Origin of the sequence: Achromobacter sp. Root170, assembly GCF_001428165.1 — a bacterium.
Taxonomy (GTDB): domain Bacteria; phylum Pseudomonadota; class Gammaproteobacteria; order Burkholderiales; family Burkholderiaceae_B; genus Achromobacter; species Achromobacter mucicolens.
In genome coordinates this window covers 361,800-417,963 of sequence record NZ_LMHN01000016.1, presented here as the reverse complement: position 1 = coordinate 417,963, position 56,164 = coordinate 361,800, and the positions used below count along the sequence as shown (strand labels likewise).

Sequence of the window (56,164 nt, the reverse complement as noted above, 5' to 3'; positions counted from 1 at the left end):
GCGCCATCGTCAGTGCGCCGGTAGACGCGATTGAGTTCGGCGCCGGACAGCGCCACGATCACTGCCCAGGTGGTGTGGTTGTGCGGCACCGTGGTTTTGCCAGGGTTGATCGCGTTGAGATAGAGCGCGAGATCGTCATCGCCATCGTCGGGATTGAGACGGTAGCGCGTCGACGACTCCCGGGCGCCTGGCGCCGGCGCGGGAAACGCCTCGGGCGGAAAGAGATGGCGTTCGGCCGCCAGCGCCTCCAGTCGCCGGGAGACCTGCGCCAGCGTGGCGCGGTCTAGCGCCTCACCGCCGACGGCGCGCGCGGCAAGGATCAGGCGGATGTCCGCCAGCGCGGCATCGACGCTGGCGCGGCGGGCCGTGGGGGCCTGCGCGGGGGATCGGGCTAGGGTCATCATGGACTCCTCGTGGTGTTCGAATGGGACGTCGTGAGAGAACGTCTGGGTGCGCGGCGCCGGGCCGTCATACCGCCAGACGCAGCGGGTCGAAGGAAAACAGGGAATCGAAAGGGTCGCCGCGGCGGCGTGCCGGCACGCCACCCGCCGCCCGTTGCAGGAATGCGCCGGTGCGCTCGTTGCGCGGGGCGCCGAAGAGTTGCGCGGGCGGGCCGGACTCGACGATGCGGCCCGCCTCGGTGAAATACACGGTGTCGCTCACTTCCTCGGCAAAGCGCATCTCGTGGGTCACCAGCACGCAGGTCAGTCCATCGCTCACCAGGTCGCGGATGACGGTCAGCACCTCCCCCACCATCTCGGGATCCAGCGCCGAGGTCACCTCGTCGAACAGCATCAGCTCCGGCTCAAGCGCGAGCGCGCGGGCAATCGCCACGCGCTGCTGCTGGCCGCCCGAGAGCTCCCCGGGGTAGGCGCCCGCCTTGTGTTCCATGTGCACGCGGGCGAGCAGCGCGCGCGCGCGCTCCAGCGCCCGCGCACGGGACACCCCGCCCACCTTGATCGGCGCGGCCACCAGGTTCTCCAGCACGCTCATGTGAGGAAACAGGTTGTACTGCTGAAACACGAATCCCACGCGCTTGCGCAGCGCGATCAGGTCGCGTTCGCGCCGCAGAGCCTGTACGTCGACATCCCCTACGCGGATCCCGCCTTGTTGCGGTCGCAGCAATCCGGTAATGCAGCGCAGGATCGTGGACTTTCCCGACCCGGACGGGCCGATGATCGACACCGCCTCGCCACGCCGCACCGAGATGTCGATGCCGTTCAGAACGGGCGTGTCGCCGAACGCCAAGTGCACGTTGGACAGGCGGACGAGGGAATCAGTGTCGGGCATGGCGCCGCTCCAGGTAGCGCGTCAGGCGCGAAATGGGATAGCAGTAGGCGAAAAACAGCGCCAACAGCGTGAAATAGATGAGAATCGTGAAGTCGGTACGCGCGACGGTATTGCTGGCCACGGTCGCGGTGTCGACGAGGTCATGCACGCCCACGAGCGATGCGAGCGCCGTGCTCATGGTGATGCTTGCGTACAGGTTCATCCACGGCGCCAGCATGCGGCGCAGGCACTGCGGCAGGATCACCATGCGGAATATCTGCGTGCGCGCGAAGCCCAGCGAGTGCGCCGCCTCCCATTGCGCGGCCGGGATGGACTGCACCGCGCCGCGGAATATCTCCGCCACGTTCGCCGACGCGGGCAGCGCGAGGCCGATAACCACCTTGATCCAGTCCGGAAACGGCAGCACCCAGCCCGCCACCGGCACTTCGAACGGAAAGACATAGGTGGTGAAGTAAACGAGCACGAGAATCGGCGCGTTGCGGAACGCCAGAACATAGGCGCGCGTCAGCGCACGCAGCGGCGCGAGCGGCGAGAGCGAGATGGCGCCAACCACCAGCCCGAGCATCGTGCCCAGCGTCATCGCGAGCAGGCTGATCTGCACATTCATCCCCAGTCCGCGCATCAGCGCGGGCCACCAATACCAGAGCCGCTCCACGGCCACCGGCGTGGTGCCAGTGGCCGTCCAGTACACGGCTGGCACAGCGAGGATCAGCACCGTGATGAACCAGGGGTCCCGCGCCACGTTGCGCAGCAGGGCCGCGGCCCCTGCCGTCCACCCGGAGCGCCCCGGCGGCGCCAACGTCAGGTCATTGTCCATAGCCGGGCATCCTCAGCAGGTTCTCGAGCCAGCGGCCCGCCACGCTCACGCCCCAGGTCAGGAGACCGAAATACAGCAGGATCAGAAGCAGGAGTTCCAGCACGTTGTCGCGTTGCGACCAGATCATGATCGACTCGTACGTCACATCGCCCACGGCGATCGCCGACGCGATGGCGGTCATCTTGACCAGGTCCACCAGATTGTTCACCAGGGCAGGCAAGGCAAAACGCAAGGCGAGCGGCAGTTGCACGCGCCACAGGATCTCCCCGCGCGAGAAAGCCAGCGACCGCGCGGCTTCCAGCGTGACGCCTGGAACCGCTTCGATGCCCGCGCGCAGCGCCTCGGCATGAAAAACGGCCTTATGCAGCGCCACCACCAGAACCACCCACATAAAGGGGGTGACCGGATTGCCGCCCTCGAGCTTCTGCGAGATCAGCATGTTGAGCACGAGAAACGCGCAGTAGAGCTGAACCAGCGTTGGCGTGTTTCGCGTGAGTTCGACGAAGGCAGTGAGGGGCCGGGTGAGCCACGCCCGTCCGCTCGTGAGACCGGCGGCGATCAACACGCCGAACACGAGGCTCACGGGTATCGACGCGGCGCATAGCTGCAGGGTGACCCACAGGCCGCGCACGAACGCCACGCGTTCACCCGCATCCAGCACGAATGCGTAGTTCAATCCGAATGGGCGGGCGAACGCCACCCATCCTTCGAGCAGTGACTCGGTCATGCGGCCTCCGGCGCAACCTGGCGTAGGACCGTCGCTGGCCGCAGCGCCTTCACGGCCCGCGTGATCCGCTCCACCGCCAGCTCGAGTTGCGCGTCCGACGTGGCGAAGGACAGGCGGATATAGGGCGATAGCCCATACGCTGCGCCGCGCACCACGGCCACGCCCTCGGACTCCAGCAGCCAGCCGGTGAAATCGCCGTCGTCGGCGATAACCTTGCCGTCGGGACGGGTCGCGCCGATCACGCCCTGCACGCCGATCCAGGCAAAGAAGGCGCCGGCCGGCGCGTGCACGTCCAAGCCGGGGACCGCCGACAGGCCCTGCGCCACCAGCCGCGCCCGGCGTCCATAGGCCGCGCGCGCCTCGGCCACGAACGCATCGGCCGCACCTTCGAGCGCGGCAAGCGCAGCGGCCTGCCCTACCGAACTCGGTCCGGACGACACTTGAGACTGCACCGCCTCCAGCGCGGCGATAAGGCCGGCCGGGCCCGTTCCCCAACCGATCCGCCAGCCGGTCATGGCGTACGCCTTCGACACCCCATTGACCAGCAGCGTGCGCCCCTGGAAGTCGGGCGCCACGGTTAGCCAGTGCGCGGGGGGCTCGCCGAACCAGACTTCTTCGTAAAGCTCGTCCCACAGCACCAGCACGTCCGGATGCTGGCGCAACACCGCCGCCAGCGCTGCGAGCTCGGCCGCGCTGTAGACCGCGCCCGTCGGATTGGCGGGCGAGTTCAGCACCAGCCAGCGCGTGCGGGGCGACAGGGCCTGGCGCAGCCCGGCTGGCGTGAGCTTGAAGCCCTCTTGCGCGCGGGTCGGCACGATCACGGGCGTGCCGCCATTGATGCGCACGCTGTCCGGAAAAGTGGGCCAGTAAGGCGCGGGCACGATGACTTCGTCGCCCGGGTCCAGCGTGGCGTTGAACGCAAGATAGATCACCTGCTTGCCGCCGTTGGAGACCAGCACGTCGCGGGCCTCGTAGCGCAGATCGTGACGCGCGCCGTAGCCCCGCGCGACCGCCTCGCGCAGCGCCCACGTACCGGCGGTGGGCGTGTACTTGGTCTGGCCGGCCTGCAGTGCGGCCACCGCGGCCTGCTTGAGCTCGGGCGGCGTGTCGAAATCAGGCTCGCCCGACGTGAGCGTGACGATGGAGCGCCCCTCGGCGCGCAGGCGCGCGGCCTGGGCGCTGGCCGCCGCGATGGGCGACACGTCGGCAGCGCGAGCGCGTTGCGACAACAAGGCAGGAAACGGGCTGGCAGTCATGGAATGGCTCCGGGACAGGGTGCGGGGATCGAGGCGGGCTTACTGCTTGGCAGACTCGGGCGGGGCCGCCTCGAATTCGCCGCGCTGCGCTTTCTCGTGCGACTGGCGCAAATAATCGGACGGGACATTCCACTTCTCGGCTTGCGTGACGAGCAGGCCGCTGCGGTGCCAGTCGCGGATCACGCCATCGACGAAGGCGCGCGTGTCGGCCTCGCCGCGGCGCGTCCAGATGACGGTGGGCGACGGAATGAGCTGGTCCGGCGTGGCAAGCTCGAACGCCGTCCACTCCGAGGCGCTCTTGCCGTGAAGCGTTTCATAGAGCGCCGGCTGTATATGCACGGAGGCGTCGCAGGTGCCGCCCTTCAGCGCCAGCAGCGATTCGGGAATGTTGCGCAGTCCCTTCACCACCGCGCCGTACGTCTCCTGCAAGGGTTTGGCAAAGTTGCTGCCTTGAGACACGCAGGCCACCTTGCCGCGCAGGTCTTCCCAGCGCTTGATTCCGCTCTTCTTCGAGACCATGGCCGCGCCGCCCACGAGGTTGTAGGGTGTGGGCGCATAGCTCAGGATCTCGCTGCGCTCCTGCGTCCACTGAATGTTGGCGATCAGGAGGTCGACCTTGCCCGCCTGCAGGAACTGCACGCGGGTCGAGGCGGTGACGGGCACGGTCTCCAGCGTCACGCCGAGCCGCCGCGCGATGTCCGCGCCGAGTTCGGCCTGGAATCCGCCCACCTTGCCGGTGGCCGGATCCAGCACGCCGAAAGGGGGGCTCGCCCCATCCACGCCCACGACGAGCTTGCCGCGCTGGCGCACTTTGTCGAGGGTGGCGTCGGCGTGCGCAGGGGCCGCCATGCAGAGTGCGGCTGCCGCGGCGGCCACCACGGCCACCATCCGGTTCGAGGGGATAGAACGCAGGCCCATGCTCAGCTCCCCTTGACGGCCTTGTCGTGCAGCTCTTGCAGCAAGGGCTGCGGCGGCGTGATGCCCAGGCGCTGCTCGGTCTGGATGAGCCAGCCGCTGCGATGCCAGCCCTGGATCACCTTGTCGACGGCGGCGATGGTGTCCGTCTCTCCCTTGCGGGTCCAGACCACCGAGTTCGCCGGCAAAACGTCCGTCGTGATGGGCGCATGGAAGTCGGTCCACTCGGGGTTGTTTTTCAGCAGCGGGTGGATGAGCGTGGAATCGTGCACCGCCGCCACGCACAGGCCGCCTTTGAGCGCCAGCAGCGAATCCGAGGAAGTCTTGTAGCCCTTCACGTCGGCGCCGTATTCGGCGGCCAGCGGCTTGGCGTAGCTCGATCCCTGCGACACGCAGACGGGCTTGCCGCGCAGGTCTTCCCACCGCGCAACGCCGCTGTTCTTGCGCGTTGCAGCCGCGCCGCCCACGCGATAGAACGGCGTAGGCGCGTACCCGAGGATATCCGCGCGCTCGGGATTGAGCTCCATCGATGCGATCAGGAGATCGACCTTGCCCGAGATCAGGAACTGCACGCGGGTCGGCGTCTGCACCTGCACCAGTTCCACCGGCACGCCAAGATCTTCGCCCAGCTTGCGTGCCAGTTCGGGATTCCATCCCACCAGTTGCTGCGTCGCGGGATCGAGCGAGCCGAACACGCCGCCGTTGGCCAGGACGCCGATCGTCACCTTGCCGCGTTCGCGGATCTTGTCCTGCGTGGCGTCGGCGTGGGCAAGACCCATGCAGACGAGCAGGCCGAGCGCGGCGCCCGCACGCAGGGCATGGCGGCGCGCCGGGCGCGAGACGCGGCGTTGGAGTTGTTGTCGTGCCATAGGACCATCACCTTGATGAGTAGAGAAAGGCGGCGTTTCGCCAGCCGGAAAGTGCTGTCATCGTGCGTGTCGCCATGCCTGCTGGCAAAGAAGCCTTTCAACTATGGATATGAGACTGGGCCACCCAACCCCACCGCTCGGCCCCTGTTGCGATTCCGACTTTGCATATGCGCTTTGCTTCGTAGCCGGTGAGCGCGGGCCGCCGCTACGATCGGCTCATCCTCGATTCACGACCGCCATGTCATCGACCGCTTCCCCTTCCCGCTTCTCGCGCCTGCCCGCCCTGGGGCGAACCGCCGCGCGAGCCGTGCTGCACGCGCTTCCCACGGTGGCCGGCGTGATCCTCCTGAGCTTCTTCCTGATGCAGGCCGTGCCTGGCGACGCTGCGGACGTCATCGCGGCGGAGTCCGGCTCGGCCACGGCCGACAGCATGGCCGCCACACGCCGGCATTTCGGGTTGGACCTGCCGGTGCTGCAACAACTCGGCAATTATCTGCAGCACCTCGCGCGGCTCGATCTCGGCCTCTCGCCTCGCTACAACACCCCCGTCGTGGACCTGATCGCGAGCCGCATCGGCAACACGGCGTTGCTCATGAGCACGGCGCTGGCCGCCGCGCTGATCGCCGGCGTCATGCTCGGCACGGTGATGGCCGCGTTCGTGGGCCGTTGGCCCGATCGGGTGCTGTCGCTCGCCGCGCTACTGCTGTACTCGACGCCCGGGTTCTGGCTCGGCCTCATGGCCATCATCCTGCTGTCGGTGCATCTGGGCTGGCTGCCGCCCGGCGGCGTCAGCACCCTGGGCACCGATGAGACCGGACTCGCGCACGTGCTGGACGTGGCGCGCCACCTGGTCCTGCCGACGCTGGCGCTTGCCGGCTTCTACGTCGCCATCTTTTCGCGGCTCACCCGCGCCGCCATGCTCGAAGTGAGCCGCCAGGACTTCGTGCGCACCGCCCGCGCGAAAGGCGCCGCGCCGCTGCGAGTCACGCTGCGCCATGTGTTGCGCAATGCGCTCATGCCCGTACTCACCGTCGCGGGCCTGAACTTCGGCACCCTGCTCGGCGGCGCGGTCGTGGTGGAGACCGTGTTCAGCTGGCCCGGCCTCGGCCGGCTCGCCTACGAGTCCGTGATGGCGCGCGATTACGTGGTGCTGATGGGCATCCTGATCCTGTCGTCGCTGCTGGTGATCGTGGCGAACATCGTCGTCGACCTGGCCCAGGCCGCGCTCGACCCCCGCGTGCGGGCGCGTTGAGCTGGGCTCTTTGACCTTCTCCGATTCTCCGATCTTTGCCCCACCCCGCCCCCGCATGACGACGTCCTCCCTGCCCCATCCCGCCGCCTGGCGTGCCAGCACGCTCGGCCGATTTCTTGCCAACCCCGCCGCGCTGGCCGGCCTCGTGCTTCTCGCGGTGATCGCAGCGGCGGCGCTAAGTGCGCCCTGGCTCTTTCCCCACGACCCGCTGGACATGGTGGGCACGCCGCTGTCGTGGCCCGGTCAGGACCCCGCGTTCCCGCTCGGCACGGACACGATGGGCCGCGACGTGGCGGCGGGCCTGGCCCATGGGGCGCGCGTCTCGCTGCTTGTGGGCCTGGCCGCGGCCGCCCTGTCGCTGACGATCGGCGTCAGCGTCGGCGCCGCGGCGGGCTATTTCGGCGGCTGGGCCGATCGCGTGCTGGTGCGGCTCACGGAACTGTTCCAGACCATTCCGTCCTTCCTGCTGGTGATCGTGATCGTGGCCATTGCCCAGCCCTCCGTGGGCGTGATCGCGCTGGCGATCGGCGTCTCGTCATGGCCCGTCGTCGCGCGCCTCGTGCGCGCGGAGTTCCGTTCCCTGGTCCATGCCGAGTTCGTGCAGGCGGCGCGGGCCCAGGGCTACGGGCATCTGCGCATCGTCCTGGCAGAAATCCTGCCCAACGCGCTGCCCCCCATCATCGTGACCACCTCCGTGCTGGTGGCCAACGCCATCCTTATGGAGTCGGCGCTGTCGTTCATGAGCCTGGGCGATCCCAACGTGGTCTCGTGGGGCAGCATGATCGGCGATGCGCGCGAGATGCTGCGCACCGCCTGGTACCTCGCAGCGCTGCCGGGGCTGTCCATCGTCGCAACCGTGCTCGCGCTCAATCTGCTGGGCGACGCGGCGAACGACGCCTTCAATCCCCGGCTGGCGCGCTGATCGGAGTCTGCCCGCATGTCCACGCTTTCCTCCCCCCTGGCGTCGTCCACGCCCCTGCTTGCCGTGCGCGAGCTGAACGTGCGTTTTTCCGTACCAGGCGGCGTGCACCACGCTGTGCGCGGCCTGAGTTTCGATCTCGCCGCCGGACAGACCCTGGCGCTGGTCGGCGAGTCCGGCTGCGGCAAATCCACCACGGCGCTCGCGCTGATGCGACTGCTCGCGCCGGGCGCCGCAGTAGCGGGATCGGTGCGCCTCGACGGCGAGGAACTCACGGCCCTGCCGGAGCCCGCGTTCCGGCGATTGCGCGGACGCGACATCGCCATGATCTTCCAGGAGCCCATGACCTCGCTGAACCCCGTACACACCATCGGGCAGCAGATTGCCGAGGCCATCCGGTGCCACGAGGACGTGCCCAAGGCGCAACTCGACGCGCGGGTCATCGCGCTGCTGGAACGCGTGCGCATCCCGCACGCGGCCCAGCGCGTGCACGACTATCCGCACCAGTTGTCGGGCGGACAGCGCCAGCGCGTCATGATCGCGATGGCGATCGCGTGCGGGCCCCGGCTGCTCGTGGCCGACGAGCCCACGACTGCGCTAGATGTAACGGTGCAGGCGCAGGTCCTATCCCTGCTCGACAGCCTGCGACAGGAACTCGGCATGGCGCTGCTTCTGATCACGCACGACCTGGGCGTGGTGCGCGAGCGTGCCGATCAGGTCATCGTGATGCACGACGGCATCGCCGTGGAACGCGCGCCTGTCGAACGCCTCTACGCGGCGTCGGCGCACCCCTACACCCGCGGCCTGCTGGCCGCCTCCCTGCATGCGGGCGCGTCTGCGCGCGCCGAGCTCGCGCGCGGCGGCGACCGCCTGCCTGAGATCCGCGTGCAGCGGGATGCGCAAGGCATCGCACGTCATTTCGAGGTCGTGCGGCCCGAGCCCGTGCGCATCTCGCGAACCATCCCGGCCGATGCCGTGCCCCTGCTCGCGGTGCGAGACCTGCAGACCCGCTATCCCGGTCCGCGGGGCGCGGTCAACGCCGTCGACGGCGTGGATTTCGACATCCTGCCTGGCGAAACGCTGGGGCTCGTGGGCGAATCTGGCTGCGGCAAATCCACGCTGTCGCGCACGCTGCTGCGCCTGACGCCGGCGCATGCCGGCACGGTCCGATTCGATGGCACCGATCTGTTGGCCCTGAGCGACCGCGCGCTCAAACCGTGGCGGCGCCACGTGCAGATGGTGTTCCAGGATCCGTATGCATCGCTCAATCCCCGGCACACCGTCGGCAGTATCCTCGGCGCGGTGCAGCAAGCGCATGGCGTGCGCGACCGACACGAGCGTGCCGCGCGCACCGAAGCGATACTGCGCCAGGTCGGGCTGCCCGCCGACGCGGCGCGGCGCTACCCCAATCAGTTCTCTGGCGGACAGCGCCAGCGCATCGGCATCGCGCGAGCGCTGATCGCCCGCCCACGCCTGCTCGTACTGGACGAGCCCGTCTCCGCGCTGGACGTCTCGGTCCAGGCACAGATCCTCAACCTGCTGTCCGACCTCAAGGCCGAGTTGGGGTTGAGCTATCTCTTCATCTCGCACGATCTGTCGGTGATCAGGTACTTCTGCGACCGCGTGCTGGTGATGCAGGCCGGCCGCATCGTCGACCGCGGCACGCCCGACGCGCTGTGGCAAACGCCAAGCCACCCATACACGCGCGAGCTGCTTGCATCGGTACCCGGCGGCCCCGACATCCTGTCCGACGCCACGCCTCAGCGTCTACGCGCCTGAACCGGCGCGAGGGCGATGACCGCGCGGCCCACGGCCTCGCGCCGTCAGTGACGGGCCTGCGAGGGCCGTGTGAGCCGCGTGGCCCCTATTTCAGCGCCACGCCCGTGCCGGAGAGCACACGCCGATAGGTCGCGATATCCTCCGACACCGTCCGGTCGACGTCCTGCGGCGGCGTCGCGGCCAGCGTGAAGCCCAGGTTCTCGAGCAAGGCGGCGGTCTCCGGCTCGCGCAGCACCGCCACGACGTCGCGGTTGATGCGGTCGATCACGGTCTTGGGCGTGCCGGCCGGCGCGGACAGGCCCTGCCAGCTCTCCACCTCGTAATCCTTCAACCCGGCCTCCTGCAAGGTCGGCACGTCGGGTAGCGCCTTGGACCGGTAGGTGGTCGTGACCGCCAGGGCCACGAGCTTTCCGCTTCGCACGTTCTCGGTCGCGGCTGCCAAAGTGATCAGCATCGCGTCCACGTGTCCGCCCAGCACATCGAGCGACGCCGGCCCCCCGCCCGGATACGGAATCTGGTTGGTCTTGGCGCCGATCCGCTCGTTGAGCAGTTCGACGGCCAGGTGCTGCAGGCTGCCCGTGCCGCCCGGCAACGCCAGCGTGATCTCGCCGGGGCGCTTGCGCACGAGCTCCGCGAACTCCTGGAACGTCTTCACGCCCAGCCCGGGCCGCACCACCAGCAACTGGGGATTGGTCACGGCCTTGGTGACCCCCACGAGATCGCGCTCGGGATCGTATGCCCGCGTGCCTTGCAGCGCATTGAGCGACAGGGCATCGCCGCTGAGCAGCAAGGTATAGCCGTCGGGCTTGGCATGCGCGACCGCTGCGTTGCCGATCGCGCTGCTGGCGCCTGGCTGGTTCTCGACCACGACGCTCTGCTGCCATCTTTCGCCCAGGCGCTGCGCCACCGTGCGCGCCAGCTTGTCCGCGCTGCCGCCCGCCGCCACCGGCACGATGATCTTGACGGGGCGGTTCGGATAGCGCGCGGTTTCCTCGGTGGCCACGGGCGCGGCGCCCGATCCGGACCAAATCGCGAGCCCGGCGGCAACGGCGATCGCGGCGCCCAGGCCGCTCTTCAAAAAGGTCTTGCGGTTCATGGAGCTTCTCCTGCTTCAAACCAATTCGGGTTGGATCGCGTCCTGGCTGGCGCCCTGACTCAAGCCATGCCTGGCAAGGCCGTCTTGCGCGGGCACTCCGTTGTCGTCGTGGGCCGCAAAGCGTCCGCCCGCCACGGCGACCGACTCGCGGCCGTCCACGCCGACCGGCGCCTCGCCTGCCAGCGTGATGCGGTAGAGCACCCGTTCGCGATCGAGATAGGCGAAATCGCCGGGGCCCTGGTGCGCGGTAGCGCGGTTATCCCAGAAGGCGATGCTGCCCGGCGCCCAACGAAAGCGGGCAACGTACTCGGGCTGCGTGATCGCCTCAAAGAACAGATTCAGCACGTGCCGCGACTCGACTTCGCTCAGGCCCAGGATGCGGCGCGTAAAGCCGGGGTTCACGAACAGCGCGCGCTCGCCGGTCTCGGGCAGCACCCGTACCACCGGATGATCCGCGACGCGCGGCTCGGCACGAACGCGTTGCGCGTACACCGTCTCGTTGTCGAAGTCGCCGTTGTAGCCCCCGAACTGATGGCGTGCCCACAGGCCGTCGGCCAGCGCCTGGAGGGCGGGCGACAGATGGCGGTAGGCCGCGACGAGGTTCGTGAACAGCGTGTCACCGCCATAAGGGGGCACCTGGTCGCCCGCGCGCAGGATTGAGGCCGACGGCGGATTGACCACGCCGGTCACATCGGTGTGCCAGCGCTCGCCTCGACGGCCACTGGTCGATGCCGATGAAATCGTGCGGATCTGGGGATAGCCTTCCGGCGGATTGGCGTCGTACGGATGGGCGCTCGTCGGCTGGCCGAAATGACGCGCGAAGACGAGGTGCTGCGCGTGATCGATGTGCTGGTCGCGAAAAAACACGACCTTCCAGCGGTCGAGCGCGGCGCGTATGGCCGCCACCAGCGCCGGCGTTAGCGGCTCGCGCAGATCCACGCCATGTATCTCCGCGCCGGTGAAGACCGAAAGCGGCCGGATGTCCAGAAGCGCGGGGCTAACCGCTGCTTCCTGTGTGCGACTGTTGTGACTGCCCATGCTGCACCTCAATGGTGGGTTGTGATGCAGGCAGGTTAGGATCGGGCCGCGCACCGGACAAAATACCGATGCGCAATGTCGTCATGACTTCACGCGCTCACCAAGCGCAAAGCCAGCATTCACGCAGCAAAACGCCGCATTCTCGGAAACCGGATATCGATATGCAGCCCATGTCTCTGTCGTCCGCCGCGCGCGCTTAGCCACGGGTGCCGTAAGCCTCCCTTCAGTTAGGCACCGGCAGGATTTCGGAGCATTCAAGAGTCGGAGACCCCCTTGAAGAAAAGCAGATTTAGATAGAGCCAGATCGTTTCCGCGTTGAACGACCGCGAAGCCGGCATGTCGGTCGCCGAACCGTGCCGCAAGCACGGCATCGGCAACGCCACGCAGTCACTCAGCATGCCTCGTTAACCCTTGTTCCGATCGTCTATCAACCAGTGTCTACTTGACAGGGGTGCTTACGCCACCGGACCGGAAAATATCCAGCGTACAGGCGTCGCCAGCAGTTTCTCCAATTCCGCAGGGGGCAATCGAGTGAGGACGTGGCGGACGCGCTCGCGGATGTCGATATCGAGAGGCGTGGAAGTACATCCTTCAAAATGTTCGCCGAATGCTTTGGTGGCAACATATGAGGTGGTCGCAACCCGATAGGCCTCGGCAGGGTTGATCCGATGGGCCATTCCCTGCCGATCGACGATCTCGACCTCCGTGATTGCGGAGGCGGCCCGCGCTCTCAGTCCCGCGATCTGAACGAAGTTGCCGTCGCCTTCATTGGCATCGCGATTGCGCAATACGAGGGCGTTATGCAATACGGCCAGCAAGGCTGCACCGGAGACGGTGTAAGAGCGAACCTCGTTGCTGTGATAGAAGATGTCGCACAAGGTCCGATCGGAGATAACCTCGCCCGTTTGCAGGTTTCGGTCGATCCTGAAGCTGCCGCTGTTAATGATCGCGACGTCGACATCCAAACGATCGGGCCGGTCGATCGTTGGGATGCCGAGCAGCACGTCGGCGACGAAATTGCCGAAATTAGTTGATTTGCGGCGTATCTCGCGATCGAGCAGAACCACTTCACACGGTGCCAGGGCCAACTGATCGGGGAGGTGGCTAGATCGCAGGTTCCAGGTTTCGATGCAGGTCTGTACCGGCTCATCGGGCGGCAGCAGCCGTGTGAATGACCGCGTGCCGGTCGCCAGGCTCAGGCTGAAGATGAATACGTAGTCTTCTCCTACAGAGCGCCCCAGCACTTCGTAGCCGTGCAGTCCTTTAGGGCCGAACACGTTGGCCAGATCTCTCAATTGCTCATCGGTCGGCGTGCGCGTGCCCAGCAGGGCATCCCGCAGCGGCTTCAGTCCGGTTTCGAAGAACAGGCCTTTCGCGAACTTTTCAAATCTTGTGGCATCGGTTTTGCGGTCCGGTATCGGCTCACCGCTAGATGTCCGACGAGGAATCGTCACGATCCAGTTGAAGCGAGTCGTCCTGGCATTGGACGCAGTCTTGACCACCAAGCAGTGATCCACCAGCTCTCGGACAACGACGTTGTGATCATGACCGCCCATAACGAGCCTAAGTTCTGGGAAGGACTTGGCTAGCTTGCAATCTTCTTCGACCGTCTGGTGCGTCATGGCCACCAGGCTGAAGTCGAGTTCGGTCTTGACGGTCGAGGCCTTCAATTCGTTTCGCACTTCGGCAACGACGCTGGAGAGATCCTTGATCATCTCGTACTGATCGATAACGCGGCCCACGTGCTCCGGCGTTTCCGCCCCGAGAACTCCCAAGATGGCAACGGCATGAGTTGCCGACGGCCGAATGACATGGATCGACGACATTTTCCCGGCGTCGACCATTCTGCGTTCAAACTTCGTGTCGTGAAAGGCGAAGTTCAAATTGAGCCACTCGAATCTCGATTCGTTCATCCGGGCTTCGAGATCTGCTTGTGAGATGTCGGCTTCGAACTCGTGGTTGCCCAAACTTACCAGGTCGACGCCCATCAGGTTCATCACCTCAACCATCTGCTTACCCTTGAATTCCTTGCTGAGGCACGAAGGGGCCAAGAAATCGCCCGGCACGCAGAACCGGGTCGAGTCGCTTCCATAGAAATCCCGTAAACGCTTGGTAAGCGTGGCGATGCGCGGCAGCACCAGGGTGTTTTGATCTGTGTAGTCTGCCCGCGTGTCGATGTGATAGAGATCGTTCAGCTGTACCAACAGGATCGGCTTCGCAGTGACGGTCGCATCGGGCATGGACACCTCTTCGTAGGTGCGTCGGTTGCGGTCTCAGTTTAGATAGCCCAGGAGTCGAAAGTACACAAGACTTACAAACAGCCGCGTCGGCTCTTGAAGCACAAAAAGCTCCAAACTCAATGACAAAAATCCGAACCGAATGAAATTCGACGGGTACGCCGTCGAAAATGTAACAGCGCACCTCCCCCCCTTGAACCTCCAAACATCATCCCTATAATTAGCACTCGACACCGGTGAGTGCTAACACCTCCCGGGGCAAACCGACCATTCACTTACTTTTAGTTAACAGGAGTTCCTCATGGCCTTGCGTCCCCTGGGCGATCGCGTGATCGTCAAACGCCTCGAAAACGAGCGCAAGACTGCCTCGGGCATCGTCATCCCGGACAGCGCCGCTGAAAAGCCCGACCAGGGTGAAGTCGTGGCCGTCGGCCCCGGCAAGAAGACCGAAGACGGCAAGATCCTGCCGGTTGACCTGAAGGCTGGTGACAAGGTTCTGTTCGGCAAGTACGCCGGCCAGTCCGTGAAGGTTGATGGCGAAGAACTGCTCGTCATCCGCGAGGACGAAATCCTCGCCGTGGTCCAGTAAACCCTGCCTCAAACGAATTTTCGAAGGAAGCTAAGACATGGCTGCCAAGCAAGTATTGTTCGGTGATGACGCCCGTGTGCGCATCGTCCGTGGCGTGAACGTTCTCGCCAACGCTGTCAAGACCACCCTGGGCCCCAAGGGTCGCAACGTCGTGCTGGAGCGCTCGTTCGGCGCCCCGACCGTGACCAAGGACGGCGTGTCCGTCGCCAAGGAAATCGAACTGAAGGACAAGTTCGAAAACATCGGCGCCCAACTCGTCAAGGACGTCGCGTCCAAGACCTCCGACAACGCCGGTGACGGCACCACGACCGCCACCGTGCTGGCCCAGGCCATCGTTCAGGAAGGCCTGAAGTACGTTGCCGCCGGTTTCAACCCGATCGACCTGAAGCGCGGCATCGACAAGGCTGTCGCCGCTGCCGTCGCCGAACTGCAAAAGCAATCCAAGCCGGTCACGACCAGCAAGGAAATCGCTCAAGTCGGTTCCATCTCGGCCAACAGCGATTCCTCCATCGGCCAGATCATCGCTGACGCGATGGACAAGGTTGGCAAGGAAGGCGTCATCACCGTCGAAGACGGCAAGTCGCTGGAAAACGAGCTGGACGTCGTCGAAGGCATGCAATTCGACCGCGGCTACCTGTCGCCCTACTTCATCAACAATCCGGACAAGCAAGTCGCCGTCCTGGAAGACCCGTATGTCCTGATCTTCGACAAGAAGATCAGCAACATCCGCGACCTGCTGCCCGTGCTGGAACAAGTCGCCAAGTCGAGCCGTCCCCTGCTGATCATCGCGGAAGACGTCGAAGGCGAAGCGCTGGCCACCCTGGTTGTGAACAACATCCGTGGCATCCTGAAGACCACCGCCGTCAAGGCGCCTGGCTTCGGCGACCGCCGCAAGGCCATGCTGGAAGACATCGCCATCCTGACGGGCGGCACGGTGATCTCCGAAGAAACCGGCATGTCGCTGGAAAAGGCCACGCTGGCTGAGCTGGGCCAAGCCAAGCGCATCGAAGTGGGCAAGGAAAACACCACGGTCATCGACGGCGCTGGCGACAGCAAGTCCATCGAAGCCCGCGTCAAGCAAGTGCGCGTGCAGATCGAAGAAGCCACGTCCGACTACGACCGTGAAAAGCTGCAAGAACGCGTGGCCAAGCTGGCCGGCGGCGTTGCCGTGATTCGCGTTGGCGCTGCCACCGAAGTCGAAATGAAGGAAAAGAAGGCTCGCGTCGAAGACGCCCTGCACGCCACCCGCGCTGCAGTGGAAGAAGGCGTTGTGGCTGGTGGCGGCGTTGCGCTGCTGCGCGCCAAGCAAGCCATCGCTGACCTGAAGGGCGACACGCCTGACCAGAACGCCGGCATCAAGCTGATCCTGCGCGCTGTGGAAGAGCCCCTGCGCACCATCGTCACGAACGCCGGCGAAGAAGCCAGCGTCGTGGTCAGCAACGTGCTGAACGGCAAGGGCAACTACGGCTACAACGCCGCGACCGGCGAGTACACCGACCTGGTCGAGCAAGGCGTGCTGGATCCCACCAAGGTGACCCGCACCGCCCTGCAAAACGCTGCCTCCGTCGCCAGCCTGCTGCTGACGGCCGAAGCCGCCGTTGTTGAACTGGCTGAAGACAAGCCCGCTGCTCCGGCCATGCCCGGCGGCATGGGCGGCATGGGCGGCATGGACTTCTAAGTCCCGCTGTTCTTGCAAGGCCTCCCCGGCTTCGGCCGGGGAACGCAGTATCCAAAAACCCCCGGTCCTTCGCCCCGGGGGTTTTTCTTTTGTCCGCCCGGATATCTTTGCGTGTTGTTTCAGTGGCGCCGGATTTCCCAGGATTGGCAAACTTTTGCCAACAATCTGCCCGTATCTGGGGCTTGCATGCGTCCCTACAATGAAGGTTCGCCTCACCGAGAATCCGCCCATGCGACTGCCCCGAAACGTGCTGCGTATCCTGCGCCCCTCCCAGATCAGCGGCCTGCTGGTCGACTCGGCCAAACAGTGGTCCAGTCATCGCGCGTCCAGCAAGGGTGCGGCGCTGGCGCTGTACATGGTGTTCTCGCTGGCGCCGATGCTGCTGCTAGTGATTGCGGTGGCGGGCGCTTTCTTTGGCGAGGAAGCGGTTCGCTCCGAGCTCTTTGCGCAATTGCGCGACCTGATCGGCGATCGCGGGGCCGAGGTGATCCAGACCGTGCTGGCCAGCGCGCACGAATCGGGCAGCGGCTGGATGGCGGCGCTGGTGTCGGTCTGCGTGCTGGTCTTCAGCGCGACCACGGCCTTCGCGGAATTGCAGGCCAGCCTGGACGAATTGTGGGACGTGAGGGCCAACCAGAAGAGCGGCCTGCACGGACTGGTGCGCAGCCGTCTGCTGTCGTTCGGACTGGTGCTGGTGCTGGCGCTGTTCCTGCTGGTGTCGCTGACCGTGAACGCGGCGCTCGCGGCGGCCAGGGGCATCTATGGCTCGTTGTGGGCCAACTCGACGTTCTCGATCGTGGCGGAATGGGCGTCCAATCTGTTTTCGTTTTCGGTGGTGGCGGCGCTATTCGCGGTGATCTTCAAGCTGCTGCCCAGCGCCAAGATCTCGTGGCAGGACGTGATCCCCGGGGCCATCGTGACGGCCGGGCTGTTCCTGCTGGGCAAATGGGGGATCGGGCTGTACCTGAGCCGCGGCGCGGCGGTGTCGGCCTATGGCGCGGCCGGGTCGCTGATCGCGCTGTTGCTGTGGATCTGGTATTCGGCGCAGATCTTCTTCTTTGGCGCGGTCTTCACGCGCCAGTTTGCGCTGCGCTTTGGCAAGGTGGAGCGGCCGCGCACGCCGTCCGCCGAACCGCCGGTTCAATCGCCCGCGCAAACGCCCACGCAATCGCCCACGCAATCGCCCACGCAATCGCCCACGCAGCCGCCCGCCCAATCACCCGTGCAGACGCCCCCGACCGACGCCTGACCGCCGGGGCTTCACGCCTGCCGCGTCTGATGCAAGGGCGGCAGCGCCGCGCCGAGCCGGTCGCTCCAGACCTGCATCTCGTTCCAAAGCGCCGGCGGCACGGGCAAGCCGAGGCGTTGGCGTTCCGCTTCGTGCGAGGCCTCCGGGTCGCCAGGCATGCGAGGCTTGCCGGGCGCTTCCGATAGCTCCATCGCCATTCCCGCCACCACCGACGCCAGGGCCGCGCCCCCCGCGAAGCGCGCCGGATCGATGACGATGAAGAACGCGCCCAGTTCGCGCGGCCGGTCCAAGGCGTCGTACATGGACGAGATGTGCGGGCCGTGAGGGTTGCCGTTCAGCGGTCCGCACAGCAGCTCGATCATCATTGCCAGGCCATACCCCTTGTAGCCGTATTCCTCGCCGCCCAGCGGACGCAGGGCGCGCGCGGCCTGCGCATCGGTGGAGTCGTCGCCCCGCCCGTCCAACGCCACGCCCGGCGGCAGCGCCGCGCCGTCGCGCCGCGCGTTCATGACGCGGTTCCACGGAATGGCGGTTGTCGCCATATCCAGGCAAAGCGGCTGTCCGCCCGCCCGCGGAAAGGCGAGCGAGATGGGATTGGTGCCGAAAAAGGGCTCGTGGCCGCCGAAGGGTGCGGCGATGGAATCGGAATGCGTGAAGGCGATGCCGATGAGACCCTGCCGAGCGGCCGCGCGGCTGTACAGGCCGATCGCCCCGCAGTGAGACGAGTCGCTGACGCCCACCGCCGCCACCCCAGCCTCGCGCGCCAGGTCGATTGCCAGCGCGTTGGCCCGATGGGCCACCACGATGCCCTGCCCCCGGCCGCCATGCACCTGGGCGGCCCCCGGCCCCGTCCGGTCGACGCGGATGTCGGGACGCGCCAGGATCGAGCCATGCGCCACGCGGTTCAGGTAATGCGGCAGGCGCGCGATGCCGTGCGAATCGATGCCCCACAGGCTGGTCTGCGCCAGGCTTTGCGCCAGGCAGCGCGCGTCATCGGCCGGAAAATCCTGCGCCAGCAGGCACGCCGTGCCCCAGCGTTCCCAGTCGGTGGCGGTCACGCGGCGGTCGGCGTTCATGTCCTGTCTCCTAGGTGGCCGCCTGCACAGCATGGATCACACCGTGCTCGCGCAGCGCTTCCAGATGCTTGGTCAGGGCGCCCACGAACTCGGCCGAATTGCCCAGGTCGCCGAACACCGGTTTGAAGCGCGCCAGCACCGTCGCGCGCCGCTGCGCCGCCTGCGACGGCATGGCGGCGTGCGCGGCCACCTCGGCACGCGCCAACAGGCGGTCAAGGCGCGCGGCGATCGGGTCCTGGATGGGGTACGCGCTGCCCTGCTCGTCTTCGCCGCGCAGGTAGTTCAGCCATGCGGCAACCGCCAGGCACAGACGATCGATGCCGTGCCCGGCACGCAGCCGGTCGCGAATGGTGTCCAGCAGGCGCTGGGGCAGCTTCTGCGATCCGTCCATGGCGATCTGCGACAGCGGATGCGGCAGCGCCGGGTTGGAGATCCGTTCCAGAAACCGCAGACGGTATTCCACCAGCCCCGTGTCGGGAATGCCGCGCAGGGTCGGGGCGATCTCTTCGCGCATCATGGCGTCGACGAACGCCCGCAGGGCGGGCGTGTTGGCGGCATCGGCCACCGTATGCAGTCCCAGCGCCGCGCCCAGGTAGGCCAGCGCCGAATGCGGCCCGCTGACCATGCGCAGTTTCAAACGCTCGTAGGGCGCCGCATTGCGCACGAAGGTGGCGCCCCCGTACGCGTCCCAGGCGGGGCGGCCGGCGGCGAACCGGTCTTCGATCACCCAGTTCAGATAGGGCTCGCCCAGCACGGGCCAGGCATCCTCGACGCCCAGGCGTTCGGCGATCCGCCGGCGGTCCTGGTCTTCGGTGGCCGGCACGATGCGGTCGACCATGGAATTCGGAAACGTGCAGTGGCGGTCGATCCAGTCGGCCAGGGTCACGTCGACCCGCAGCGCAAAGGCCAGCACCAGGCTGCGCAGCGTGTCGCCGTTGCCGCGCAGGTTGTCGCACGACAAAAGCGTGATCGGCGGCAGGTCGCGCTCGCGGCGCAGCGCCAGGCCGTAGACCAGGATGCCGATGGTGCTGCGGGGCCGGATGGGGTTTTCCAGATCGTGCACGATGTCCGGATCGTCCCAGCGCAGATGCCCCGTGGCCGGTTCGTGGCTGTAGCCCTTTTCCGTCACGGTCAGGCTGACGATGCGGGTCTGCGGATACGCGATGCGTTCGAGAACGGCGTTGGGGTCTTCCTCGGCCACCATCACGCGCAGCACGGATCCCACGATACGCAGGTGTTCGCGGTCCTGGCCGTCCGGACCGGCGTCGCGCACGGCCAGCGTGTACAGCCCGTCCTGGGGCGTGAGCGCATCGCGGGTGGCGGGGTGGCGCAGCGAGACGCCCAGAATGCCCCAGGTGAGGTCGCCGCTGGCTTGCATGGCCTGATCGGTGACAAACGCCTGATGCGCCCGGTGAAAGGCGCCCAGCCCAAGATGGACGATGCCCGGCGTCAGCCGGCTACGGTCGTAGCTGGGCTTTTCAACGTCGGCGGGCAGACGCAGCAATGACTCCGAATTCAAACGTTCAAGCATGGGTGAGCTATGCCTAAAAGGGGAGACGCCAGGGTATAGCATGCCCCGAGCCGTCTTCGCTACATCACCGCGCCCAGTTGCCACGGGACGAATTCATTTTGTCCGTAGCCGTGCGTCTCGCTGCGGGTGCGCCGGCCCGACGCCGTCTGCAGCATGAGCTGGAAAATGCGCTCGCCCATCTGCGCCACGCTTTGCGCGCCGTCGACGACTTCGCCGCAATTGATGTCGATATCGTCGGACTGGCGCTGCCAAAGCGCCGTGTTGGTAGACAGCTTAAGCGACGGCGCGGGCGCGCAGCCATAGGCGGACCCTCGACCGGTGGTAAAGCAGATCAGGTTGGCGCCCCCGGCCACCTGCCCGGTGGCCGAGACCGGGTCGTAGCCCGGGGTGTCCATGAAGACCAGCCCGCGCGTATGCACGGGCTCGGCGTACTCGTAGACGTCGGTGAGATTGGTCGTGCCGCTCTTGGCGATGGCGCCCAGCGATTTTTCCAGGATGGTGGTCAGCCCGCCCGCCTTGTTGCCGGCCGAGGGGTTGTTGTCCATCTCGGCGTCGTTGCGGGCGCAGTAGTCTTCCCACCAGCGCACACGCGCCAGCAGCTTGTCCGCCACGGCGGGCGATTGCGCGCGGCGCGTCAGCAGGTGCTCGCCGCCGTAGATTTCGGGCGTCTCGGACAGGATTGCCGTGCCGCCGTGGCGCACCAGCAGGTCCACCGCGGCGCCCAGCGCCGGATTGGCGCTGATGCCGGAATAGCCGTCCGACCCGCCGCATTGCAACCCCACGGTCAGGTGGCTGGCGGGCACGGGCTGGCGCTGGACGCGATTGGCCTGGTCCAGCATGCGCTCGACCAGTTCGATGCCGCGCGCCACGGTCTTGCGCGTGCCGCCGGTGTCCTGGATGTTGAAGGTGTGCAGCATGCCGCTTTCGCGCAGATGCTCCTGCTCCATCAGCCCGCCGATCTGGTTGGTCTCGCAGCCCAGCCCCACAACCATCAGCCCGCCAAAGTTGGCATGCCGGGCGTAACCGCCCAGCGTGCGCCGCAACACGCGCAATGGTTCGCCGTCGCTGCCGGTGGCGCAGCCCGCGCCATGCGTCAGCGCCACGACGCCGTCCACGTTCGGACAGGCTGCCAGGGCCTCGGGCCGGATGTCGCGGCGGAAGTGATCGGCGATGGCGCGCGCCACCGTCGCCGAACAGTTCACGCTGGTCAGGATGCCGATGTAGTTGCGGGTGGCGATGCGGCCGTCGGCGCGCACGATGCCGTCGAACATGGCCGGCGCCCCCACGTAGTCGGTGGGCCGCGCATCTTGCCCCACGGCATAGTCGCGCTCGAAGTCCGAGAACTCCAGATTCTGGGTATGGACGTGCTGGCCGGGCGCAATGTCCTGCCGCGCCACGCCAATGATCTGGTTGTAGCGGCGCACCGGCTCGCCGGCCGCGATGGCGCGCACTGCCACCTTGTGGCCGGGCGGCACCAGCCCCACGATGGTCACCCCCTCGCCTTCCAGCCTCGTGCCGCTGACAAGCTGGCGTCTGGCGATCACCACGTTGTCCGCCGGGTGGATGCGGATGACTGCCGTATCGGTCTGCGACATGAGAACTCCGGAATACAAGGGGGCCTTGCGGATCAGCCGTCGATCAGGGCGGGATCCCAGGCATGGACGCGCTGGCGCTGTTCGCCCAGGCCCGCGATGCCCAGTTTCATCTCGTCGCCCGCCTTCAGATAAACGGGCGACGGCTTCTGGCCCATGCCCACGCCGGGCGGCGTGCCGGTGCTGATGAGGTCCCCCGGGTACAGCGTCATGAAGCGGCTGACGTACGACACCAGCTGCGCCACGCCGAACACCATCGTGCGGGTGCTGCCGTTCTGGTAGCGCTTGCCGTTGACCTCAAGCCACATCTCCAGGTCCTGCGGATTGGGGACTTCGTCGGCCGTGACCAGCCAAGGACCGATGGGGCCGAAGGTATCGCAGCCCTTGCCCTTGTCCCACGTGCCGCCGCGTTCGATCTGGTATTCGCGCTCGGACACGTCGTTCACCACGCAGTAACCGGCCACGTGCTTCATGGCGTCGGCCTCGCTGACATAGCGGGCCTTCTCGCCGATCACCACGCCCAGCTCGACTTCCCAGTCGGTCTTGACCGATTCCTGCGGCAGCACGACCGGATCGTTGCAGCCCACCACGGCCGACGTCGTCTTCATGAAGATGACGGGCTCGGCCGGCACGGGCAGTCCGGACTCGGCGGCATGGTCGGCGTAATTCAGGCCGATGCAGATGAACTTGCCCATGCCGCGCCACGGCGGCGCCACGCGGCCGGGCTGCGCAACAAGCGGCAGCGACGCCGGATCCAGCGCGCGCAACTGCGCCAGCTTGGCGGGCACGAGCGACTCGGCGGTGATGTCGGAAATGACGGACGACAGGTCGCGGACCTGGCCCTCTGCGTCGATCAAGGCGGGCTTTTCCGAGCCCTTGGCGCCATAGCGCATCAGTTTCATAGCGGTTTCCTGGTTGCTGGAAAAGAAGAATTCAATTGGACCAGCCGCCGTCGATCACCTGCGCGGTGCCGGTGGTGAAGGCGGATTCGTCGCTGGCAAGATACACCGCCAGCGCGGCGATCTCTTCGGCGCGGCCGATCCGGCCCATTGGCTGGCGCGCGGTGAAGGCGGCTTCGACCGCCGCGACGGACTGGCCGCTGGCCAGCGCCTGCGCGTCGATGCGCTGGCGCAGGGACGGCGACTCCACCGTGCCGGGGCAGATCGCGTTGCAGCGGATGCCCTGCCCCACGTAGTCGGCGGCGACCGCCTTGGTCAGGCCGATGACGGCTGCCTTGGTGGCGCCGTAGGCGCAGCGGTTGGGCGCGCCCTTGATGCTGCCCGCCACGGACGCCATGTTGACGATGGAACCCGCGCCGCGCGCCAGCATGGCCGGCAGGCAGGCACGGATCAGCAGGTACATGGATCGCACGTTCAGGTTGAACGAGAAATCCCAGGCGTCTTCGTCGCAATCCAGGATGGTGCCCGCGTGCACGAAACCCGCGCCGTTGAACAGCACGTCGACGCCGCCCGCATCCTGGGCCAACGCGCGCACGGCGCGGGCGTCGGTTACGTCCAGCACGCGCGTGCGGCAGCCAGGTAGCGATTCCAGCGCCGCGCCGTTCAGGTCCACGGCCAGCACGTCGGCGCCCTCGTGCGCGTAGGCCAGGGCCACGGCGCGGCCAATGCCCTGCCCTGCGGCGGTGACGATAGCGGTCTTGCCTTGCAGTCTTGCTGACATGGGCGTGCGTCCTTATTTGCCGGTCATGCCCATTACGGTGGGCAGCCATAGGGTGATCGAAGGAATGTAGGTGATGGCGATCAGCGCCACGAACAGCGGCACGAGCCACGGCAGGATGGCCATCGTGGTGCGCTCGACCGACAGCTTGGCCACCCGCGCCAGCACGAATAGCACCATGCCCATTGGCGGATGCAGAAGGCCGATCATCAGGTTCAGCGTCATGATGAGCCCGAAGTGGATCGGGTCGATGCCCAGCTTCAGGACGATAGGCAGCAGGATGGGCACGAGGATGGTGATGGCCGCGATGGTGTCGATAAAGCAGCCGACGATCAGGATCAGCACGTTCGCCATCAGCAGGAACACCCACTTGTTCTGCGTGACGCTCAGGATGGCGTCGGTGAGCGCCTGCGCGGCCTGGGTGGTGGTCAGCAGCCAGGCGAACACCGAAGCAGCCGTCACGATGAACAGGACCGACGCGGTGGTCTCGATGGTGTCGAACGACGCCTTGGCCAGCGTGCGCAACGTCATGGAGCGATAGCGCACCAGTCCCAAAAAGAGCGCCCAGATCACGGCCGCCACCGCGGCTTCCGTGGGCGTGAACCAGCCCAGCGTCATGCCGCCGATCAGGATCACCGGCGCCATCAGCGCCATCACGGCCGAAAAGTTGAACTTCCAGTCCAGCAGCAGCAAGGCCGCGAACGAGATGCCGGTGGCGACGTTGGGCGACACGCCCGCCAGCGTCATCAGCCAGATCGACATCGGAAATGCCAGCACGATCAGCACTTCCAGCCCCGCGCCGCCCAGCCGCTTCCAGTTGAAGGCAACGTCGCCGCCCCAGTTGTTGCGGCGCGCGTAGTAGGCCACGGTGAGCATCATCAGGATGGTCAGCACCAGGCCGGGAATCAGGCCCGCCAGGAACAGCGACCCGATCGACACGTTGGCCATCATGCCGTAGATGACGAACGGCAGCGACGGCGGAATGATGGGGCCCAGCGTGGCCGACGCGGCCGTCACCCCGACCGCGAACTCGGTCTGGTAGCCGTGGTCCTTCATGGCCTTGATCTCGATGGTGCCCAGGCCCGCGGCGTCGGCGATGGCGGTGCCGGACATGCCGGCAAACACCACCGAGCCGATGATGTTCACCTGCCCCAACCCGCCGCGCATCCAGCCCACCAGCGCGACGGCGAAGTTGTAGATGCGGCCCGTGATGCCCGCGATGTTCATCAGGTTGCCGGCCAGGATGAAGAACGGCACGGCCAGCAGCGGAAACGACTCGACGCCCGCAATCATGCGCTGCGCGATCACGACGTCCGGCACGCTGCCGGAAATCAGGATGTACAGCAGGGATGCGCCCGCCATCGAGACCGCCACCGGCAGCCCCATGATCATCAACAGCAGAAAGGTTCCAATCAGGGTGCCCATGTTCGCTCCTGGCAAAGGCACTGCGGATTCGGGAATTCAGTCCAGCGCTTCAGTCCAGCGACTCATAGGCCGCGGGGTTCTCCAGGATGGAGTAGCCCTGCCGCCAGTTCTGAACGGACACCTGCAGCGACCGCAAGAACATCATGACGAAGCCCGCCAGCGCCACCCAGTAGACGTACGCCTTGTTCCAGAACAGCGTCGTCATGGGCTCGTCGCCGACCAGCACGATGTAGCGGTACGTCAGCCACACGGCATAGCCGAAGAACGCGGTGCGCAGGATATCGATCAGCGTGGACAGCACGCGGCCGGCAGGCTTGGGCAGGTAGCGGTACAGGAAGTCCACCTGGATATGGCGGCACGCGCGCACGCACATCGCGGATCCCAAGAACACCACGCCGATCAGGCAATACACCGCCAGCTCCTCGGTCCAGGCGTACGAGTCGTTCAAGACGTAGCGGGAAAAGAACTGCAGGAACACCAGCAGCGCCATCGCCCAGAACATGGCCAGGCAAATCCAGTCTTCCGGCTGGTAGCCGGCCAGGCTGACCACGTGATGATCGGCTTCCTCGAAACTCTGGACGATCTCGTCCACCGAGGAAACGTGATGGGGGCCGGGCGGCTTGTCCGGCGGATGGCTGACGGCCGCCATCGGCGCGGCCTTCGCATTGGAGTGCATGGAATCTCCCCTCGTGCGGGATCGGTGTGGCGATCAGATCGGGCGAGGCGGGCCGGCGTGGCAGCCCGCCGCGCCGGTGGTCACTTCACCGCCTGGATCTTTTCCCAGTCCGACTTCTCGTAGCCGTATTGCTTGAACGGCACCTTCTCCAGCACCGTGTTGCGGAAGTCGTCGATGTTGACCTCGGCCACCGTCAGGCCACGCTGTTTGAAGACGTCGACCATCTTCTTCTCGGACGCGGCCACTTCGGCCGACGCCTTTTCCGCGGCCTGCTGCGCGACCTCGGCGAAGATCTTCTTGTCCTCGTCCGACAGGCTCTTCCAGAGCTTGCCGGAGATCACCGTGTTCAAGTGATCGACGATGTGGCCGGTGAGGATGATGTTCTTCTGCACTTCGTAGAACTTCTTGGCCTCGATGGTGGTCAGGGGGTTTTCCTGCGCCTCGACCGTGCCGTTCTGCAAGGCCAGATAGACCTCGGCAAAGGCAATGGGCGCGGTGTTGGCGCCACAGGCGCGCGGCATGGCCAGATACGCGGCCACGTCCGGCACGCGAATCTTCAGGCCCTTCATCTCGCTGCACTTGGTGAACGGCTTGTTGGACGTCGTCTGGCGCGTGCCGTAGTAGGTGGTCGCGACGATGTGGTTGCCGCTCTTTTCGTCGTAGCCCTGCGTGAGCTCCTTGTAGATGTCGCTCTTGGTGTAGGCGATCAGGTGCTCAGGACTGCGGAAGGTGTAGGGATAGTACGTGACCCCGATGCGCGGAAAGCTCTTGGCCGCGAAGCTGGACCCGGAGATGATCATGTCGACCGTGCCGAGCGTCAGCCCCTGGTTGATGTCGTTTTCCTTGCCCAGTTGCGAGGCCGGATAGACGTCGATGTGATAGCGGCCGTTGGTGCGCTTCTCGATCTCCTGAGCGGCCCACACCGACGAGGTATGGAACGGTTCGGACGTCTCGTAGACGTGCGCCCACTTCAGTTTGGTCTGCGCCAGCGCGGAGCCGCTGACGGCGATCGCGACGGCGGCAAAGAGCACTTTGATGGCGTTGCCTGGCTTCATGTTGTCTCCTCTCTTTGAGGTGGCGGGCTCGGCGGCCTCGCGTCATGTTTTACATATGGAGTTCACCTACTGGAGCTGCACCTACCAACTGCGACTGCGAGTTGCCGCCGGCCTCCCGGGAGGGACCGGCGGCCTGTTGCTATTCAGCGCGCAAGGCTTCCGCCGCACCGGGCCAGCTGGCCATCAGGCGGTCGTACGAGCAGGAAAGATGTTCACGCATGGCGGCCCGCGCGCCCTGTTCGTCACCGGCCGCGATGGCGTCGATGACGCGGCGGTGCTCGGTGATGGCGACGGCCCAGCTGTCGGAATTTTCGAAGTAATCGCCCAGCTTCACGGAGAGCGGGTTGTGGCGTTCGTCAAAGAGTTCGCCCACCACGCGCACCAGCACGGCGTTGTTGGCCATTTCCGCCACACGCAGATGGAACAGCCGGTCGCCGCGGATGGGCACGCTGCCGGCCCGCGCCTCGTCTTCCATCGCATCGACGGCTTCGCGCAGGCCTTCCACCAATGCGGGCACGGGATTGAGCGCGGCCTGCGCGGCCAGCTCGCTCTCGATGGTGCGGCGGGCGCGGATGGTTTCAAGCGGGCTTTCGGCGGTCAGGCTGGCGCGCGGCGCGCCGCCCGGGCTTTGCACGTACACGCCCGAACCCATGCGCACTTCCACCCAGCCTTCGACCTCCAGCGCAATCAGCGCTTCCCGCACCGACGGCCGGGACACGCCCAGCTTCAGCGCTAGATCGCGCTCGGGCGGCAGGCGCGCGCCGGCCGGAAATTCGCCGGCCTCGATCAGCAGACGAAGCTGATCGGCGATCTGGCGATACAAGCGGCGAGGTTCAATGGTCTGAATCGGCATATAGGTAAAGTGGCCTTACCAATTGACCAGAATCCTGCGCCTCCCGACGCTGGGTCACAATTAGGGTTTGCCCATCCGCGTACGATGTGCCACGCGGGCAACCCTTATCTGTTAAAAAGCCGCCACCACGGCTTTCATCCGATTCCATGACCCACGATCCGCAACACTCGCCCTTCAAGAGCACCGGCGGCGCGCGCCGTATCCTCAACGCGCTGCGCTATTCCTGGCAGGGCCTGAAGGCGGCCGTCAAATACGAGGCGGCCTTCCGCCAGGAACTGGCGCTGGCCGTGCTGATGATTCCAGCGGCATTCTTTCTGGGCCGCACCACGGTCGAGGTGTTCTTCCTGGTGGGCGTGGTGGTCATGGTGCTGGCGGCAGAACTGCTCAATTCCGCCATCGAAGCGCTTGCCGATGCGCTGTCGGTCGAACGCCACCCCCTCTTGGGCCGGGCCAAGGACCTGGGCAGCGCAGCGGTGATGCTGCTGCTGATATTTGCCGGAACGGTCTGGGTGGGAGTGGCCATCAGCCGTTTCGTCATGCACTGATACGGGTTCGCATCGCGACGGGGATGCGACTCTATTTATACTGGGAGCCATGATGCCTCAATCGACGTCAGCACCCTCCAAGCGCATCGTCATCGTCGGCGGTGGCGCAGGCGGCCTTGAACTGGCCGCCAAACTGGGCCGGATCCACGGCCGCCAATACATCACCCTGGTCGACAGCCGCCCTTTTCACATCTGGAAGCCTTCGCTGCATGAAGCGGCGGCGGGCACGCTGGATATTCACCAGGAAGGCCTGTCCTACCTGATGCTGGCCCACATGGACGGCTTCTCGTTCGCCCAGGGCCGGCTTGAAAGCGTCGACCGCGAACGCCGTCTCATCACCGTGGACGCCGTCAATGACGCGCAGGGCCAGGAAGTCCTGCCCCGCCGCGAACTGGCGTACGACACGCTGGTGCTGGCGCTGGGCAGCACCTCCAACTTCTTCAACACGCCGGGCGCGGCCGAGCATGCGGTCACGCTGGACACCACCGAAAACGCCGAGCAATTCCGCCTGACCATGCTCAAGGCCATGGCGCTGGTGGATCAGGCCAAGGTGCGCAACCCGTCCGCGCGGCTGGATCTGGTGATCGTGGGCGGCGGCGCCACCGGCGTCGAACTGGCGGTGGAACTGACCGAAGCCAGCCACGTCGTCAGCGCCTATGGCCTGCCGAACTTCCGCGCCGACCGTGACCTGGCGATCACGCTGGTCGAAGGCGCGCCGCGCATCCTGTCCGCGCTGCCTGAGAAGATCTCGGTGGCGGCGACCAAGCGCCTGACCGAACTGGGCATCCGCGTCGAGACCTCATGCCGTGTGTCCGAAGTGACGGACAACACCGTGCGCACCGCCGACGGCCGCGAGTTTCCCGCGCAGTTGTGCATGTGGGCCGCCGGCATCAAGGGCCCGGCGCTCTTGGCCGACCTGGGATTGCCGCTGAACAAGCTGGGGCAGATCGAAGTCAACGAGCGGCTCGAAACGCCCGATCCGCACATCCTGGCGCTGGGCGACTGCTGCGCGGCGCCGTGGCGCGACGGCCGCACCGTGCCCGCCCGCGCCCAGGCCGCGCACCAGCAGGCCGATTACCTGACCAAGAAGCTGACGGCCCGGCTGCGCAATAACCCCGAGCCCACCGCCCCCTACGTCTACCAGGACCACGGATCGCTGGTGTCGCTGGGCCAGGACGCCGGGGTGGGCAGCCTGATGGGCAAGCTTGCCGGACGGGGACTGTTCGTAAGCGGTACACTGGCGCGCCTGATGTACATGAGCCTGCACCTGATGCACCACCGCGCGGTGCTGGGCGCCTCGCGTACCGTCTCCCTCGCCCTGGCTCGCCTGCTCATGCGGCGCACGCGCCCGCGGGTCAAACTGCACTGAATCCCATGAATTTCCTGCAAAAACTCGAACACGCCTGGACCACCAGCAACTCGCTCCTGCAAGTCGGGCTGGATCCCGACCCGCAGCGCTTCCCGCGCGAATTGCAGGACAAGCCGGACGCCATCTTCCAGTTCTGCCGCGACATCGTCGACGCCACCGCGCCATACGCCTGCAGCTTCAAGCCGCAGATCGCGTACTTTGCCGCGCACCGCGCCGAAGACCAGCTGGAAGCGCTGTGCCAGCACATCCGCGACAAGCACCCCGACCTGCCCATCGTGCTGGACGCCAAGCGCGGCGACATCGGCTCGACCGCCGAAAACTACGCCCGCGAAGCCTACGAGCGCTACCAGGCCCACGCCCTCACCGTCAGCCCGTACATGGGACTGGACTCGGTCGAGCCCTACCTGGCGTGGCGCGACCGCGGCGTGATCGTCCTGTGCCGCACCTCCAACCCGGGCGGCTCGGACCTGCAATTCCTGAAGATGGACAACGGCGAGCCCCTGTACCTGCACGTGGCGGGGCTGGTGGCTGACAAATGGAATGCCAATGGCCAGTGCGGCCTGGTGGTGGGCGCCACATTCCCCAACGAACTGGCTGCGGTGCGCCAGCGCATCGGCGACGCCCTGCCGCTGCTGGTGCCGGGCATCGGCGCCCAGGGCGGCGACATCACGGCAACGGTCAACGCCGGCGCCAACGCAGCGCGCAACGGCATGATGATCAACTCGTCGCGCGCCATTATCTACGCCAGCGGAGGCGACGACTGGCGCCAAGCCGCCGCCGAGGCCGCCAAGGGCCTGCGCGACGCGATCAACGCGGTGCGCTGACGCCACATTGCGCAAAAGCCGCTGCACCATGTGCGAATGCACGGTGCAGCGGCTTTTTTCATTTGAATGCCCGCAAGTTCAGCGCGGGCGTTTCGGGTCGGGATTCATCGCCGGTTGATCGGTGCACCCGCGAATTCCAGCACGGCCCGCAGCGCGAACTCCACCGCCGCCTGCCGCACCTGCCCCCGGTCGCCCTGAAACACGTGCGTCACCGCGCGGCTGCTGATGCCGTCGCCCACCCGCATGGCAAAGCCAAAGCACACCATGCCCACCGGCTTGCCGGGCGTGGCGCCGCCCGGTCCGGCGATGCCGGTGGTCGACATGGCCACGTGCGCATTGGGCACGGCAAGCAGCACCCCGTTTGCCATTTCCAGCGCCACGGGCTCGCTGACTGCGCCAAAGTGATGCAGCGTTTCGGGCGACACCTCCAGTTCGGTAACCTTGGCGTCGTTGCTGTACGTGACGAAGCCGCGCTCGAACCATTCGCTGGAACCGGCCACCGCGGTGACGGCGCCTGCCAGCAGGCCGCCCGTGCAGGATTCGGCGGTGCCAAGCATCCACCCCTGCTGGCGCAGCACATCGCCCAGCCGCTCGGACAGGCCGAGGATCGTCGCTTCCGACAACTGCGCGGCCGTCATGTTGGTCCGCGCGCCTTCATGCTGATCGTTCATCCCAAGACTCCTGTGCGGGCCACCAGCGCCATCACCAACAAGGCATAGCCGGCGGCCACGATATCGTCCCACATGACTCCGAAACCGCCCTTGATATGGGCGTCGAAGAACTTGATGGGTGGCGGCTTGACGATGTCGAACGTGCGGAACAGCACGAACGCCAGCGCCTGCGACAACCAGCCGGCCGGCGTAAGCCACAGCACCAGCCAGAACGCCACCATCTCGTCCCAGACCATTCCGACATGATCCGGCTGCTGGAGTTCTCGGCCGACGCGATGGCAGGCCCAGCATCCGTACAGAAATGCCACCGCCAGGAACACGCCGATGGCCAGGTCCGACGCCGCAGGCGCCGCCGCCACCCAGATGGCCCAAGCAAGCAGCGTGCCCCACGTGCCGGAGGCCGGACGGATCAGTCCGCTGCCAAAGCCAAACGCAATCAGCCGGCCCGGATCGCGGCAGACCCAGGAAAGCGCGGGATACGCGGCGCGGCGGCGGTCGCGCATGGAGGTGGAGTGCTTATCAGCGGAAGACATGGGGGGAAGGGTCCGCAAAAAGGAAGCCGCGGATCAGTCCGCGGGGAAGTGATCGAAGCCGGCGGGCAGGTCGGCAAGCGCCTGCCCGTGCGAGTCGAGAACGGCGATGCCCGGCTGCGGCAGGATCTCGCCCACCCGGGTCACGCAGGCGCCGGCCGTGCGGGCTGCCGCCAGCACGGCGTCGCGCCGGGACGGCGGCGCGGTGAAACACAGTTGATAGACATCGCCCCCGCCCAGCAGCGCGCGTTGCAGCGGCGCCGCGTCCAGGCCCGCCAGGGCGGGCGCCGTCGGCAGGTCCGCGAACCGCAGGCGGGCGCCGACGCGGCTGGCGGCCAGGATGTGGCCCAGGTCCTGCACCAGGCCGTCGGACAGGTCGATGGCTGCATGCGCGATGCCGCGCAGCGCCGTGCCCAGCCCCACTTGCGGCTCGGGCCACTCCAACGCGCCGCGCGTGGCGGCCAGCAGCGCGGCATCAGCCGGGTATTGCCCGTCGAGCAGCCGGTAGGCCACGTCTGCCGCCCCCAGTTCGCCGGACACCCAGATGTCGTCGCCGCTGCGCGCGCCATCGCGGCGCAGCGCCTGACCGGGGGGCACCGAGCCAAACACGGTCACGCTGATCGCCAGATCGTGCGCGCTGCGCGTGGTGTCGCCGCCGACTAGCGGGCAGCCGTGGGCCGCCGCCAGCGCGTGAAACCCTTCGGCAAACGCCGCCAGCCAAGGCTCGTCCAGGCGCGGCAACGCCAGCCCGAGCACGCAGCCGATCGGGCGCGCGCCCATGGCCGCGAGGTCGGATAGGTTCACCGCCAGCGCCTTGTGGCCCAGCGATTTCGGGTCTACGTCGGGAAAGAAATGCCGACCTTCCAGCAGCAAGTCCGTGCTGGTGGCCACCTGTTCACCGGGAGGAACAGGAAAGAGCGCGCAGTCGTCGCCAACGCCCAAGAGGCCGGCAGGCGCGGCACGCGTGAAATAGCGCGCAATCAGATCAAATTCGGACGCCACCGCGCCTCCACTATGCGGCGTTCAAGAATCGCCGTCGCACTCTAACGGGTGCCACGCGGCGTGGCCGTGATCCGGGCTCCGCCGGTCCGCAGCGGCGCCCCCTCGGGAGGAGGCGCAAAGCGCTGCGGGGGGGCTCGCTATCGCCGTTGCTGCGCCGCGGCCTGGACCTCGTGCGCGCGGACATCGGCAGCCAGCTTGTCGAGCACGCCGTTGACGAACTTGAAGCCATCGGTGCCGCCGAACGACTTGGCCAGTTCCACGGCTTCGTTGATGGCGACCTTGTACGGCACTTCGACGTGATGGATCAGCTCGAAGCTGCCGATCAGCAGGATGCCGTGCTCAACGGGCGACAACTCGGCCAGCGGACGGTCGACGTAGGGCGTGAAGCGTTCGCGCAGCGCGGGCGCTTCGCGCAGCACGCCGTGCAGCAAGGTCTTGAACCACTGCGCATCGGCCTCGGAAAAGTCCTCGGTGTCGCGCAGATGGGCGTCGATCTCGCCGGCGTCCTGCGTGCCTTCGCCGCCGCGCAGCAGCCACGCGTACACGCCTTGCAGCGCGAATTCGCGCGCACGGCGGCGCGCGCTGCGCGCATTGGCGCGGGCCTGCGCCGCGCTATCAGCGCTGGTCGTCGTCTTCTTCGTCGTCAAAATCTTCGTCCTCGTCGTCTTCGTCTTCGTCTTCTTCCTCGGGTTCCAGCGCTGCCACCAGGTTGGCCATTTCGACGGCCACCTGGGCGCAATCGCGACCCTTGCCGGCGGCGCGGGCTTGCGCCTGCTCGTCGGTGTCGACGGTCAGCACGCCGTTCGCGACGGGGATGCCGGTTTCGAGGGAGATGCGGGTGATTGCCGTGGCCATTTCATTGCTGACCACTTCAAAGTGATAGGTTTCGCCGCGGATGACCGCGCCCAGCGCGATCAGGGCGTCGAATTCAAACGTTTCGGCCATGTGGGACAGGGCCACGCCCAGTTCCAGCGCGCCGGGCACGGTGGCGACCATCACGTCGCGCTCGTCCACGCCCAGTTCGGCCAGTTCCTTCAGGCACGCTTCGAGTTCGGCCTGGCCGACTTCTTCGTTGAAGCGGGCGCGTACGATGCCGATGTGCAGCCCTTCGCCGTTCAGGTCGGGGGTAAGGATGTAAGGGTTCATGTGTCGGCCTTCAGTGTGTTGCGGGAGTGTTCTGCGGGTCGCAATCGTAACCCGTAATGGTGAGCGAGAAGCCCGCCATGCTGGGCATCTTGCGCGGCCGGGCCAGGAGCCTCATTTGACCCACGTTCAGGTCGCGCAGAATCTGGGCGCCGATCCCGTAAGTGCGCAGGCCGAAGCGGTCGGCGTTGGCGGAATTGGCCTGGGCCTTCGGGTCGTTCCAGCCTGCAATCTGGCCAAACAGGTGTTCCGTGGAAGACTGGCAGTTCATCAGCACCAGCACGCCGGCCGGGGCGGCGGCGATGGCCTCGAGCGCCTGGGCCACGCCCCAGCTATGCGGACTTGCGCCGGTATCCAGCACATCCAGCACGGACGCGGGCTCGTGCACGCGCACCAGCGTCTCGGCGTCGGGAGTCACATTACCATGCACCAGCGCCAAGTGGGCGGAGCCGGTGGCGGCGTCTTCGTAGGCCACGGCCTCGAATGTGCCCCAGGCCGTCTGCATGGTGCGCTTGCCCACGCGCTTGACGATGGACTCGTGCTCGCTGCGGTACTGGATCAGGTCGGCGATGGTGCCGATCTTCAGGCCGTGCTGGCGCGCGAATTCGACCAGGTCCGGCAGGCGGGCCATGGTGCCGTCGGGCTTGAGGATTTCGCAGATCACGGCGGCAGGCGTCAGGCCCGCCATGGCGGTCAGGTCGCAGCCGGCCTCGGTGTGGCCGGCGCGCACCAGCACGCCGCCGGGCACGGCGCGCACCGGGAAGATGTGGCCGGGCTGGACCAGATCGGCCGGCTTGGCGTCGCGCGCCACCGCCACCTGGATGGTGCGGGCGCGGTCGGCGGCCGAGATGCCGGTCTCGACGCCCACGGCGGCTTCGATCGATTGCGTGAAATTGGTGCCATAACGCGTGCCGTTGCGGGCGGCCATCATGGGCAGCTCGAGCTGGCGGCAGCGTTCTTCGGTCAGGGTCAGGCACACCAGGCCGCGGCCGTGGGTGACCATGAAGTTGATGGCTTCGGGCGTGACGAATTCGGCGGCCATGACGAGGTCGCCCTCGTTTTCGCGGTCTTCTTCGTCAACCAGGATGACGATGCGGCCGGCGCGCAGCTCGGCGATGATCTCGGCAACCGAAGCGATGCCGAAGGATTCCGGCTCGGAGCCGGGCAGGGAGGACAACTGGACGGACATGGCGTGACGCGTAAACCAGGCGGGAAAGCCCGGATTTTACCGCCCCTGCGGGCCGAACCCCTATTCGTGTCTGGACGGCCCGTCCGGATGGGGCCGTCCGGTTAAACTTTCGCCCGGAGATCCCCCCAGAAAAACGAAGGAAAAACCTCATGCAAGCCCTTGCGGCCATGCCTTTGAACGTCGCGGCAGCCGTCCGCGTCGTCCTGACCGACATCGACGACACGCTGACCACCGAAGGCCGCCTGCCGGCCGACGCGTACGCCGCGCTTGAACGCCTGGAACAGGCCGGCATCCAGGTCGTGCCCATCACCGGCCGCCCCGCCGGCTGGTGCGACCACATCGCGCGCATGTGGCCCGTGCGCGCCGTGGTCGGCGAGAACGGCGCGTTCTACTACGCCTACGACCGCAAGGCCCGCCGCATGACCACGCATTACTGGACCGACGCAGCCTCGCGCCAGGAAAGCCGCAAGCGGCTGGACGCCATCCGCGACCGCGTCCTGGCCGAGGTGCCCGGCAGCGCCGTCGCCAGCGACCAGGACTATCGCGTGGCTGACCTGGCCATCGATTTCTGCGAAGACGTCCCCGCCCTGCCCGACGCCGCCATCAGCCGCATCGTCCAGATCTTCCAGGACGCGGGCGCGCAGGCCAAGGTCAGCTCCATCCACGTCAATGGCTGGTTCGGCGACTACGACAAGCTCACGATGACGCGCACCATGTTCCAGCGCGAGTTCGGCCAGGACGTGGCGGGCGCGCTGGACAGCACGCTGTTCATTGGCGATTCGCCCAACGACGAGCCGATGTTCGCCTACTTCCCGATCTCGGTCGGCGTGGCCAACATCCAGGCCCAGTTGCATCGCCTGACGCACCGCCCCGCCTTCGTGGCCGCCTTCCATGGCGGCGGCGGTTTCGTCGAAATGGCCGACCGGCTGCTTGCCGCGCGCCGGCCCTCCCAAGTCCAGCCGGCCTGAGGTCAGCACACCGTGGCAACTTCCAAGACCGCGGCGCCCGCCAATGACGGCCGCCGCAGCATCCAGTCCATCGAAGTGGGCGTGCCGCTGCTGGCCGCCCTGGTCGACGCCGGCAAGCCCCTGACCCTGCGCGACCTCGCGGCGGGCGCGGGCATGACTTCCGCCAAGGCGCATCCTTATCTGGTCAGCTTCATCCGCGTCGGACTGGTGCAGCAGGACGCCACCACCGGCCAGTACGAACTGGGCCCCTTCGCCCTGCAGATGGGGCTGGTCAGCCTGCAACGCCTGGATCCCGTGCGGGTGGCCATGCCCGAGATCGCCAAGCTGCAATCCGAGATCGGCCACACGCTGGGCATCGCGGTGCTGGGCTCGCACGGCCCCACCATGATCCACATGACCGAAGCCAGCTATCCGGTCCACGTGAACATGCGCAAGGGCACGGTGATGTCCATGCTGCACACCGCCACCGGGTTGGTGTTCGCGGCCTGGCTGCCCCCGAAGGTCAGCGAACACTACATCGCGCGTGAGGAAGGCGACACCGCCGTCATCGCCAGCGTGCCGCCCCCGCGCAAGGCCTCGCGCGCCAACATCGACGCGCAATTGGCGGACATCCGCGTGCACGGCATGGCCCGCGCGCTGGGCAATCCGCTGCCGGGCGTGGACGCGCTGTCCGTGCCGGTCTTCGACAACACGGGGAGCATCGTGCTGGCGCTGACCAGCCTGGGCCCCACGGGCCTGTTCGACGTGTCGTGGGACGGCGCGATCGCGCGGCCGTTGCTGGCCTGCGCGCAGGAAATCTCCCGCAAATTGGGCTTCCGCGGCTGAGTGCGCTTTCGCGCAAAAACGAAAACAAAGCGAACAAAACGAACAAAAGACGAAAAGAAAGGCAGGGACTTTCCCGAGTGTGCCGTCCCCGGTTGTGTGTTTGAATTCAGCAAACATTCAATTAATACCCATACGAGGAGACACACGATGCAAGCCTTGCGTCTTATGCAGGCGGCCGCGCTGGCCGCATTCGCTTTTGGAGCGTCCGCCGCCCAGGCCGCCGACACCTGCTCCAACCGCGGCGACCTGGACCAGATGTACTGCGACTCGAACAAGGACCTGGTGGCCGACACGCCGACCGATCCGTCCAAGCTCAAGACGCCTTCCACGCTGGTGTTCACGTACACGCCCGTGGAAGACCCGGCCGTGTACGAAGACATCTTCAAGCCCTTCACCAAGCACCTGTCCGAGTGCACGGGCAAGCGCGTCGTGTTCTATCAAGTGCAGAGCAATGCGGCTGAAATCGAAGCCATGCGCTCGGGCCGCCTGCACGTCGGCGGTTTCTCGACCGGCCCCACCGCCTTCGCCGTGAACATCGCGGGCGCCGTGCCGTTCGCGGTCAAGGGCTACGCCGACGGCTTCCAGGGCTACAACCTGATCGTCATCGTCAAGAAGGACAGCCCCTACCAGAAGCTGACCGACCTGAAGGGCAAGAAGCTCGCGCACACCGCGCCCTCGTCGAACTCCGGCCACATGGCGCCTGTTGCCCTGTTCCCCAAGGAAGGCCTGACGCCCGACAAGGACTACAAGGTCATCTTCTCGGGCAAGCACGACCAATCGGTCATGGGCGTGAACTCCGGCGACTACGACGCCGCGGCCGTGGCATCCGACGTCTTCAAGCGCATGGTCGAACGCGGCCAGGTCAAGGAAGCCGATTTCCGCATCATCTACACCAGCGAGAAATTCCCGACCTCGTCGTTCGCCTACGCGCACGACCTGGAGCCGAAGTTCCGCGACCAGATGCTCAAGTGCTTCTACGACTACCGCTTCCCGCCGGAGATGTCCAAGGCCTTTGACAACGCCGACCGCTTCTATCCGGTGACCTACCAGAAGGACTGGGCCATCGTCCGCCAGGTCGCCGAGTCCGGTGGCGAAAGCTTCAACCGCGCGGCCTACGACCGCGAATCCGCCAAGAGCAAGAAGTAATCCAGCATGACGACGTCGCTACGCATTTCCGGCCTGGTCAAGGAATACCGGGCCGGCCGGCCGGTACTGAACGGCATTGACCTGCAGATCGCCGGACAGGGGCTCACCGCCATCATCGGGCCGTCGGGCACCGGTAAAAGCACGCTCCTGCGCTGCATCAACCGGCTGATCGAACCCACCAAGGGCGAGATCATCCTGCAGTCCGACGACGGCACCGTCGATCTGGCGCAAGTGCGCGGCGCATCGCTGCGCCGCGCGCGCCGCCGCATCGGCATGGTGTTCCAGGAATACAACCTGGTCGAACGCCTGACGGTGATGGAAAACCTGCTGACCGGCCGGCTGGGCTATACCTCGGCCATGAAGGCCTGGATGCGCCGCTTCGAGCCCGAGGACATCGAGCACGCCTACAAGCTGCTCGATACCGTGGGCCTTGCCGGATTTGCCGACCAGCGCGCCGATGCGCTGTCGGGCGGCCAGCGCCAACGCGTGGGCATCGCCCGCGCGCTGATGCAGCGCCCGCAGGTGCTGCTGGCCGACGAGCCGACGTCGTCGCTCGACCCCAAGACCTCCGTCGAGATCATGGAGCTGCTGTCCGCGCAGGGCAGCGCCACGGGCATCCCCGTCATCGTCAACATCCACGACGTCGAACTGGCCCGCCGCTATGCCACGCGCATCGTCGGCATGTCGGGCGGCCACGTGGTCTATGACGGCAACGGGCAGGGCCTGGACGCCACCATGCTCAAGACCATCTACGGAGGCGAGTCTTGGCTGGAATGACGCAACCCCGGGGCGCCATCCGCCCCTTCGCCATGTCCGGACGCGCCAAGCTGGGCTTGCTGCTGCTGGTGCTCTACACGGTCTATGCGGCCACGCAGCTCGACTTCAGCTGGTCGCGTTTCGAGGCCGGCATGGGGCACGCCTCGACGTTCCTCGCGCGCATGTTCCCGCCCAATTTCGAGAAGCCCGCCACCTTGTGGAAGGGCATCGCGGAAAGTCTTGAAATCGCGGTCCTGGCCTCAATGCTGGGCATCTTTCTTGCCCTGCCCGTGGGCCTTTTGGGCGCACGCAACCTGATGCCCGCGTGGATCTCGTGGCCCGCGCGGTCGATCGTCGCGTTGTGCCGTGCGCTGCACCCGGTCATCGTCGCCATCCTGTTCGTCAAGGCCGTGGGCTTTGGCGCGCTGGCAGGCATCCTGGCGCTGACCGTCGCGTCCATCGGCTTCATCGGCAAGCTCTTCACCGAGGCTATCGAAGAAATCTCGCTCAAGCAGGTCGAGGCCGTGCGCGCCACCGGCGCGTCGTTCTCCAACGTCATCGTCTTTGGCGTGCTGCCGCAGGTGTTCGCGCGTTTCATCGGCTTTGCCACCTACCAGTTCGACTCCAACCTGCGCAACTCCACCATGGTGGGGATCGTGGGCGCGGGCGGCGTGGGCGGCACGCTGTTCTCGGCCTTTCAGCGCTTCGACTACGACTTCGTCAGCGCCATCCTGCTGACCCTGATCGCCATCATCATGCTGGGTGAAATTCTGGCCAGCTTCGTGCGGGCCGTGTTCCTGGACAACCTGGGTTTCGACCGCATCCTGCAAAGCCGCTTCGCTGGCGCCCGCGGTCTGGGCAGCAGCAGGCCGGCGGCCGCGCGCAAGGCTGAGGTGGAAGAATGAACGCCCACGTCTCCCCCTTGAACCCCGCCGGCCAGCCGCGTGTCTGGCAACGCTACAGCATGGGCCAGCGCCTGCTGCGCTTTGCGCTGTACCTGCTGCTGGTGGCAGCCGTCGTGCAAGCGATCCGCGGCGTGGAGATCATTCCGGAGTTCCTGTATGACGCGCCGGAGCAGATGGCCGATCTCTTTCGCCGGATGTGGCCGATCGACTGGGCCTACTACCCGGATGGCGTGCACGCGGCGCTGATCGAAACGCTGCACATCGCCACGCTTGGCACCATCCTGTCGGTGTTCATGGCCGTGCCGGTGGGCCTGCTGGCGGCCAACAACCTCACGCCCAGCAAGACCATCAACATGCTGGCCCGCCTGATCCTGGTGTCCAGCCGGTCGGTCAATTCGCTGGTCTGGGCGCTGCTGTTCATCGCCATCTTCGGACCGGGCGCACTGGCCGGCACGCTGGCCATCGCCTTCCGCTCGATCGGCTTTGTCGGCAAGCTGGTCGGCGAAGCCATCGAAGAAGCGCAGCGCGGCCCCATCGAAGCCGTCACGGCCACGGGCGCCAGCAAGGCATCGGTGATCTGGTATGCCTACTGGCCGCAGATCCGCCCGGCGTTCTGGTCCATCGTGCTGCTGCGCTGGGACATCAACGTGCGCGAATCCGCGGTGCTGGGCCTGGTGGGCGCCGGCGGCATCGGCATGGCGCTGGACACCGCGCTGAACCTGTTCCAGTGGGACCGCGTTGCCCTGGTGCTGGCCGCCATCTTCGTGGTCGTTGTCCTGGCCGAAGTCATCATCACGCAGGCGCGCAAACGCATCCTGTAGCCTGCTTTACGCTTGTCGGTTTCCCCTGACAGCGCTCCTTCGCCGCCCCCTGTGGGGCGGCGTTTTCTATTGGCGGGTTCCTTTCTGTTCGCAAGCAACGCAAAAGCGCGTCAACGTCCTTGATCAGCCGCCTTGTTTTTGCGGCGCGATCACGTCTATCCTCCATGTGAACAAAATATGACCGGTCATCAAATCGCACCCGCGCCTTGATTAAGATCTCGGCTTTTGCCGTCGGACACCCGCTGCCATGTCGGAACAGGAATTGAAACTGCACGTGCCCACGGCTTCGCGCCAGGCCGTGTTGCGTGAAGTCAAGCAGCGCGAGGCCACGCGCCTTCGCCTGCATGCCATGTATTTCGACACGCCAGAGCGTGAGCTTGCGCGGGCGCGCATCGCCATCCGGCTGCGCCAGGAAGGGCCCGACTGGGTGCAGACGCTGAAGATGCCCGGCGCCGACGCGATCTCGCGCATCGAGATGAACCACCCTCGTCCCGGTCCGGTGCTTGACCTGTCGGTCTATGCCGGCACCGAGGTCGAAGGCCCGCTGTCTTCAATCAAGGGCGAACTGGGCCTGCGCTACGAAACCGACGTGCAGCGCCTCTTGCGCAAGATCCGCACGCGCCACGGCACGGTGGAGCTGGCCTACGACACCGGCATCCTGCGCGCGGGCGCGCTCGAGCTGCCGATCTCCGAACTGGAATTCGAACTGGTGTCGGGGCGCCCCGCCGCCATCTTCGCCGCCGCGCGCGGCTGGCAGCAGCGGCATGCGCTGATCCTGGATCCGCGTAGCAAGTCAGAACGCGGCGACGCCCTGGCCCAGCTTGCGCAGCGCCTGGCCGAGGTGGACGCCGCCGCCGGCGATGATCACGAAGCGCGGCGTGCGCAGGCCATCGCCCAGTTCTGGGCGCCGCGCGGCGCCGCCGCCGTGAAGCTGCGCAACGACATGACACCGTTCCAGGCAATGGGCGCGATTGCGGCCGAATGCCTGGATCAGATCTGCCGCAATGCCGCGGTGCTGGCCGAAGTCGACACCGAAGGCGTGTACCGCGCAGGCAATTCCGAACACGTGCATCAATTGCGCGTGGGCGTGCGCCGGCTGCGGTCGGCCTGGAAGCTGTTCGATGGCTGGATCGCGCCGGTGCCCGGTTCCCTGCTGCAAGGCGTGCGCACCCACTTTGCGGCGTTCGGCGCCAACCGCGACCAGGACGTGCTGAACGAAACTGTCGCCCCCGCGCTGCTGCGCGCCGGCATGCCCGTGATCCCCATGGAAGCCGCGCCGCCCGAGGCGGACGCGCAGACCATTGCGGGCGGCCAGCCGTTTCAGGCCTGGCTGCTGGAACTGCTGGAATGGTCGCTCGACGTGCCGGCGGTCCAGCCGGAAGCGGACGGCCAGACGATCGCCAACGGCACGCCCAGCGACGCCGCGCCCGAACCTGCCATCCGGTTGGAAGGCGGCGTGGCCGGTCCCGTCGTCAAGCCCACCATCATCCCGATGCTGACGCCGGAGCCGCAGCCGCAGCGTCTGCACAAGCTCCTGGCCCGCCGCCTGCACCGTTGGCACGGCAAGGTGGCCGACCAAGGCACGCACTTCGCCTCGCTGGACATCCCCACCCGCCACGAGCTGCGCAAGCGCGGCAAACGCCTGCGCTACGGTCTGTCTTTCGCCGAATCGCTGCTGCCCGCCAGCAAGCTGCGCGGCTATCGCAAGCTGCTGTCCCGCGTGCAGGACGTCTTGGGCGAAATCAACGACCTGGCGATGGCCAAGGACTACTACCAGTCGTGTACGGCCACGCATCCGCAGGCGTGGTTTGCGCTGGGCTGGATCAGCGCGCGCCTGGACGAACTGGTCATCGAGGCGCAGCAGGCCTTCGATGACTTGGCGCGCAGCAAGCCATTCTGGAAGTGACACGCATCGCGCGCCGGCCTCGTGGCTGACGCGCAAACGACTGCGGGACGGCGCTTGCGCGTCGTCCCGCCAGGGGCCTTCAGAGGGGCGTTTCAGCCTGCCGAATGAACGGCTTCAATCCGCCAGCAATGCCGCCGCGAACTCGTCCGCCACGAAGGGCTGCAGGTCTTCCAGGCTTTCGCCCACCCCGATCCAGTACACCGGCACCGGACGCACGCCCTGGCTGCCGGCGGCAACCGCAGCCAACGTACCGCCCTTGGCCGTGCCGTCCAGCTTGGTCACGACCAGACCGGTCAGGTTGATGGCAGCGTCAAACGCGCGGATCTGCGCCAGCGCATTCTGACCCGTGTTGCCATCCACCACCAGCAGCACCTCATGCGGCGCGGACGCATCCGCCTTGCCGATGACGCGGCGGATCTTCTTCAGTTCTTCCATCAGGTGCAGCTGCGTGGGCAGGCGGCCGGCGGTATCCACCATCACCACGCCCATGCCGCGTGCGCGGCCGGCATTGACCGAGTCGAACGCCACCGCGGCCGGATCGCCGCCGTCCTGCGAAATCACGCTGACGTTGTTGCGGCTGCCCCATTCCACCAGTTGCTCGCGCGCGGCGGCGCGGAAGGTGTCGCCGGCGGCCAGCAGCACGCTGGCGCCCTGGCGCTGGAACGTATGCGCCAGCTTGCCGATGGAAGTCGTCTTGCCCGCGCCGTTGACACCGGCAATCATCACCACCAGCGGTTGCGTGCGCTTCAGGTCGAACGCGCGCTCCAGCGGGCGCAGGTGATCGGCCAGCAACTGGCGCAGGGCCGTCTTCACCTCGGCCGGGTCCTCGATGCGTTCCTTCTTGACGCGCGCGCGCAGCGCGGTCAGGAGCTTCTCGGTGGCCTCAAGGCCGGCATCGGCCATAATGAGGGCCGATTCGAGTTCCTCGAACAGGTTCTCGTCGACCTTAACGCCGACGAAGATGCCGCCAATGCTCTGACCGGTGCGCGACAGGCCCTGCTTCAGGCGCGACAGCCACGAGGCTTTCTTGGGCGCCTCGGCGGGTGCGGGTTCCGGGACGGCTGCAACGACGGGTGCGGGTGCTGCGACAGGGGCAGGCGTGGAAACTGGCGCAGGCGCTGATACCGGCAGAGGCGCAGGCGATGATACCGGCGCAGGCGCCGGGACCACGGGTGCGGGCGCGATGACGGGTGCAGGCGGCTGCGGTGCGCGGAATGGCTCAACCGCTGGCACGGCGGAAGCGGCTGCTGCAGGCGCCGCGACCGGTGCGGAAGCCGGCGCGGTGCGCGTGAGGGACGGCGCGGCCGGTGCCGGGAACGGCGCAGGCTGCGCGGGCGTCGCCACTGGCGCAGGAGCGGCTGAGACGGACGGCGCTGGCACAGCCGGAGCCGGCGGCGCCGCGGGCGGGGTCACCGGCGGGGTTACCTCCGGGGTCACAGGCGGGGTCACAGGCACCGTCACAGGCGCGCTGACCGGCGCGGCGACCGGCGCCGCAGGTTCCGACCGAAGCGCCGGCGAAGACGACGCCGGCGACGGGCTGGACGGGGCAGAAGACGGCTCCGCGGGCGCGATTGGCGCGTCGGCAACCTCCGGCGGCGACGCGGGCTGAGCCGGCGTGGCGGGCGGAGGGGATTTTTTCTTGAAGAAGCGGCTAAACATGGGTAACAAGTATATTCGTATCGTCGGGGGCCAATACAGGCGCACCCCCATCGCCGTGCCCGACGTGGAGACGCTGCGTCCCACGCCCGACCGGGTCCGCGAGACGCTGTTCAACTGGCTTACGCACCTGTGGGGCGGCGAGTTCGCCGACAAGCAGGTGCTGGATCTGTTTGCCGGCAGCGGCGCCCTGGGCTTCGAGGCGGCCTCGCGCGGCGTGGCGCATGTGCAGATGGTCGAGCGGGACAAGACCGCCGCGTCCGCGCTGCGGACACTGCGCGACAAGCTCAAAGCCGACATGATACGCATCCATGTGGGCGATGCGATGCAGGTCGCCGAACGGATGGATGCCTCGCGGTTCGACCTCATCCTGCTGGATCCGCCCTTCGGACAGGGCTGGCTGCCGCGCCTGTGGCCGATCCTGCCGGGCATTTTGACCGATCACGGGCTAGTCTATGTCGAGGCGGAATCCGCCATCGAAGCCCCCGAAGGATTCCAGATTCTGCGGCAGGACAAGGCCGGCGCGGTCCACTTCCATCTTTTGGAATTTGCTGCGATGCGCAAATCGATCAATAATCCGGCTTCGGAGGATGGTGTAGACCACTAATAACGGTACGGAGCTCGCATGATCATCGCTGTTTATCCCGGCACTTTCGACCCGCTGACCAGGGGCCACGAGGACCTGGTTCGCCGTGCAGCCACGCTTTTCGACAAAGTCGTGGTGGGGATCGCCACTAGCCGCAACAAGAAGCCCTTCTTCAGCATCGACGAGCGCGTGGACATCGCACGCGAAGTGCTGGGGCACTATCCCAACGTGGAAGTGCAAAGCTTCGGCGGCCTGTTGAAGGATTTTGTTCGCGAACAGAATGGGCGCGTCATCGTGCGCGGGCTGCGCGCCGTGTCCGACTTCGAATACGAATTCCAGATGGCCGGCATGAACCGCCATCTGCTGCCCGACGTCGAGACGCTGTTCATGACGCCGTCCGACCAGTACCAGTTCATCTCGGGCACCATCGTCCGTGAAATCGCGCAACTGGGCGGCGACGTCAGCAAGTTTGTGTTCCCCTCCGTCGAGCGCTGGCTCCAGGAAAAGGCCAAGGAACGCCGCGAACAGTCCTGGCCGGGCTGAGGCGCCCCGCCCGCACCATCCCCAACGGGGCGCGAAGGCGCCCTTTTCGCGCTTTCCGGGCCCCGGCCGCCCGGCGCTACAATGGCCGGGCCCCTCGCCTTTCCGTAGCCCATCATGGCCCTGACCATCACCGAAGAATGTATCAATTGCGACGTTTGCGAGCCCCAGTGCCCGAACGAAGCGATTTCCATGGGCGAGGACTACTACGTCATCGACCCCGACCGGTGCACGGAATGCGTCGGCCACCACGACGAGCCTCAGTGCAAGGTGGTCTGTCCGGTGGAATGCATCGAACTGCACCCGCAATGGAATGAAGGCCAGGAGCAACTCATGGCCAAGTATCGACGCCTGACCGGTGCCGCATGAGCGACACGGCGCCGCCAAGCATCAACCTTTCCCCCTCCCCACACCACGCCCGACGCGACCTCTCCGCGTCCGCGGTCGCTGCGGGGCTGGTCGCCGTCCTGGTCAGTTTCGGCGGCACCGCCGTGCTGATGGTGCAGGCGGGCCACGCAGCCGGCCTGGACGCGGCGCGCATCGGCTCATGGATCGGCTCGCTGAGCCTCGTCCTGGGCCTGGGCGGCGCGTTCTACAGCCTGCGCACGGGCCTGCCCGTGGTCATGGCGTGGTCCACGCCCGGCGCGGCGCTGCTGGTCACCGCGCTGGCCGGCGTTCCCTTCAATGAAGCCGTGGGCGCCTTCGTGCTGGCAGCCGGCCTGACGCTCGCGTGCGGACTGTTCGGCTGGATTGATCCCATCCTGCGCCGCATTCCCGGCGAGGTCGCCGCCGCCATGCTGGCTGGCGTGCTGCTCAATTTCGGCATGGGCATTTTCAGCAACATCAACAAGCAGCCCGCGCTGGTGCTGGCCATGTGCGCCGCCTACCTGCTGTGCCGCCGCTGGGCGCCGCGCTACGCCGTGCTGGTGGTGATGGCCGTGGCAGTGGCCATGGCGGCCGCAATGGGCCTCATGCAGGTCGACCAGCTGGACTGGCGCCTGACCGAATTCGTATGGACGACGCCCGCCTTCAGCGCGCAGGCGGCGGTCAGCCTGGGCATTCCCCTCTTTGTCGTCGCCATGGCCTCGCAAAACCTGCCGGGCCTGGCCATTCTGCAGGCCGCCGGCTACCGGCCGCCGGCCTCGCGCCTCGTGGCCGCCACGGGCCTGCTGGGCCTTCTGGCCGCCCCCTTCGGCGCGCACAGCGTCACCATGGGCGCGATCAGCGCGGCCATCTGCACGGGGCCCGAAGCGCATTCCGATCCGGGCAAGCGCTACATCGCCGCCGCCACTTACGGGGTCAGCTACGTCGCGCTCAGCATCGTTGCGGGCGCGGTCGCCGTCTTCTTCCAGGCGCTACCTGCCGCCCTGCTGGCTGCGTTGGCCGGCCTGGCGCTGCTGGGCACCATCATGGGCGGCATGGCCGCTGCCATGGCCAACCCGCAACGACGCGAGGCCGCGCTTATCACGTTGCTGGCGACGGCCTCGGGATTCAGTTTCTGGGGAATTGGTTCGGCCTTCTGGGGCCTGGCGGCGGGCCTCGTGGCCCACACCGCCTTCGAGTACAAGCGCACCCGCGCGGGCGCTTGAAAACCGGCGCTGGCCGCCTTCAGGCCGGCCAGTTGGTCACGGGTGTGTCCGGGTGGACCTTCATGATGCGGCAAGGCACCTGCACGAAGTTCGAAATCCAGGCCGCGGCCAGCTCGCCTTCGTCGACGACGTCGATGGTCTGCTCGCCCACCAGCATGCTGTAGCGCACGCTGTCGTCGTCTTCGATCACGTCCAGCGGAATATCCATGCGCAGCATGCCCGGCGCCTTCAACACCAGGTAGCCCAGGCGCAGTTCCACCGACACGTCGGCCAGCCTGGGGCATAGTTCGCGGTTCAGCCACTGCCCGGAATCATTGGCGACCAGCCACTGGCGATGGTAGGCGGCGGCCTGCGCCTGCGTCGTCACGCCGCATTCGGCGATGGGCTGGAATTGGTCGTCGCTCATTTGCCCAACAGTCCCTTCAAGGCCTTGTCCACCGCGGCGCCGCTCTTGCCCTTGCCGGAGACCGCTTCCTTGAGCTTGTTCTCCAGGCTGCGCTTCAGGATGCCGCCGATGGCGTCCTTCCAGAGCAGCGTATACGAGGGGTTGTCGAACGAACCTTTGAAATGGACGGGAATGGTCACGTCCTTCAGGTCGATCAGTTCCTTGCCGTCGGGATTGGCCGCCGGGTTGATGACACGCGCGCGCGCCACCAGATCCAGCTCGCTCTTGACGAAGTCGATGGTGGCCGGATCGCCCTGCGTGACGCGCAACAGCGGCGACACGAAGCTCAGGCGTTTGACCGTCGCCACGCCCTTGGCGATGGCCAGGTCCGCATCCATTTCGGAGAACTGCGTCTGCTTGCTGGTGTCGGCAGCCACGGTCTCGTTCTGCGCTTCCGGCGAGAACCGGGCCTTCAGGTCGCGCAGCGTCTGCGTCAGGTCGATGCCCTTGACCGCGCCATCGCGCAGGCGCACTTGCAACGCGCCCGCCAGCCCGCTCTTCATGGCATAGACGTTGGCGCCCCCGGTTTTCAGGTCCAGCATCAGATTGCCCGTGCCGCTCAACACGTTCCGTTTGGCCAGGTCCATCAGCAGCGGCTCGATGGCGATATCGGCCAGCGTCATCTTGGTCGCGATCTGATTGCCCTGCGCCGCGTCCACCGACAGGGCACCGGCCAGCTTGCCGCCGTAAAGCCCTGCCGCCAGGTTGGAGATGTCGAGCTTGCCCTTGTCCAGCTTGACCGCCGCCGACACTTCGTCGGCCTTCAGGCCGCGCACGACCAGCTTGCCCACTTTCAGCGTGCCGTTCACGCTGGGACCCACCAGCGCGGACAGGTTGATCGTGTCGTCGGGGGGCGCGGCCGGTGCGGGCGCCGGCGCAGGCTTGCTGTCGTCTTTCTTGCCGTCCGCAGGCGGCTTGGGCGGCGCGGCCAAGACCGGCGGCACCAGCTTGTCCAGGTCCAGCGTGTCCACGGCCAGCGCAAACTTCATCTGCGGCGTGTCAGACAGTTTGGTGATGTCGGCGCTCAGGTCGAACTTGCCGCCTTCCAGCACCGCGTTGATCTTGCTGGTGGCCTGGTCCTTGAGCAGGTCCACCGTCAGGCTGCCGATCACCGGGATCTGGAGGCTGCCCTTGGGCAGGCCCGGATCGGTGATGTTCACGTCGCCACGCAGCGCCGACATGGCGCCGCTGCGCATCAAGAGATTCAGGCTGAGCGGCGACGCAAAATTCAGCTTCACCACCCGTTCGCCCTTCTTGGACGTGCTGTCCAGCTTGGCTTCCTTGATGTCCAGTTCGCCGGCGTTGCCGCTGATGCCGTTCAGGCCGAAGCTGGCGTCCAGGCCGCTGATGCGCACGCGGCCGGTCAGGGCCTCGCCGGTGGCGGAGGCGGGCGAAATATTGAGCGCCGGCGCATCGACCGCCAGTTCAAACGGACCATCGGCCACGCCGCCCTTGGCGCGCACGGCCAGTTTTTCGATCTGGAGCTGGCTCTTGTGCGGATCGATCGCCAATTTGGGAATTGCCACGCTGGCTTCCACATTGGTCGCCTTGGCCGAAGGTTCGGTCACGTCGCCCTGGAACAGGAGTTCCAGCCCAGCCACGTCCAGTGCGGACTTCTGCCCATTGAAGGCCAGGTTGCCGCGCATCACGAGGCTCTTGGCCTCCGCGCCGGGCAACTTGCCGTCCATGCGCAAATCAAGCTTTTGCGCGGCATAGCGCTTGGCCGAGGGGTCCAGCGTCAGCAACGCCTGGCCGGTCAGGTTGGCGTCGACGCGCGGATAGCCGCCTTCGACCCGGGCCGACATCCGCACATCGAAAGGCTGGTTGAACGTGACGCGGCCGGTATTGGCGTTGATACGGGTCACCGCGACCGCCATGCCGGTGATCGCGTCCTGCATCTGCACTTCGCCGTCCTTCAGATCCAGGCCGGCAATGTCGATCTGCATGTTGTTGCGCGGCGTCGACACGGGACCGCCGGTAATCGCCTGCGCGGCGGTCTGGGCCGCGCCCACCAGGGCCTCGGCCGGATTGCCGGGGGCATCGGTGACAGGCGGCGTGCCGCCCACCAGATTGCTGAAATTGAACTGGCCCTGCTTGTCGCGCACCACGCGCGCCTTCAGGCCGCTGATGGCAACGTGGTCCACGACGAAGCTGTTGGACAGCAGCGGCCAGACGGCCACGGCCAGCCGCGTGCTTTCGATGGAGGCAAAGGTGTCCGTGCTATTGGGTTCGGACAGGGACACGCCCTGCACCGACAGGCCGATCCGCGGGAAGAGCGAAAGCTCGATCTCGCCTTCGATCGTCAACGTGCGCTGATAGCGTTCCTGGACAAGCTCTTCCAGCTTGTACTTGTACGCGTTGGGGTCGAATGTCAGCAAGAAGATGGCCAGGCCGACGACGGCCACGACAACCAACACTACCAGGCCTATCAAAATGCGCTTGAACCACGTTTTCATTGCTGCCCCGTCGGTACCTCGACTGGAAATCCTTGATGCCGACCTCCGCGCCAAGCGCGGGGGAAGGTGCGTTGCCGGCGCAAGTCCGCCGGCCTATTGAACTGTCTGCATTCCAGGGCTTGCCACGAAGGGCTTGCCTTTCAGGACGTGTCCTCGCGCCTGCCGAGCCTGCGGCATGGGCGCCAAAGGAAGGTGCTACCGAGGAAGGCCTGCTGAAGACGCCGGTAACCCAGCGTGCAGATAACCGCTATCGTAACAAATCAGGCCGGTCAGCGGGATCGGCCAAGCTGACGGCTTCCTGTCGGGCGGATTGTAGGACTAGAATGATTGATCGATCAATTATTGATGCGTCCAACAATGACCGCCCCCGCCCCCACTTCTCCACACTCGCCCGGCCAGATCCTGCCCTTCCGGCAAACCCTGCTGGCCATGCTGGGCATGTGCTTCGTGATGATGCTGGTCGCCATCGACCAGACCGTGGTGGGCACCGCGCTGCCCACCATTGTGGCGGAGCTGCGGGGCTTCGAACTCTACGCATGGGTCGCGACGTCGTTTCTCCTCACCTCCGTCATCACCGTGCCCATCTTCGGCAGGCTGGGCGACTACTACGGACGCAAACCCTTCGTCGTGGCCGCCATCGTGCTGTTCACGCTGGCCTCGGTCCTGTGCGGCGCGGCTGACACGATGCTCGAACTGGTGCTGGCGCGGGCACTGCAAGGCATTGGCGGCGGCATGCTGGTCGGCACGGCCTTCGCCTGTATCCCGGATCTCTTCCCCGATCCCCACGTGCGCCTGCGCTGGCAGGTGATGCTCAGCGCCGCCTTCGGCATCGCCAACGCCGTCGGCCCCACGCTAGGCGGCGCCCTGACGGAACATTACGGCTGGCGCTCCGTCTTCTACGTCAACCTGCCCATCGGCATCCTGGGCCTGTGGTTCGTTGCCCGCTACCTGCCGCACCTGCGCAACCAAAGCCCCGGCAAGGTCCGGCTGGACTGGCAGGGCGCGCTGCTGATTGCCGTGGCGCTAGGGACCATGCAGCTGCTCGTGGAACTCCTGCCCAAGGACGGCTTCACCCCCTCCCTCGTGATGCTTGGGGCCGGCAGCATCGCCGCCTTCGCCGCCCTGATCTGGTGGGAGCGCCGCTGCCCGCATCCCCTTCTGCCCCTGGACATGTTCCGCAACCGCGGCCTGGCCACGCTCTTCACCCTGGCCCTGCTGGTCGGCGTGACGATGTATTCCCTGCTGTTCTACGCCCCCCTGCTCCTGCAGGGCGGCTTCGGGCTGTCGCCCCAGCAGGCGGGCCTGCTCATCACGCCCATGGTGGTCTTTATCACCGTCGGCAGCATCGTCAACGGCCGCATCATCACCCGCATCCGCAACCCCAACCGCATGCTGTACGCCGGCTTCATCCTCATGGCGTTCTCGTGCCTGGGCATCGTTACCACCCACAGCTACACGTCGCACCTGCTGATCGGCGCCTACATGCTGATGGCCGGGCTGGGCATGGGCTTCATCATGCCCAACCTCACCGTCTTCGCCCAACAGACCGCCGGCCGCAGCCACCTGGGCATCGCCACGGCGCTGCTGCAATCCCTGCGCATGATCGGCGGCATGCTGGGCACCGCGGTTGTCGGCACGATGGTCAGCCACAGCTACTTCAACGGCGTGGAATCCACGCTGCGCGGCGCGTCCGCCCAATGGCTTCCCAAACTCAACGACCCGCAGATGCTGGTCAACCCCGCGGCCCAGACCGAGTTCCTGGCACAATTGGCCCATCAAGGCCAGGACGGAACGTCGCTCATCGAAATCGCGCGCATCGCGCTGGTGGGCGCCATCCACGAAGGGCAACTCATCGCCCTCGCCGTCGCCGTCTTCGCAATCTGGTGCGTGCGGCGCGTGCCCCTGGTGCAACTGGTCCGGCCATCCAAACCGGAGCCCGCCGGCGTCGGAGAGTAGCTTTTGCCCAAACAACAACAAGGCCTGCAAGTCATCCAGCACATGGGCCAAACCTACCGCGTCATGCAAAGCGCCTTCAGCAGCAAGGTAGGCCACGCGCTGCCGCGCTGGCGGATTCTGCTGGCGCTGCATGAAAACGGACAATGTTCGCAAAAGCATCTGGCCGAGCGCTGCCGGCTGGATCCGGCGTCATTGACGCGGCAATTGCAGGCGATGCAAAAGCTGGGATGGATTTCGCGGGCGGTGGATGCCGACGACAACCGGCTGACGAATGCGACGCTGACGGCTGAAGGGCAGGCGGTGGTGAATGAGGCGCTGCCGAAACGGGCGCAGTTTTTTGAGGAGTCGCTTAAAGGGTTGTCCGCGGCGGATGTGGATACGCTGAATCGGGTGTTGAGCGTGTTGGAAGAGAATTTTGTCAGGGCGGCGGGGGATCGGGGCGGTTAAGAGCCGCGAGTCGCCCCTCACCCACGGCGCTTTCCCACGCGCGACGAATTCGCCGGGGCGCGCCCCGGCCGCAACTTCCAGCGGTGCGCATTGGCCAGCAACTGTGACTGAACGTCCGGCGGGTAGTCAGCGACGGTAGTGAAAGCGGGCGCCGGCTTTCCCGGCTGGCCTGCCTCACGAATCACGCGCGGCCAACGCGGGCGCCAGCACAGAAGCAAAGAAGCCCAATGCGCTAAGCCAATAATGACGAAGGCGGGAGAGATCAGCACGCAACCCAACCACGTCAACGGGCCGCTATTGCGCAGAAACGGACCTAGCGCCTCGAACTGCGCCGTGAAGGCANATGACGAAGGCGGGAGAGATCAGCACGCAACCCAACCACGTCAACGGGCCGCTATTGCGCAGAAACGGACCTAGCGCCTCGAACTGCGCCGTGAAGGCTGGCCAGGGCAAAGGCAGCTGCGAGCTGATGCGCGGCTTCTCGACCGCTTGCAGACCACCCTCGTCCATGTACCGGCGGATGAATTCCCATTCAGACTGTAGGTCGGATAGACGGCTGCTTTGCCTTCCGATGAACACGATGGTCGGAAACGGCAATGTTGTGCTGTCACCGGGATACCAACCCATCATCAAATTCAATCCGGCGATTTCGTCCGTGTGAACCCCCTCCCAAGGCATTACCAGAACGCCACCGCAACTTGCCGGTCGATGCAAGAAGACTTGGCGCGTGATTCGATTGAAGCGGATAAGGATGTGCCGAGAAGTCAACGCTTCAAGGCGGGTTAACTGGAGAGCGTACTTACAGTAGAGCCAAAGAAGGATGGCGGTACCCAGCGTCGTTAGCAACGAGAGAAGGATAGCGCCAAAGCTCCAGGTGGCACTCGGCTCGCCTCCTCCAAACAAGAACCATAAAACGGGCGCATCGAAGTCAACCCAAGTCCCAATGAGAAAGCACAGGAAAATCAATGAGCAAAGCGTTAGAAGGCCGCGCTTGTCTTCCATGCCACCACATCGCATTTCGAGGAATATGTCGTTACACGCATAGACCGGCCCCATTGTTGATGCGCGCTGGAAACGCTTTGCGGCTTGCCGTGCACGATCCTCTGCAACGCTATCCTCGTATGCGGGCTGGACGGTCGGGTACACCTGATTTCCATCCTCTTTCAGGTTCTTCTTGAACCATGCATCAGATTTGACGCAGCTGAGCCAAGCGATCCATTCAGCGACGTACATCAGATCCTCGCTCTCGTTTCTCAGGCACGCTAGCCGGCCGCAAATCCCAGCGGTGAGCGTTGGCCAGTAACTGTGCCTGAACGTCCGGCGGATAGTCGGCGACGGTTGTGAGTGCGGGCACCGGCTTTCCCGGCTGACCCGCCTCACAAATGATGCGCGGCCAACGCGGCCGCCAGCACAGCAGCAAAGAGGCCCAATGCGATAGGCCGACAATGACGAAGGCCGGTGAAATTAGCAGACAACCGAACCACGTCAGCGGACCACTATTGCGCAAGAACGGGCCTAACGCCTCGAATTGAGCGGTGAAGGCTGGCCCGGGCAAAGGAAGCTGCGAACTGAGGCGGAGCTTTTCTACCGCTTGCAATCCGCCTTCGTCCATGGTCCTATCCTCCCCGCCATGCTGTCCTATCCAGGCATCCGATTTCAGACACCCCTGCCATAGCAACCATTCCGAAACGTACATTACAGAATCTCCACCAAAGCGCTATGAAGCGCTCCTAACTCGGCAGGAGCATCTTCGTTATTTCTAGCCCATGAAACTTTCGGACAATGAAAACGGTTCGCGTAGGTTATCCCTGCGCGCTCAGTGAGAACTTTGAACATCCGATGGGCGGTGGCGATGGGCGAGCGAACTGTCCTGCAGCCAAGGCGACAACCACCGCGGGCCGCAATTGATAAGCCAGAGCAAGCGTGTTGAGAGTGTTGGGGGGGATTTTTAAAATGGCGGCGCGTAGGAGCGGCGAGTCGCCCTCACCCGCCGCGCTTTCCCACCCGCGACGAATTCACAGGGGCGCGCCCCGGCCGCAACTTCCAGCGGTGCGCATTGGCCAGCAACTGTGACTGAACGTCCGGCGGGTAGTCAGTGACGGTAGTGAAAGCGGGCGCCGGCTTTCCCGGCTGGCCTGCCTCACGAATAGCGCGCGGCCAACGGGGCCGCCAGCACAGAAGCAAAGAAGCCCAATGCGCTAAGCCAACAATGACGAAGGCGGGAGAGATCAGCACGCAACCCAACCACGTCAACGGGCCGCTATTGCGCAGAAACGGACCTAGCGCCTCGAACTGCGCCGTGAAGGNATGACGAAGGCGGGAGAGATCAGCACGCAACCCAACCACGTCAACGGGCCGCTATTGCGCAGAAACGGACCTAGCGCCTCGAACTGCGCCGTGAAGGCAGGCCAGGGCAAAGGCAGCTGCGAGCTGATGCGCGGCTTCTCGACAGCTTGCAGACCGCCCTCGTCCATGTACCGGCGGATGAATTCCCATTCGGACTGCAGGTCGGACAGACGGCTGCTTTGCCTTCCGATGAACGCGATGGTCGGAAAAGGCAAGTCCGTGCTATCTCCGGGGTACCAACCCATCACCAGCCTCAATCCAGGTATTTCCTCTGTATGCACACCCTCCCAAGGCAGAACCAGAATCCCCCCGCAGCTCGCCGGCCGATGAAGAAAGACTTGACGGGTGATCCGGTTGAAGCGGATCAGAAGGTGCCGTGATGTGAGCATTTCAAGGCGCGTGAAGCGAAATGCATACTTGAAGTAAAGCCATAGCGCCCCCCCCATCATGCCGGTCAATAGCACAAAAAAGAACAGATCCCCGATATAGATTTCTCTGCTATATACGATGCCAGAACCGGATATGACTGCCCACATAATTCGCCCGGCAGTATCAATCCACACGCCAACCGCGAAGTACACGAAGATTAAGGTGACTAGCGATATCAATCCTCGCTTATCTTCCAATCCGCCGCAGCGCATTTCGAGGTACGTGTCATTGCATGTGTAGATGGGTCCCTGCGATTTGGCGCATGCGAATCGCTTCGCAGCTTGGCGCGCACGATCTTCTATTACGCTGTCCTCGTAGGCCGGCTGCACTATGGGTATCGGTGAACTTCCATGCTCTTCCAAGTTCTTCTTCAGCCACGAATCCGACTTCAAACATCCCAACCAGGCAATCCATTCGGCGACGTACATCAAATGATCTCCGTAAGGGCTCCGTACAGCGCCCCCAATTCCTTTTCCACGTCAGCGAATGACGCTTCTGTCCTGAACTTCGGCGCGCGATAAATGGTCCGCTTGCACCATTTCTCAAGCGCATCGATGTCAAAAATCGCAATAACTACCGATACAGCGGCTGTGATCAACGTTCCGCGCAGCAGCACTCGCCTCAAGAAAAGCATCACAGCTTTCCTGGCAAGAGCACCCGAAATTTTGACGAAGATGTCGAAGAGGAAGTGAAATCTGCTCTCCACTGCTCGTTCGGCCAGGATTTTCAGCATCGGGCCGGCTGCTGCGATAGCCAGACCGGCTTGACTCGCAGTCAACGCCATGGCAACGGCGAGACGAACGCTATACGCCCCTACAAGGATCGCCTCCTTGTCCTTGATCGCTGACGTTAAATCTTCAAATTCGTAAGCGATAAGGACAACGCTCCCCGCCGTCGCCAACGCCCCACCCCACAGCCGCAGCCTCCCCAAGAACACCGTGGCCCCGACCCCGGTCATGCTTCCGGCGTTGAAGTGCCTCAACACCAGCTCCGTCCCGCAGGCCAGCATTTCGATCCCCGCCGCGCCGGCGGTCAGCACGGCGGCCGCCAGCTCGGCTCTCTGCCTGTCGTCCTGAGGCANTTGAAGTGCCTCAACACCAGCTCCGTCCCGCAGGCCAGCATTTCGATCCCCGCCGCGCCGGCGGTCAGCACGGCGGCCGCCAGCTCGGCTCTCTGCCTGTCGTCCTGAGGCAGGCTGTGCATTCTTAATCCGAGCAGTCCGGCCTCAAGCAAGAGCAGCCACCCGCTGGCCCTTACCTTGTAGAACTCGCTGGAGCGCGCATCCACCAGCTCCGTCGCGAAGGCGAATTGGACGTTCTGCTTGATCTGGCCTCGCATGACCGTCCGGTCCGCACTGTGACCGATGGCCTGCAGGTCCTCTAGCCTGAGGTTGACGGCGCGCTCGCCGATGCTGGCGGCGAGCCAGCTGCGGGTGGCCCTGTGGACGAACCATTCGTTGCCTTGCGAGGCGTGGCGCAAGGTCTGGCGGCCCAGGCTGGCGTACCAGGCCAGGACTCC

At 66.0% G+C, this 56,164-nt stretch carries 51 protein-coding genes (1 of these 51 running past the window's edge); 22 read left to right on the top strand and 29 right to left on the bottom strand.

The genetic code is table 11. The features are described 5' to 3' along the window. The 7 genes from ASD87_RS19885 to ASD87_RS19855 all read right to left on the bottom strand — a co-directional run. A protein-coding gene (locus tag ASD87_RS19885; protein ID WP_056325512.1) for a cysteine dioxygenase family protein crosses the window boundary here: on the bottom strand, window positions 1–401 show its 5' portion. The gene continues 247 nt to the left of window position 1, outside the view; 401 of the gene's 648 nt are visible here — the first part of the coding sequence; the start codon lies at window positions 399–401; its stop codon lies off the left edge, out of view. Window positions 402–468: 67 nt separating this feature from the next. Beyond that, entirely contained in the window at window positions 469–1,290 is an 822-nt protein-coding gene (locus ASD87_RS19880; RefSeq protein ID WP_056325510.1) for an amino acid ABC transporter ATP-binding protein, read from the bottom strand. After that, window positions 1,277–2,107 carry an amino acid ABC transporter permease gene (locus ASD87_RS19875; RefSeq protein WP_056325506.1) on the bottom strand — a complete coding sequence of 277 codons (831 nt, stop codon included), beginning with the start codon at window positions 2,105–2,107 and terminating at the stop codon, window positions 1,277–1,279. Before ASD87_RS19875 ends, ASD87_RS19880 begins: the two co-directional genes overlap by 14 nt. Beyond that, window positions 2,097–2,834, bottom strand: a complete 738-nt coding sequence (locus ASD87_RS19870) for an amino acid ABC transporter permease (protein WP_056325502.1) — start codon at window positions 2,832–2,834, stop codon at window positions 2,097–2,099. The genes ASD87_RS19875 and ASD87_RS19870 overlap by 11 nt, the downstream gene beginning before the upstream one ends. Then, window positions 2,831–4,090 (bottom strand): aminotransferase class I/II-fold pyridoxal phosphate-dependent enzyme, encoded by a 1,260-nt coding sequence (locus tag ASD87_RS19865; RefSeq protein ID WP_056325499.1) that lies wholly within the window; start codon window positions 4,088–4,090, stop codon window positions 2,831–2,833. Before ASD87_RS19865 ends, ASD87_RS19870 begins: the two co-directional genes overlap by 4 nt. A gap of 39 nt (window positions 4,091–4,129) precedes the next feature. Next, entirely contained in the window at window positions 4,130–5,008 is an 879-nt protein-coding gene (locus ASD87_RS19860; protein ID WP_056325497.1) for a transporter substrate-binding domain-containing protein, read from the bottom strand. 2 nt (window positions 5,009–5,010) lie between these two features. Then, complete coding sequence (locus ASD87_RS19855) at window positions 5,011–5,874, bottom strand: transporter substrate-binding domain-containing protein (RefSeq protein WP_082586364.1); 864 nt, start codon at window positions 5,872–5,874, stop codon at window positions 5,011–5,013. 238 nt (window positions 5,875–6,112) lie between these two features. Between ASD87_RS19855 and ASD87_RS19850 the strand changes: the two genes are divergently transcribed. Genes ASD87_RS19850 through ASD87_RS19840 form a run of 3 tightly spaced genes read left to right on the top strand, consistent with a single transcriptional unit; the run spans window position 6,113 to window position 9,824 of the window. Then, entirely contained in the window at window positions 6,113–7,126 is a 1,014-nt protein-coding gene (locus ASD87_RS19850) for an ABC transporter permease (protein WP_082586363.1), read from the top strand. Between the two features lie 55 nt (window positions 7,127–7,181). Further along, window positions 7,182–8,048, top strand: a complete 867-nt coding sequence (locus ASD87_RS19845) for an ABC transporter permease (protein ID WP_056325494.1) — start codon at window positions 7,182–7,184, stop codon at window positions 8,046–8,048. 15 nt (window positions 8,049–8,063) lie between these two features. Next, complete coding sequence (locus ASD87_RS19840) at window positions 8,064–9,824, top strand: ABC transporter ATP-binding protein (protein WP_056325491.1); 1,761 nt, start codon at window positions 8,064–8,066, stop codon at window positions 9,822–9,824. 85 nt (window positions 9,825–9,909) lie between these two features. On the opposite strand, the gene ASD87_RS19835 is transcribed toward ASD87_RS19840, so the two are convergent. The 3 genes from ASD87_RS19835 to ASD87_RS19825 all read right to left on the bottom strand — a co-directional run bounded on the left by ASD87_RS19835 (window position 9,910) and on the right by ASD87_RS19825 (window position 14,198). Further along, window positions 9,910–10,920, bottom strand: a complete 1,011-nt coding sequence (locus ASD87_RS19835; protein ID WP_056325488.1) for a tripartite tricarboxylate transporter substrate binding protein — start codon at window positions 10,918–10,920, stop codon at window positions 9,910–9,912. 15 nt (window positions 10,921–10,935) lie between these two features. Beyond that, a complete protein-coding gene (locus ASD87_RS19830) occupies window positions 10,936–11,958 on the bottom strand; it encodes a TauD/TfdA family dioxygenase (RefSeq protein WP_056325486.1) in 1,023 nt (340 codons plus the stop codon). A 455-nt stretch (window positions 11,959–12,413) separates the two neighbouring features. After that, a complete protein-coding gene (locus tag ASD87_RS19825) occupies window positions 12,414–14,198 on the bottom strand; it encodes a 5'-nucleotidase C-terminal domain-containing protein (RefSeq protein ID WP_056325483.1) in 1,785 nt (594 codons plus the stop codon). A gap of 298 nt (window positions 14,199–14,496) precedes the next feature. Here ASD87_RS19825 and groES point away from each other — a divergent pair, with 298 nt between their 5' ends. From groES to ASD87_RS19810, 3 genes are all read left to right on the top strand, one after another. Further along, window positions 14,497–14,784: a co-chaperone GroES gene (gene groES, locus ASD87_RS19820; protein ID WP_006221616.1), complete on the top strand. Its 288-nt coding sequence runs from the start codon at window positions 14,497–14,499 to the stop codon at window positions 14,782–14,784. Between the two features lie 37 nt (window positions 14,785–14,821). Then, entirely contained in the window at window positions 14,822–16,462 is a 1,641-nt protein-coding gene (groL, locus tag ASD87_RS19815; RefSeq protein ID WP_056325479.1) for a chaperonin GroEL, read from the top strand. Window positions 16,463–16,691: 229 nt separating this feature from the next. Then, window positions 16,692–17,711: a YihY/virulence factor BrkB family protein gene (locus ASD87_RS19810; RefSeq protein ID WP_056325978.1), complete on the top strand. Its 1,020-nt coding sequence runs from the start codon at window positions 16,692–16,694 to the stop codon at window positions 17,709–17,711. Window positions 17,712–17,722: 11 nt separating this feature from the next. Here ASD87_RS19810 and ASD87_RS19805 read toward each other — a convergent pair whose 3' ends face one another. The 9 genes from ASD87_RS19805 to ASD87_RS19765 all read right to left on the bottom strand — a co-directional run bounded on the left by ASD87_RS19805 (window position 17,723) and on the right by ASD87_RS19765 (window position 27,596). Then, window positions 17,723–18,787: an Ldh family oxidoreductase gene (locus tag ASD87_RS19805; protein WP_056325476.1), complete on the bottom strand. Its 1,065-nt coding sequence runs from the start codon at window positions 18,785–18,787 to the stop codon at window positions 17,723–17,725. Window positions 18,788–18,797: 10 nt separating this feature from the next. After that, window positions 18,798–20,318, bottom strand: coding sequence for a mannitol dehydrogenase family protein (locus ASD87_RS19800; protein ID WP_056325474.1), 1,521 nt, complete (start codon window positions 20,316–20,318; stop codon window positions 18,798–18,800). A 59-nt stretch (window positions 20,319–20,377) separates the two neighbouring features. Next, window positions 20,378–21,913 carry a UxaA family hydrolase gene (locus ASD87_RS19795; RefSeq protein WP_056325471.1) on the bottom strand — a complete coding sequence of 512 codons (1,536 nt, stop codon included), beginning with the start codon at window positions 21,911–21,913 and terminating at the stop codon, window positions 20,378–20,380. Window positions 21,914–21,945: 32 nt separating this feature from the next. Then, the gene (locus tag ASD87_RS19790) at window positions 21,946–22,812 is read right to left on the bottom strand and encodes a fumarylacetoacetate hydrolase family protein (protein ID WP_056325468.1); all 867 of its coding nucleotides are present in this window, start codon (window positions 22,810–22,812) and stop codon (window positions 21,946–21,948) included. A 31-nt stretch (window positions 22,813–22,843) separates the two neighbouring features. Then, window positions 22,844–23,590 (bottom strand): SDR family oxidoreductase, encoded by a 747-nt coding sequence (locus tag ASD87_RS19785; protein ID WP_056325466.1) that lies wholly within the window; start codon window positions 23,588–23,590, stop codon window positions 22,844–22,846. 12 nt (window positions 23,591–23,602) lie between these two features. After that, window positions 23,603–25,012 carry a TRAP transporter large permease gene (locus ASD87_RS19780; RefSeq protein WP_056325462.1) on the bottom strand — a complete coding sequence of 470 codons (1,410 nt, stop codon included), beginning with the start codon at window positions 25,010–25,012 and terminating at the stop codon, window positions 23,603–23,605. Between the two features lie 49 nt (window positions 25,013–25,061). Then, window positions 25,062–25,688 carry a TRAP transporter small permease gene (locus tag ASD87_RS19775; RefSeq protein WP_156403473.1) on the bottom strand — a complete coding sequence of 209 codons (627 nt, stop codon included), beginning with the start codon at window positions 25,686–25,688 and terminating at the stop codon, window positions 25,062–25,064. Between the two features lie 80 nt (window positions 25,689–25,768). Next, complete coding sequence (locus ASD87_RS19770; RefSeq protein WP_056325459.1) at window positions 25,769–26,743, bottom strand: sialic acid TRAP transporter substrate-binding protein SiaP; 975 nt, start codon at window positions 26,741–26,743, stop codon at window positions 25,769–25,771. Window positions 26,744–26,882: 139 nt separating this feature from the next. Continuing rightward, window positions 26,883–27,596: a FadR/GntR family transcriptional regulator gene (locus ASD87_RS19765; RefSeq protein ID WP_056325456.1), complete on the bottom strand. Its 714-nt coding sequence runs from the start codon at window positions 27,594–27,596 to the stop codon at window positions 26,883–26,885. 146 nt (window positions 27,597–27,742) lie between these two features. On the opposite strand from ASD87_RS19765, the gene ASD87_RS19760 reads away from it, so the two are divergent. The 3 genes from ASD87_RS19760 to pyrF are packed head-to-tail and all read left to right on the top strand — an operon-like array spanning window position 27,743 to window position 30,334. Next, window positions 27,743–28,141, top strand: a complete 399-nt coding sequence (locus ASD87_RS19760) for a diacylglycerol kinase (RefSeq protein ID WP_056325453.1) — start codon at window positions 27,743–27,745, stop codon at window positions 28,139–28,141. Window positions 28,142–28,190: 49 nt separating this feature from the next. Further along, window positions 28,191–29,510, top strand: coding sequence for an NAD(P)/FAD-dependent oxidoreductase (locus ASD87_RS19755; RefSeq protein ID WP_056325451.1), 1,320 nt, complete (start codon window positions 28,191–28,193; stop codon window positions 29,508–29,510). A gap of 5 nt (window positions 29,511–29,515) precedes the next feature. Beyond that, complete coding sequence (gene pyrF, locus ASD87_RS19750; protein WP_056325448.1) at window positions 29,516–30,334, top strand: orotidine-5'-phosphate decarboxylase; 819 nt, start codon at window positions 29,516–29,518, stop codon at window positions 30,332–30,334. Between the two features lie 104 nt (window positions 30,335–30,438). Here pyrF and ASD87_RS19745 read toward each other — a convergent pair whose 3' ends face one another. The 6 genes from ASD87_RS19745 to ribBA form a co-directional block, all read right to left on the bottom strand. Next, entirely contained in the window at window positions 30,439–31,005 is a 567-nt protein-coding gene (locus ASD87_RS19745; RefSeq protein WP_056325445.1) for a CinA family protein, read from the bottom strand. Then, complete coding sequence (locus ASD87_RS19740) at window positions 31,002–31,508, bottom strand: phosphatidylglycerophosphatase A (protein WP_056325443.1); 507 nt, start codon at window positions 31,506–31,508, stop codon at window positions 31,002–31,004. Before ASD87_RS19740 ends, ASD87_RS19745 begins: the two co-directional genes overlap by 4 nt. 63 nt (window positions 31,509–31,571) lie before the next feature. Further along, on the bottom strand, window positions 31,572–32,537 hold the full coding sequence (thiL, locus tag ASD87_RS19735; protein ID WP_056325441.1) for a thiamine-phosphate kinase: 966 nt from the start codon (window positions 32,535–32,537) through the stop codon (window positions 31,572–31,574). Between the two features lie 137 nt (window positions 32,538–32,674). After that, complete coding sequence (gene nusB / locus ASD87_RS19730) at window positions 32,675–33,184, bottom strand: transcription antitermination factor NusB (protein ID WP_056325438.1); 510 nt, start codon at window positions 33,182–33,184, stop codon at window positions 32,675–32,677. Continuing rightward, window positions 33,153–33,683, bottom strand: a complete 531-nt coding sequence (gene ribH, locus ASD87_RS19725) for a 6,7-dimethyl-8-ribityllumazine synthase (protein ID WP_056325435.1) — start codon at window positions 33,681–33,683, stop codon at window positions 33,153–33,155. The genes nusB and ribH overlap by 32 nt, the downstream gene beginning before the upstream one ends. A gap of 10 nt (window positions 33,684–33,693) precedes the next feature. Then, complete coding sequence (gene ribBA, locus ASD87_RS19720; protein WP_056325432.1) at window positions 33,694–34,869, bottom strand: bifunctional 3,4-dihydroxy-2-butanone-4-phosphate synthase/GTP cyclohydrolase II; 1,176 nt, start codon at window positions 34,867–34,869, stop codon at window positions 33,694–33,696. A 149-nt stretch (window positions 34,870–35,018) separates the two neighbouring features. Here ribBA and ASD87_RS19715 point away from each other — a divergent pair, with 149 nt between their 5' ends. The 7 genes from ASD87_RS19715 to ASD87_RS19685 all read left to right on the top strand — a co-directional run bounded on the left by ASD87_RS19715 (window position 35,019) and on the right by ASD87_RS19685 (window position 42,196). Next, the gene (locus ASD87_RS19715) at window positions 35,019–35,837 is read left to right on the top strand and encodes an HAD-IIB family hydrolase (RefSeq protein WP_056325430.1); all 819 of its coding nucleotides are present in this window, start codon (window positions 35,019–35,021) and stop codon (window positions 35,835–35,837) included. Window positions 35,838–35,849: 12 nt separating this feature from the next. Continuing rightward, window positions 35,850–36,662: an IclR family transcriptional regulator gene (locus tag ASD87_RS19710; protein WP_056325427.1), complete on the top strand. Its 813-nt coding sequence runs from the start codon at window positions 35,850–35,852 to the stop codon at window positions 36,660–36,662. A 147-nt stretch (window positions 36,663–36,809) separates the two neighbouring features. Continuing rightward, on the top strand, window positions 36,810–37,808 hold the full coding sequence (phnD, locus tag ASD87_RS19705) for a phosphate/phosphite/phosphonate ABC transporter substrate-binding protein (RefSeq protein WP_056325424.1): 999 nt from the start codon (window positions 36,810–36,812) through the stop codon (window positions 37,806–37,808). Between the two features lie 6 nt (window positions 37,809–37,814). Then, window positions 37,815–38,585 (top strand): phosphonate ABC transporter ATP-binding protein, encoded by a 771-nt coding sequence (gene phnC, locus ASD87_RS19700; RefSeq protein ID WP_056325421.1) that lies wholly within the window; start codon window positions 37,815–37,817, stop codon window positions 38,583–38,585. After that, window positions 38,582–39,469 (top strand): phosphonate ABC transporter, permease protein PhnE, encoded by an 888-nt coding sequence (phnE, locus tag ASD87_RS19695; protein ID WP_056325418.1) that lies wholly within the window; start codon window positions 38,582–38,584, stop codon window positions 39,467–39,469. Before phnC ends, phnE (ASD87_RS19695) begins: the two co-directional genes overlap by 4 nt. Then, entirely contained in the window at window positions 39,466–40,290 is an 825-nt protein-coding gene (gene phnE, locus ASD87_RS19690; RefSeq protein WP_056325416.1) for a phosphonate ABC transporter, permease protein PhnE, read from the top strand. Before phnE (ASD87_RS19695) ends, phnE (ASD87_RS19690) begins: the two co-directional genes overlap by 4 nt. 247 nt (window positions 40,291–40,537) lie before the next feature. Continuing rightward, window positions 40,538–42,196: a CYTH and CHAD domain-containing protein gene (locus ASD87_RS19685; protein ID WP_056325414.1), complete on the top strand. Its 1,659-nt coding sequence runs from the start codon at window positions 40,538–40,540 to the stop codon at window positions 42,194–42,196. Between the two features lie 114 nt (window positions 42,197–42,310). On the opposite strand, the gene ftsY is transcribed toward ASD87_RS19685, so the two are convergent. Beyond that, a complete protein-coding gene (gene ftsY / locus ASD87_RS19680) occupies window positions 42,311–43,576 on the bottom strand; it encodes a signal recognition particle-docking protein FtsY (protein WP_056325412.1) in 1,266 nt (421 codons plus the stop codon). A 277-nt stretch (window positions 43,577–43,853) separates the two neighbouring features. Here ftsY and rsmD point away from each other — a divergent pair, with 277 nt between their 5' ends. From rsmD to ASD87_RS19660, 4 genes are all read left to right on the top strand, one after another. Beyond that, the gene (gene rsmD, locus ASD87_RS19675) at window positions 43,854–44,459 is read left to right on the top strand and encodes a 16S rRNA (guanine(966)-N(2))-methyltransferase RsmD (RefSeq protein ID WP_056325409.1); all 606 of its coding nucleotides are present in this window, start codon (window positions 43,854–43,856) and stop codon (window positions 44,457–44,459) included. A gap of 18 nt (window positions 44,460–44,477) precedes the next feature. Continuing rightward, window positions 44,478–44,981, top strand: a complete 504-nt coding sequence (coaD, locus tag ASD87_RS19670; protein ID WP_056325406.1) for a pantetheine-phosphate adenylyltransferase — start codon at window positions 44,478–44,480, stop codon at window positions 44,979–44,981. A 114-nt stretch (window positions 44,982–45,095) separates the two neighbouring features. Continuing rightward, entirely contained in the window at window positions 45,096–45,347 is a 252-nt protein-coding gene (locus tag ASD87_RS19665) for a YfhL family 4Fe-4S dicluster ferredoxin (RefSeq protein WP_042795127.1), read from the top strand. After that, window positions 45,344–46,567: a benzoate/H(+) symporter BenE family transporter gene (locus tag ASD87_RS19660; RefSeq protein WP_056325404.1), complete on the top strand. Its 1,224-nt coding sequence runs from the start codon at window positions 45,344–45,346 to the stop codon at window positions 46,565–46,567. The genes ASD87_RS19665 and ASD87_RS19660 overlap by 4 nt, the downstream gene beginning before the upstream one ends. 19 nt (window positions 46,568–46,586) lie before the next feature. Here the strand turns inward: ASD87_RS19660 and ASD87_RS19655 are convergent, their stop codons facing one another. Then, complete coding sequence (locus ASD87_RS19655; RefSeq protein ID WP_056325402.1) at window positions 46,587–46,973, bottom strand: MOSC N-terminal beta barrel domain-containing protein; 387 nt, start codon at window positions 46,971–46,973, stop codon at window positions 46,587–46,589. Continuing rightward, on the bottom strand, window positions 46,970–49,468 hold the full coding sequence (locus tag ASD87_RS19650; RefSeq protein ID WP_056325399.1) for an AsmA family protein: 2,499 nt from the start codon (window positions 49,466–49,468) through the stop codon (window positions 46,970–46,972). Before ASD87_RS19650 ends, ASD87_RS19655 begins: the two co-directional genes overlap by 4 nt. 357 nt (window positions 49,469–49,825) lie before the next feature. Between ASD87_RS19650 and ASD87_RS19645 the strand changes: the two genes are divergently transcribed. Both ASD87_RS19645 and ASD87_RS19640 read left to right on the top strand, forming a co-directional pair. Beyond that, the gene (locus ASD87_RS19645) at window positions 49,826–51,424 is read left to right on the top strand and encodes an MDR family MFS transporter (RefSeq protein ID WP_056325397.1); all 1,599 of its coding nucleotides are present in this window, start codon (window positions 49,826–49,828) and stop codon (window positions 51,422–51,424) included. 3 nt (window positions 51,425–51,427) lie between these two features. Further along, entirely contained in the window at window positions 51,428–51,871 is a 444-nt protein-coding gene (locus ASD87_RS19640) for a MarR family winged helix-turn-helix transcriptional regulator (protein WP_056325394.1), read from the top strand. A 1,219-nt stretch (window positions 51,872–53,090) separates the two neighbouring features. Here the strand turns inward: ASD87_RS19640 and ASD87_RS26995 are convergent. Beyond that, window positions 53,091–53,483, bottom strand: coding sequence for a hypothetical protein (locus ASD87_RS26995; RefSeq protein ID WP_156403472.1), 393 nt, complete (start codon window positions 53,481–53,483; stop codon window positions 53,091–53,093). Window positions 53,484–56,164: the final 2,681 nt, after the last annotated feature.

What these genes read in the sequence shown, in the direction of transcription:
- ASD87_RS19795 (WP_056325471.1), bottom strand. Translation starts at nt 21,913, where the DNA reads ATGTCGCAGACCGATACGGCAGTCATCCGCATCCACCCGGCGGACAAC.
- ASD87_RS19855 (WP_082586364.1), bottom strand. Translation starts at nt 5,874, where the DNA reads ATGGCACGACAACAACTCCAACGCCGCGTCTCGCGCCCGGCGCGCCGC.
- ASD87_RS19755 (WP_056325451.1), top strand. Translation starts at nt 28,191, where the DNA reads ATGATGCCTCAATCGACGTCAGCACCCTCCAAGCGCATCGTCATCGTC.
- ASD87_RS19845 (WP_056325494.1), top strand. Translation starts at nt 7,182, where the DNA reads ATGACGACGTCCTCCCTGCCCCATCCCGCCGCCTGGCGTGCCAGCACG.
- ASD87_RS19745 (WP_056325445.1), bottom strand. Translation starts at nt 31,005, where the DNA reads ATGAACGATCAGCATGAAGGCGCGCGGACCAACATGACGGCCGCGCAG.
- ASD87_RS19830 (WP_056325486.1), bottom strand. Translation starts at nt 11,958, where the DNA reads ATGGGCAGTCACAACAGTCGCACACAGGAAGCAGCGGTTAGCCCCGCG.
- ASD87_RS19810 (WP_056325978.1), top strand. Translation starts at nt 16,692, where the DNA reads ATGCGACTGCCCCGAAACGTGCTGCGTATCCTGCGCCCCTCCCAGATC.
- ASD87_RS19860 (WP_056325497.1), bottom strand. Translation starts at nt 5,008, where the DNA reads ATGGGCCTGCGTTCTATCCCCTCGAACCGGATGGTGGCCGTGGTGGCC.
- ASD87_RS19665 (WP_042795127.1), top strand. Translation starts at nt 45,096, where the DNA reads ATGGCCCTGACCATCACCGAAGAATGTATCAATTGCGACGTTTGCGAG.
- ASD87_RS19785 (WP_056325466.1), bottom strand. Translation starts at nt 23,590, where the DNA reads ATGTCAGCAAGACTGCAAGGCAAGACCGCTATCGTCACCGCCGCAGGG.
- ASD87_RS19850 (WP_082586363.1), top strand. Translation starts at nt 6,113, where the DNA reads ATGTCATCGACCGCTTCCCCTTCCCGCTTCTCGCGCCTGCCCGCCCTG.
- ASD87_RS19715 (WP_056325430.1), top strand. Translation starts at nt 35,019, where the DNA reads ATGCAAGCCCTTGCGGCCATGCCTTTGAACGTCGCGGCAGCCGTCCGC.
- ribBA (WP_056325432.1), bottom strand. Translation starts at nt 34,869, where the DNA reads ATGTCCGTCCAGTTGTCCTCCCTGCCCGGCTCCGAGCCGGAATCCTTC.
- ASD87_RS19765 (WP_056325456.1), bottom strand. Translation starts at nt 27,596, where the DNA reads ATGCCGATTCAGACCATTGAACCTCGCCGCTTGTATCGCCAGATCGCC.
- ASD87_RS19780 (WP_056325462.1), bottom strand. Translation starts at nt 25,012, where the DNA reads ATGGGCACCCTGATTGGAACCTTTCTGCTGTTGATGATCATGGGGCTG.
- ASD87_RS19805 (WP_056325476.1), bottom strand. Translation starts at nt 18,787, where the DNA reads ATGAACGCCGACCGCCGCGTGACCGCCACCGACTGGGAACGCTGGGGC.
- ASD87_RS26995 (WP_156403472.1), bottom strand. Translation starts at nt 53,483, where the DNA reads ATGGACGAAGGCGGATTGCAAGCGGTAGAAAAGCTCCGCCTCAGTTCG.
- ASD87_RS19740 (WP_056325443.1), bottom strand. Translation starts at nt 31,508, where the DNA reads ATGCGCGACCGCCGCCGCGCCGCGTATCCCGCGCTTTCCTGGGTCTGC.
- pyrF (WP_056325448.1), top strand. Translation starts at nt 29,516, where the DNA reads ATGAATTTCCTGCAAAAACTCGAACACGCCTGGACCACCAGCAACTCG.
- ASD87_RS19835 (WP_056325488.1), bottom strand. Translation starts at nt 10,920, where the DNA reads ATGAACCGCAAGACCTTTTTGAAGAGCGGCCTGGGCGCCGCGATCGCC.
- ASD87_RS19760 (WP_056325453.1), top strand. Translation starts at nt 27,743, where the DNA reads ATGACCCACGATCCGCAACACTCGCCCTTCAAGAGCACCGGCGGCGCG.
- ASD87_RS19875 (WP_056325506.1), bottom strand. Translation starts at nt 2,107, where the DNA reads ATGGACAATGACCTGACGTTGGCGCCGCCGGGGCGCTCCGGGTGGACG.
- phnC (WP_056325421.1), top strand. Translation starts at nt 37,815, where the DNA reads ATGACGACGTCGCTACGCATTTCCGGCCTGGTCAAGGAATACCGGGCC.
- rsmD (WP_056325409.1), top strand. Translation starts at nt 43,854, where the DNA reads ATGGGTAACAAGTATATTCGTATCGTCGGGGGCCAATACAGGCGCACC.
- ASD87_RS19800 (WP_056325474.1), bottom strand. Translation starts at nt 20,318, where the DNA reads ATGCTTGAACGTTTGAATTCGGAGTCATTGCTGCGTCTGCCCGCCGAC.
- phnD (WP_056325424.1), top strand. Translation starts at nt 36,810, where the DNA reads ATGCAAGCCTTGCGTCTTATGCAGGCGGCCGCGCTGGCCGCATTCGCT.
- ASD87_RS19865 (WP_056325499.1), bottom strand. Translation starts at nt 4,090, where the DNA reads ATGACTGCCAGCCCGTTTCCTGCCTTGTTGTCGCAACGCGCTCGCGCT.
- ASD87_RS19825 (WP_056325483.1), bottom strand. Translation starts at nt 14,198, where the DNA reads ATGCCCGATGCGACCGTCACTGCGAAGCCGATCCTGTTGGTACAGCTG.
- ASD87_RS19660 (WP_056325404.1), top strand. Translation starts at nt 45,344, where the DNA reads ATGAGCGACACGGCGCCGCCAAGCATCAACCTTTCCCCCTCCCCACAC.
- groL (WP_056325479.1), top strand. Translation starts at nt 14,822, where the DNA reads ATGGCTGCCAAGCAAGTATTGTTCGGTGATGACGCCCGTGTGCGCATC.
- ASD87_RS19790 (WP_056325468.1), bottom strand. Translation starts at nt 22,812, where the DNA reads ATGAAACTGATGCGCTATGGCGCCAAGGGCTCGGAAAAGCCCGCCTTG.
- ASD87_RS19870 (WP_056325502.1), bottom strand. Translation starts at nt 2,834, where the DNA reads ATGACCGAGTCACTGCTCGAAGGATGGGTGGCGTTCGCCCGCCCATTC.
- ASD87_RS19775 (WP_156403473.1), bottom strand. Translation starts at nt 25,688, where the DNA reads ATGCACTCCAATGCGAAGGCCGCGCCGATGGCGGCCGTCAGCCATCCG.
- ASD87_RS19880 (WP_056325510.1), bottom strand. Translation starts at nt 1,290, where the DNA reads ATGCCCGACACTGATTCCCTCGTCCGCCTGTCCAACGTGCACTTGGCG.
- groES (WP_006221616.1), top strand. Translation starts at nt 14,497, where the DNA reads ATGGCCTTGCGTCCCCTGGGCGATCGCGTGATCGTCAAACGCCTCGAA.
- ASD87_RS19655 (WP_056325402.1), bottom strand. Translation starts at nt 46,973, where the DNA reads ATGAGCGACGACCAATTCCAGCCCATCGCCGAATGCGGCGTGACGACG.
- phnE (WP_056325418.1), top strand. Translation starts at nt 38,582, where the DNA reads ATGACGCAACCCCGGGGCGCCATCCGCCCCTTCGCCATGTCCGGACGC.
- ribH (WP_056325435.1), bottom strand. Translation starts at nt 33,683, where the DNA reads ATGAACCCTTACATCCTTACCCCCGACCTGAACGGCGAAGGGCTGCAC.
- coaD (WP_056325406.1), top strand. Translation starts at nt 44,478, where the DNA reads ATGATCATCGCTGTTTATCCCGGCACTTTCGACCCGCTGACCAGGGGC.
- ASD87_RS19685 (WP_056325414.1), top strand. Translation starts at nt 40,538, where the DNA reads ATGTCGGAACAGGAATTGAAACTGCACGTGCCCACGGCTTCGCGCCAG.
- ASD87_RS19645 (WP_056325397.1), top strand. Translation starts at nt 49,826, where the DNA reads ATGACCGCCCCCGCCCCCACTTCTCCACACTCGCCCGGCCAGATCCTG.
- ASD87_RS19770 (WP_056325459.1), bottom strand. Translation starts at nt 26,743, where the DNA reads ATGAAGCCAGGCAACGCCATCAAAGTGCTCTTTGCCGCCGTCGCGATC.
- ASD87_RS19840 (WP_056325491.1), top strand. Translation starts at nt 8,064, where the DNA reads ATGTCCACGCTTTCCTCCCCCCTGGCGTCGTCCACGCCCCTGCTTGCC.
- phnE (WP_056325416.1), top strand. Translation starts at nt 39,466, where the DNA reads ATGAACGCCCACGTCTCCCCCTTGAACCCCGCCGGCCAGCCGCGTGTC.
- ASD87_RS19650 (WP_056325399.1), bottom strand. Translation starts at nt 49,468, where the DNA reads ATGAAAACGTGGTTCAAGCGCATTTTGATAGGCCTGGTAGTGTTGGTT.